The organism is Mesorhizobium sp., assembly GCF_004963255.1.
Lineage (GTDB): Bacteria > Pseudomonadota > Alphaproteobacteria > Rhizobiales > Rhizobiaceae > Mesorhizobium.
This window is the reverse complement of the sequence record NZ_SUGA01000001.1, coordinates 230,220-287,890: the sequence shown is the minus strand read 5'-3', so window position 1 is coordinate 287,890 and position 57,671 is coordinate 230,220. Positions and strand designations below refer to the sequence as shown.

Genomic DNA, 57,671 nt, shown 5'->3' with positions numbered 1-57,671 from the left:
CAGGTTGGCGAGCTGGCCGTTGGTGATGAAGGTCTTCGAACCGCTGATCTTGTAATGGTTGCCGTCCTTCTCGGCACGGGTCTTGACGCCTTGCAGATCGGAGCCGGCGCCAGGCTCGGTCATGGCGATGGCGCCGATAAGCTCGCCGGTCGCAAGCTTCGGCAGCCATTTCTGCTTCTGCTCCTCTGAGCCGTAATGAAGAATGTAGGGTGCGATGATCGAATTGTGCAGGCCGATGCCGAAACCGTCGACGCCGACATGGCCGATCGCCTCGATGATCGCGCTCTCATGCGCAAAAGTCCCGCCCGAGCCGCCATATTTCTCCGGCATGGAAGCGCAGAGCAGGCCGGCGGCGCCCGCCTTCAGCCAGCTCTCTCGGTCGAACATCTCGTTCTTCTCGAACTCGTCATAGCGCGGCGCGATCTCTTCGGCCATGAAGCGGGACGCCATGTCGTAGAGCATGCCGACCTCCTCCGCCGCCCAGGCGGGCTTCGGAAGACCAAGAATTTCGGCTGGATTTGTCGCCACGATTTCCTCCGCGTTCCGACGATTGTGGGCCGGCGGCGCCGGCCCGCCGAACCTAGAACGCTTCCGCCGGCAGCGCCATCAGCGTGTCCGCGCCACTGGAAATGCCGGCAAGCCGCGTCGCCGTCTCCGGCATGATGCGCTCCATGAAGAAGCGCGCCGTGACCAGCTTGGTGTCGTAGAACGGCGCAGCGCCATTGGCGCCTTCCGCCAGCTTGGCCTGCGCGGACTTCGCCATCTGTGCCCACATATAGCCCAGCGCCACCAGACCGAAGAGATGCATGTAGTCGGTCGAGGCGGCGCCTGCATTGTCGGGCTTGGCCATGGCGTTCTGCACCAGCCACATGGTAGCAGCCTGCAGGTCGTTGAGGCCCTTCTTCAGCGCCTTGGTGAAGGGCGCCATCTTCTCATCGGCGCGATTCTCCTCGCAGAACTCGCCGACCTCCTTGAAGAAGGCCTGCACGGCGCGGCCGCCATTCTGCGCCAGCTTGCGGCCGACGAGGTCGAGCGCCTGTATGCCGTTGGCGCCTTCATAGATCATGGCGATGCGGGCATCGCGCACGAACTGGCTCATGCCGTGCTCTTCAATATAGCCGTGGCCGCCGAACACCTGCTGGGCCATCACCGCATGGTCGAAACCCTTGTCGGTGAGCACGCCCTTGACCACCGGCGTCATCAGGCCGGTGTAATCGTCGGCCGCCTGGCGATCCTTGTCGTCGCCGGAACGATGCGCGACGTCGGATTTGATCGCCGTCCACAATGCCAGCGCGCGGCCGGCCTCGTTATAGGCCTTCATGGTCATCAGCGAACGGCGGATGTCGGGATGGACGATGATCGGATCGGCCTTCTTGTCCGGCGCTTTGGCACCCGACAGCGAGCGCCCCTGCAGCCGGTCCTTGGCGTAGGAGACGGCGTTCTGGTAGGCGATCTCGGAGACCGAAAGCCCCTGCAGGCCGACCCCGAGGCGGGCCTCGTTCATCATCGTGAACATGGCCTTCAGGCCGCCGTTCAATTCGCCGAGCAGCGTGCCCTCGGCCTCGTCATAGTTCATGACGCAGGTCGAGTTGCCGTGGATGCCCATCTTCTCCTCGATCGAGCCGCAGGAGAGCGTGTTGCGCTCACCGGGATTGCCCGTGGCATCGAGCTTGAACTTCGGCACGATGAACAGCGAGATGCCCTTGACGCCTTCCGGCGCGCCCTCGACGCGGGCCAGCACCAGATGGACGATGTTGTCCGACATGTCGTGCTCGCCGGCGGAGATGAAGATCTTCTGGCCGGAAATCCTGTAAGTGCCGTCACCGTTAGGAACAGCTTTGGTGCGCAGCAGGCCGAGATCGGTGCCGCAATGCGGCTCGGTGAGGTTCATGGTGCCGGTCCAGCCGCCCTCGATCAGCTTCGGCAGCCAGGTCGCCTTCTGCTCGTCCGTGCCATGGGTGACGATGGCCGCGATCGCGCCTTGCGTCAGGCCGGGATACATCATCAGCGCCATGTTGGCCGAGATCATGTATTCGGAGACGGCGGTGTGGACCGCATAGGGCAGGCCCTGGCCACCGAACTCGGCGGGTGCTGCAAGCCCCATCCAGCCGCCCTCGCGATACTGGTCATAAGCGTCCTTGAAGCCCTTGGGCGTCGTCACCGAGCCGTCGTCATGGCGCACGCAGCCTTCCATGTCGCCAACCCGGTTCAGCGGATGCATGACGTTCTCGGCGAGCTTGGCGCCTTCGGCGAGGATAGCCTCGACCACATCGGGCGTCGCGTCCGAGAAGCCCGGAAGATTGGAATAGCGCTGATAGCCCAGTACGTCGTTGAGCACGAAGAGCGTGTCCTGGATCGGCGCCCTGTAGATCGTCATGCCTTCCTCCACCCTTACAGTCCCGGCCGGCAAGTCGCCTGTCCTGGACAGGGAGACCGGCCAATGTCGATGCTGCGATAGCAAATATTGACGTTTGCGTAAACGTCAACTTCGTCGCAGCCAAAAATTTTTGTGAGCGGTCAGGCATTGTGACGACAAAAAAGCCGCGCGGCCATGGCCACGCGGCTTTCTTCGTCCGGGTATTCCGGAAAAGCGGGCGATCAGCCGGCGGCGCTGGCCTGCGCCGGCGCGGTGCGCTCGACGAGCATCTGCCGCACGACCGACATCGAGTTGCTCAGCTCGCCGATAGCATCGTCGATCAGCGCCCGCTGCTTCTGCAGACGGGCGAGCTGCTTCTCCGACTTGTCGAGCGCCAACCGCAGCTGCTTCGTGTTGGTGCCGGTCGGATCGTAGAGATCCATCATCTGCTTGACGTCGCGCAGCGAGAACCCGACCTTGCGGCCGAGCAGGATCAGCTTCAGCCGAGCCTTGTCGCGGCGCGTGTAGAGACGGGTCGAGCCGTCGCGATGAGGATTGAGAAGGCCCTTGTCTTCATAGAAACGCAGCGTGCGCAGCGTCACGCCGTATTTCTTGGCCATCTCACCGATGCGGACGAATTCCTCGCCGGCCTCGGCCGGAATGTCATTGGTATTGGCCGCGGCTTCGCCGGGCGAAACGAGTTTCATGGTCACTGGCTTTCCCCTGGTGGCGTCGCGGTCGCGGACCAAGCGTCGCCTGAATGGAAGCGGGGGCGTGCTTCCAATCGTGGTTGCAACAACAAATCAATCGCAAGAGGCACGGCTTCGCACCTTTTACGTTTACGTCAATCCTATATCGACAGCCGCAGGGTGACGCAAGGGCGTTGTAAAAGCGAACCTTTATGCCGCACCCAGGTACCGGCTTGTCAGGCGGCTCACGATTTATACGCGACTTCTTAAGCTTGGTTAACGCCTTGTTTACCACGTTGGGCGAAATGTGCGCATGTCGGTCACCCGTGGTTATCCTGTAGCGAATTTTTCACGGTTTTCGAAGTGCGGGTAAAACCCGGGAAGCTCGTCTTCCTCCGCAGCAAAACCGCTCGGCTCGCTTCGTACCCGGCAGGCTACTGGGAAACCGGTCTTTGGCCGGCCACTCTGAACACGGGCGCATCGATGAACAGCAAGCGGTCCTATCTCGATACACTCAACGCCGGCAGGCAGCGCCGGCCGCATGCCTCGCTCGAAGAACTGAACCGCTCGCTCGAAACGCTGGAGCAGAGGCTGGACCGAACGCGCGCCGACATGCCCGACCGCCCCAACCCGCAGCGACCGACCGCCGAACCGCGTTACCCAAGCGCGCAGCCCTACGGCCAGGCGCCGCGCTGGTATGAGGATCCCTATTCCGCGCAAAGGCCCCTGGACCGTGCGCCGCAGAATCCGGCACCGCAGAGCCCGCGGCCGCAGGAGCGCGCCCCGCAGAACCCCTCGCCCGCCTACCAGGCAATCGCGCGCGACATCGACCGGGTCCGCGGCCAGGAAGACAGCGTCGCCATCGTCGGCAAGATCGCGGTCGAACTGCGCGGTCTGCGGGAGGAACTGCGCCACCAGATGACGGCCGGCCTGCAGCGCGAGTTCGAAGCGTTCCGCCAGGATATCGACCGCGCCCTGCAGGCCAACAGCCAGCGCGGCGCGATGCCCGACAAGAGCAGCGCCGAGCTCGGCCTCGAATTCGAGCGGCTTTCGGGAGCGATCCAGTCGCTCGCCGAAAAAAGCGACGACCGCAGCGTCAATCTGCTGCGGCTGGAACTTGAACAGGTGAAGGGCGCGCTGGACACGCTGGCGCGCGAGGAAAGCGTGCAGAAGGTCGACCGCCGCTGGGACGATTTCGACCGCCGCTGGAGCGCTTTCGAGGACCGTGTCGACGCCGACCAGCGCAAGCGCGCCGAAGGCCCTAGCCTTTCAGTGCTGACCGACCGGCTCGAGCAGATCAGCAGCGCCGTCAACAGCCTGCCGGAATCGCTTTCGCTGCGCTCGCTGGAGGAAAAGGTGCGCACGCTTGCCGGCGCAGTCGACCGCTTCGCCGGCCAGCAGACCGCGCGCGGCGGCGAAACGCTCGCCATGATCGACGAGCGGCTGGACGAGATTTCCCGCGCCATCGTCGCATCGACGGTTGCCGCGCAGGCGAATGCCTTCGACCCCGAGACCTTTGGCCGGATCGAGAAGCGCATGGCCTCGCTGGCGGTGCAGATCGAAGAGGTCGCGCAGTCGCGGCCCGGCGCCGAGGTCCTCGACCGCCTCAATCTTCTCACCAGCCGCGTGGACCAGCTGGCCGGCCGCACCGACCTGCCCGAGCAGGCCATGGAGCGGCTGGGCAAGCAGATCGCTTCCATCACCGATAAGATGGATCGCGCGCCGGCCATGCCCGACGCGGACCAGATCTTCCAGGGCCTGGAGCAGCGCTTCGACGCGCTGTCGATGCTGCTCGAGCGCCGCCAGGGAGACGCAATCGAACAAAGCAACGCGTTGTTCCACGATCTCGAGCGTCGGCTGGACGAAGTGGCGAACAGGCTCGACCAGCGCATGCGCCAGGACGACAGCGCCGGCATCATGGAAGCGATCGACGCCCGCTTCACCGCTCTGGCCAAGCGCATCGAGACGCGCGCGCCCGATCCCGCCAGCGACATGGCTATCCGCGGGCTGGAAAGCCGGCTCGAGGATATCTCCAGCCGGCTGGAATCGTCCGCGCAGCAGGTCGCCGGCATCGATCCGGCGCTGATCCGCAGCCTGGAAGCGCAGGTCGCCGGCCTGTCGGCGCATCTTTCCAGGCCCGGCACGCCGCTGCCCGAGTTCGAAGACATCAGCCCGCGCCTCAACGAGATCGAGAAGTCGCTGGCCGGCACGCGCGATTCCATTCTGAGCGTGGCGCGCGAGGCGGCCGAGAGCGCCGTCAAATCGCTCGCCGAGTCGACCTCCAGCACGGCCCAGACCAACGCGACCGCCGTTGCCGGCCTCGCCCAGGACCTGAAGACGCTCGAAGCGCTCACCCGCCGCTCCGACGAACGCAACTCGCGGACTTTCGAGGCAATCCACGACACGCTGCTCAAGATTGTCGACAGGCTGGGCTCGCTGGAAGCGACCGAGACCAGCGAGGCGGTCAGCGAGCTGGTCGATCCGCAACCGGCCAGCAAGCGCGGCGGCCGCGGCGGCAAGATCGCGGTGCAGGACGCGCCTTCGATGGATATCGACCAGCCGCTGCCGCTCACCGGGGACATGGCCAGCCTCGAGGGCCGCGCCGCGGCGATCATGCGCGATGAGCCGAGCGCGCCGCGCACGCCTGCCGAGGCTGCTGCAGCAGCCGCCATGGCGGCGCTTGGACCCGATGCGGTCGGCGACAGGAGCGAGACGGCCGGACGCAAGAAATCCATGTTCAGCGGGCTGGCGCGCGCTTTCAAGGGTAAGAAGGACGCGGACACGCAGCCGCTTGCCGGCTCTGCGCCGGTCGGCGACGTGCCAAGCGTCGACATCGACGAACCGCTCGACCCCAAGGCGGCCAACCGGCCATTGGAACCCGGTTCCGGCGCGCCGGACCTCAATGCCATCATGAAGCGCGTGCGCGACGAGCGCGGCGGCCAGCCGGCCCGGCGCACCGACAGCGATGCCGCGAAGTCGGATTTCATCGCCGCGGCCCGGCGTGCCGCCCAGGCGGCGGCGGCGGAAGCCGACACGCTGAAGCGGCAATCGACCATGACCGGCCCGGTGAAGGCATTGCGGATCGGCGACCTGCTCAAGGCGCGGCGCAAGCCGATCCTGATGGCGGCGGCGGCCATTATGATGGCTCTGGCCGGCCTGCAGTTGGGCAAGGCCTTCCTGTCCGATCCGGTCGAGACGGCCAACAACCAGCCCGCTCTCTCCACGCAAACGGTCGACACGGCTTCGCTCAACGCGACCGTCGCGCCACAGGCCGACACGCAGAAGACCGACACACCGAAGATCGATGCCGCGACGGCACAGGCCGAAAGCGCGCCTGCCCGTCCCGTCAGACAGGCGGAGCCCGTCCAGGAGACGGCACCGGCCGCATCTGTTCCCGCAAGTCCCGAAAGCGCAGCCGCCACGCTGGCCGAACCGGCACCCGCGCCGGTGGCGCCTGCAGCGCCGGCCGCACCGGCGCCGATGGCTTCGGCGACGCCATCCGAACCCACCGCCGCGGCTGCCGCCGCGACGGATACGGACGGCGACACGCAGCCGGCAGCCCAGGAGTCCGTGGCCGCCAGTCCGGCAGCGAACAGCGCGGCAATAGGCGCGCCGGCGGCAACCTCCGCCGACACGACAGGCGCCGTGCCGCCAACAGCAAGCCGGACGGCAGCCGGCAAATTCGACATTCCTTCCGAAATCGGTCCGGTGGCGCTGCGCGACGCCGCCGCCGGCGGCGACGCCAAGGCGCTGTTCGAGGTCGGCTCGCGCTATGCGGAATCGCGCGGCGTGAAGGAAGACATGAAGGCCGCCGCCAAATGGTACGAGCAGTCGGCCGAGCTCGGCTTCGCGCCGGCCGAATACCGCATCGGCAATTTCTACGAAAAGGGCATCGGCGTCGCGCGCGACATCAAGAAGGCCAAGACCTATTACCAGCTCGCCGCCGAGCAGGGAAACGCCAGCGCCATGCACAATCTCGCGGTGCTGTTCGCCATGGCGGCGGACGGGGTGACCGACAATGAATCGGCCACGCACTGGTTCCAGGAAGCCGCCGACCTCGGCGTCAAGGACAGCCAGTTCAACCTCGGCATCCTGGCCGCCAAGGGCGTCGGCATGAAGCAGAACCTGGAAGAGTCCTACAAGTGGTTCGCCCTGGTCGCCAAGACCGGCGACAAGGACGCCGCAGCCAAGCGCGACGAGATCGCCAATGCGCTGCGGCCCGAGCAGCTCGAGCGGGCGCGCGCCGCCACGGAATTGTGGAAGGCCAAGCCGCTCAACGCCGCCGCCAACTCGGCCGACGTTCCGGAATCCTGGCAGGACAGCGCGCCGCAGACCACCGCCGGCATCGACATGAAGAAGGCGGTGAAGAACATCCAGCTGATCCTCAACAAGAACGGCTACGATGCCGGCGGCGCCGACGGCGTGATGGGCGGCAAGACCAAGACCGCGATCATGGCCTTCCAGACCGACAACAAGATGACGCCGACCGGCGAGATCGACGCGCCGCTCGTCAAGGCGCTGTTGGCGAAGAAATAACGGCAGCGCGTCGCATACGCGACGCCCCGCCACACATTTGCCTGTTAACTGATTGAGATGGTTTTTGTTTCGGCGCGGCGGCAAGGCTTGACCCTCGCCGCCGCGCCGGCGCAAGAAAAAATTGGCTTTTCGGTGCTTTAGTGCCCGGGGACGGCGCTATACGCCGACAAGCAAACTGATCGAGACAGACGGGTGGGCATCTATCTCCCGATCGCGGAAATTTCCGTCAACGTCTTCGTGCTGCTGGCGATGGGCGCGGCGGTGGGCTTCCTGTCGGGCATGTTCGGGGTCGGCGGCGGCTTTCTGATCACGCCGCTTTTGATCTTCTACAACATCCCGCCGGCGATCGCGGTCGCCACCGGCGCCAACCAGGTCATCGCCTCTTCCTTCTCCGGCGCGCTGTCGCACTTCAAGCGCGGCACGCTCGACTTCAAGCTGGGCGGCGTGCTGCTGGCCGGCGGCATTGTCGGCTCGACAGCCGGCATCTATGTCTTCGCGCTGTTGCGCCGGCTCGGCCAGTTGGATCTGTTCATCTCGCTGCTTTACGTCGTGTTGCTCGGCACCGTGGGCGGGCTGATGCTGGTCGAAAGCCTCAACGCGCTGCGCGCCAGCCGCAGCGGCGCAGCACCCGTGCTCAAGAAATCCGGCCAGCACAACTGGATCCACCGGCTGCCGTTCAAGATGCGCTTCCGCGCCTCGAAGCTGTTCGTCAGCGTCATCCCGGTGCTCGGGCTCGGCGCCGGGATCGGCTTCCTGTCGTCGATCATGGGCGTCGGCGGCGGCTTCATCATGGTGCCGGCGCTGATCTACCTGCTCAAGGTGCCGACCAATGTCGTTATCGGCACCTCGCTGTTCCAGATCATCTTCACCTCGGCCTACACCACCCTGGTGCATGCCACGACCAACCAGACGGTCGACGTGATCCTGGCATTCCTGCTGATGGCCGGCGGCGTCGCCGGCGCGCAATATGGCGCCAAGGCCGGCCAGCGGCTGCGTGGCGAGCAGTTGCGCGCGCTTCTGGCGATGTTGGTGTTGGCCGTCGCCCTCCGCCTTGCCGTCGATCTCTTCGTGACGCCGCCCAACCTCTATTCGCTGTCCGCCGCGGGCCTCAACTGATGGCGGGACTCAGAGCATTTGCAGCCGCCGCCTCGTTGTCGATGCTCTTCGTCCTTTCCCCAGCGACGGCGCAGACGCCGCCCACCGAAAGCATCCAGATCGGCCTTTCGACCGACGCGATCTCCATCACGGCGGGCTTCTCCGGCGCTGACCTCACCATCTTCGGATCGCTGGAAAACCCCGACCCGCTGATCGCCAGACAGGGCCGCTACGACGTGGTCGTCGTGCTCGAAGGACCGCCGCGCCCAGTCGTGGTGCGGCGCAAGGACCGCGTGCTCGGCGTCTGGATCAACCTGGACTCCGAAACCTTCGAGAACGTGCCGGTCTCCTACTCCGTCGCGACGACGCGGCCGCTGCAGGACATCGCCGAGCCTGCCAAATACAAGCAGCTCTCGCTCGGAGCACAGAACCTCTACCTGAAGCCCGCCGACGAGACCGACAGCCCGGCGACGATCCAGGAATTCACCGCCGCGCTGCGCGAGCGCAAAGCGGCGACGGGCCTCTACAGCGAAAATGTCGGCGGCGTGCAGTTCCTGTCGCAGAACCTGTTTCGCGCCACCGTGCGGCTCGCGCCCAACGTGCCGGTCGGCACCCACAAAGCCCGTGCATTCCTGTTCAAGAGCGGCATGTTCGTCAAGGAAAGCTCGGCCCAGCTCGAGATCCGAAAATCGGGCTTCGAGCAGTCGGTCTTCCGGGTCGCGCATGACTATTCTTTTCTCTACGGCGTGTTCGCCGTATCCCTCGCCATGCTGACCGGCTGGCTGGGCCGGATCATCTTCCGCAAAGATTGATGCTTCGGGGAAAATGGGAGCACCCATTTCCCCTCAAAAGAGGGTTTCCCTTTTCCCGGTTTTGCGATACATCGCCGCCTCCCAGCCCTAGGGACAAGCACACATATTTCGATTTTCGGCAGAGCGGTCCGGCTTTCCGGATGACGGCGCGCAACGCGTCGCTGATGGTTCTGCCGGCATGAAGCAACGACAGGAGGCTGCGATGCAATCGGCATTCGGCGGCATCGATTTCGGCACGTCCAATTCTACCGTCGGCGTGATCCGGGACGGCCGGGCGCGACTGGTGGCGCTGGAGGGCGAGCAACCCACTCTGCCGAGCGCCGTGTTCTTCAACTTCGAGGACGGCTACACCTATTTCGGCCGCCGCGCGATCAGCGACTACACCGACAGCATCGAAGGCCGGCTGATGCGTTCGCTGAAGAGCGTGCTCGGCAGCTCGCTCGCCAATGAGAAGACCCGCATCAAGGCGCGCCAGATCGGCTTCATCGACATTATCGGCATGTTCGTCGGCCATCTGAAGAAGCGGCTCGAAGAAGACGCCGGCGGTCCGGTCGAGAACGTGGTGCTCGGCCGGCCCGTGCAGTTCGTCGACGAGGACGCGGCCGCCGATGCGAAGGCGCAGGGCGAGTTGGACAAAGCGGCGCGCGCGCAAGGCTTCAAGCATATCGCCTTCCAGTTCGAGCCGATCGCGGCGGCGCTCGACTACGAACAGAAGGTCACCCGCGAAGAGCTGGCGCTGATCGTCGACATGGGCGGCGGCACTTCCGACTTCTCCATCGTGCGGGTCTCGCCGGAGCGCGCCCGCTCGAGCGACCGCAAGGCCGACATCCTCGCCAATCGCGGCATCCATATCGGCGGTACCGATTTCGACCGGCTGCTCAGCATAGCCCATGTCATGCCCGAGCTCGGCTATCTGACGCGGACCAAGGACCACAAGCGCAACCTGCCGGCAGCCTATTTCATCGACCTAGCCACCTGGCAGCGCATCAACCTCGTCTACACCGCCAAGGCGATGAGCGACCTGCGGCAGATCCGTTACGAGGCCGAGCGCGCCGACCTGGTCGACCGCTTCATCCATGTCGTCGAGCACCGCTATGGCCATGCGATGGCGGGCTTGGTCGAAAGGGCGAAGATCGCGCTTACAGACCAGTCTTCGGCCGAGGTGAAGGTGTCGCTGCCCGGCGCGCGCTTCGCGGCGGAGATCACGCGCACGGGCCTCGAGGAGACCATTGCGAACGACATCGAACGGGTGGCCGCGACGGTCAGGCAGACGATCGCCGACGCCGGCGTTCCAGCCTCCGCCATCACGGCCGTGTTCCTCACCGGCGGCTCGACCGCGATCCCGCTGGCGAAGCGGAAGATCCTGTCGCTGGTGCCGCAGGCCTCCGTCATCGAAGGCGACATGTTCGGCTCGGTCGGCCTTGGCCTCGCGCTCGACGCACAGCGCAAATACGCGTGATTATTCGGCGCTTGCCGGCGCGTCCGCCCGGCCGGTGAGATGCGCCTTCAGCGCCATCTGGGCGAGGCTGGCCTGGCGGTCGCGATGCGTGATCATGGCGAAGTCGCGCTTCGGCAGCTCGACCGGCACGGCCCTGAGGCTGCCCTCCGCCAGAGAGCGCGCGACCACCAGCTCCGAGATGATCGTGGCGCCCGCGCCGGCCTCCACGGCCTGACGCACAGCCTCGTTGCTGGGCAAGACGAGGAATATCTGCAGCTCCGCCGGCGGGACGCCTTGACCATGCGCGAAATCCTCCAACGCCTCGCGCGTGCCCGAGCCGCCTTCCCTGATGATCCAGCGCAGCGCCCTGATGTCGAGGTTTCCGGCACGCGTCATCGGGATCTCGGGATGCGAACGCGCCACCACCAGCATCATGCGGTCCTCGTCGACCGTGGCGCGGCGCAGGATGTCGGACTCGGTTCGGCCCTCGACCAGGCCAAAATCGGCGCGTCCGTCCAGCACATTGGTCTCGACCTGCCTGGTGTTGCCGATCGTCACGCTCAGCTTCACCGCGGGATAGGCTTCGTGGAATGAAGCGAGGCGACGCGGCAGCCAATAGCTTGCGATGGTCTGGCTGGCCGCGATCGACAGGCTGCCGGCGACGGTCTGCGAGACATCCTCCAGAACGCCGCGGGCGGCGGCGGCGCGATCCAGGACCGCCTTCGCTTCCGGCAGGAAGCGGTGGCCTGTCTGGGCCAGCTCGATGTTGCGGCCGACGCGGTTGAACAGGCGCACGCCATGCTGGCTTTCGAGCGCACGAATGGCGGCAGAGGCCGCCGACTGAGAGATGCCGAGCCGCTCGGCGGCCTTGGTCATATGGCCGTGCTCGGCGACGGCGACGAAGATGCGCAACTGATCGAGGGTCATGGGCGAACTAAGAAGCAAAATCGATTGGAATTACAAGAGCTGCTTGTTAGACGCATCAATTGCTTTGTTCTAAGTTTTTCTCTGACGTTGGAAAAAATTGGCCGTCAAAGGCCAAGAGTGGGAAATGGCAGGGCGCTTCAAATCCCTATTCGCGCATTGGAGCCGCCGGCTGAAGCGGCAGCTCTCCGGAGAGCGCTATCATCCTGAACTTCATTACATGCGCGGCCCGGGACCGAAGACGAAGGCCAAGATGGCGAACCGCAAGAGCGTTCGCCAATCATGAGCAAAACTGCGCCGCGCGGCGCCAATTCCGCACCCTCGCAACGGCCACTGGCCGACACTCACGCACCAAATGAGGGCGACGGCGTCGATACCTCGCCAACCGTCTCCGACCGCATCGCCAAGACCACCTGCTATATGTGCGCCTGCCGCTGCGGCATCGACGTCCACATCAAGGACGGCAAGGTTCGCTACATCAACGGCAACAAGGACCATCCGGTGAACCGCGGCGTGATCTGCGGCAAGGGCAGCGCCGGCATCATGCAGCATTACAGCCCGGCGCGGCTGAAGAAGCCGTTGCTGCGCACAGGCCCGCGTGGCTCCGGTGAGTTCCGCGAGATCGAATGGGACCAAGCGCTGACCATCGCTACCGAACGTCTTTCGACGATCCGCAGAACTGATCCGAAAAAACTCGCCTTCTTCACCGGACGCGACCAGTCGCAATCGCTGACCGGCTGGTGGGCGTCGAAATTCGGCACGCCCAATTTCGCCGCGCATGGCGGCTTCTGCTCCGTCAACATGGCGGCCGGCGGGCTCTACACGATCGGCGGCTCGTTCTGGGAGTTCGGCGAGCCCGACTGGGACAACACCCGATATTTCATGCTGTTCGGCGTCGCCGAGGACCATGATTCCAACCCGATCAAGATCGGGCTGGGCAAGCTCAAGGCGCGCGGCGCCAAGGTGGTTTCGATCAATCCCTGCCGCACGGGTTACAACGCCATCGCCGACGACTGGATCGGCATCAGGCCGGGCACGGACGGCCTTTTCGTGCTGGCGCTGATCCATGAACTGCTCAAGGCCGGCCGCGTCGATCTCGACTATCTGCTGCGTTACACCAACGCGCCGGTGCTCGTCGTGCAGGAGGCCGGGTCCGCCGATGACGGGCTGTTCGTGCGCGACAGTGACGGCAATCCGCTTGCCTGGGACAGGGTGGCAAAACAGCCAATCAACGCAGCCGACCCCGAGGCAAAGTCGGCGCTGACCGGCAGCTATGAGGTCGGCGGGCGACGCTGCGTGCCGGTGTTCCGGCTCATCGCCGATCGCTATCTACACGAGAGCTATTCGCCGGATGCCGTGGCGGAGCGTTGCGGCGTCAGCGCCGACACGATCCGCCGCATCGCGGCCGAATTGGCGCATGTCGCCTTCGAGCAGACGATCGAACTGCCTATCGCTTGGACCGACTGGGCGGGCCGGCGGAATGAGACGATCAAGGGCCGGCCGGTCTCGATGCATGCCATGCGCGGCATCTCAGCCCATTCCAACGGTTTTCACACATGCCGCGCCATCCATTTGCTGCAGGTTCTGCTCGGCACGGTGGACGTTCCAGGCGGCTTCCGCTTCAAGCCGCCCTATCCGCGCTGTGCGCCGCCGGGGCCGAAGCCAGCCGGCAAGAACGCCCGGCCGATGACGCCGTTGGACGGCTTGCCTCTCGGCTTTGTCTGCGGGCCGGACGATCTTCTCGTCGACGAGGCCGGCCGGCCTGTCCGCATCGACAAGGCCTATTCCTGGGAAGCGCCATTGGCCGCGCATGGCTTGATGCACACGGTCATCCGCAACGCCTGGGCCGGCGATCCTTATCCGATCGACACGCTGTTCATGTACATGACGAACATGGCGTGGAACTCGTCGATGAACACGGGCGAGACCATTGCCATGCTGACCGACAAGGACGAGGCCGGCGCGTACAAGATCCCCTTCATCATCTATTCCGACGCCTATTACTCCGAGACCGTGCCCTTCGCCGACCTGGTGCTGCCCGACACCACCTATCTCGAACGGCACGACTGCATCAGCCTGCTCGACCGGCCGATCAGCCATGCCGACGGAGCCGCCGACGCCATTCGCCACCCCGTGGTGCAGCCGGACCGCGACGTGCGGCCGTTCCAGTCGGTGCTGATCGAGCTCGGCGCGCGGCTCGGCCTCCCAGGTTTCGTCGAGGAGGATGGCTCGGCGAAATATCGCGACTATGCCGACTACATCGTCAACCACGAGCGCACGCCCGGCATCGGCCCTTTAGCCGGCTGGCGCGGCAAGGATGGCGCATCGATCGGCAAGGGCGACGCCAACCCAGACCAGCTGCAGCGCTACATCGACAATGGCGGCTTCTGGCATCACGAGTTTGTCGACGATCAGCGCTATTACAAGATGGGCAACCGCGCCTATCTCGACTTCGCGGTCGAGATGGGATTCATCGCCAAGGCGGAACCCATCATCTTCCAACCCTATTCGGAGCCGATCCAGCGCTTTCGCCTTGCCGCGCGCGGCCACGGCAAGGTGCAGCCACCCGACGCCGAACGCGGCCGCATCGAAGCCTATATGGACCCGCTGCCCTTCTGGTACGCGCCCTTCGAGGAGGACAGCGTCGATCTCGAAAAATACCCGCTGCATGCGCTGACGCAGCGGCCGATGCACATGTACCATTCCTGGGGCTCGCAGAACGCCTGGCTGCGGCAGATCACCAGCCAGAACCGGCTGTTCGTGCACCGCCAGACCGCTGCCGGACTTGGCCTTGCCGATGATGACTGGGTGTGGATCGAAAGCGTGAACGGAAGAGTGAAGGGCCAGATCAAGCTGATCGACGGCGTGAACCCGGATACGGTGTGGACCTGGAACGCCATCGGCAAGCGGCGCGGCAGCTGGGGTCTGAAGGACGATGCGGCCGAGAGCAATCGCGGCTTCCTACTCAACCACATCATCGGCGACCAGACGTCGGCCGATGCCAACGGCAAACGCTATTCGAATTCCGATCCGGTCACGGGACAGGCGGCGTGGTTCGACGTGCGTGTGCGGATCGTTAAATGCGCGGCCGAGGAAGCCGGCTTCACCGAGCCGCAATTCGAGCGTTTCGCCCAGCCACCAAATGTCGAACCTTCGCCCGAAGTGCTTCACTTCGGCGCCGCGTTTCGCATGAAGAGGGAAGCCGCCGAATGACCTGTCTTCCCGCCCAGACCGATAAGAAGCTTGGCCTGGTCATCGATCTCGACACCTGCGTCGGCTGCCAGGCCTGCGTCACCGCCTGCAAGGAGTGGAACACCGGCGGCCACATGGCGCCGCTGACCGACATCGACCCTTATGGCGGGCACGCCGACGGCGTCTGGTTCAATCGCGTCCATAGTTACGAGCACACGACCGAATTGGGCGGCCGGACAGTGAACTTCCCGCGCTCCTGTCTGCATTGCGAGCAGCCGGCCTGCGTCACCGTCTGCCCCACAGGCGCCTCCTACAAGCGCGCCTCGGATGGCATCGTGCTGGTCGACGAGGACAAATGCATCGGCTGCAAATTGTGCAGCTGGGCCTGCCCCTACGGCGCGCGCGAGTTCGATGCGGATGTCGGCGTGATGAAGAAATGCACGCTCTGCGTCGACCGTATCTACAACGACAATCTGGCCGAGGAAGACCGCGTGCCCGCCTGCGTCGCCGCCTGCCCTACCAGCGCCCGGCATTTCGGGGATCTCGGCAATCCCACCTCGGCGATCTCGCAACTCGTCGAGGAGCGTGGCGGCGTCGCGCTGATGCCCGAGTTGGGCTATAACCCGACCAACCGCTATCTGCCGCCGCGCGCCCGCAGCGAACGGGCTGCGAAGGTCGACGCGCCGGCGCTGGAGCCGATCAAGGCCGAAGGCGGTTTCCTCGGCTGGATCGACCGCATGCTTTCGAACTGATCATGCATCCGGCTTTCTCGGTCGTCATCTTCACCACCGCTACCGGGGCTGGCTACGGCCTGCTGGCGCTGCTCGGCCTGCTTGGGGGGTTGGGGTTCATTCCCGCCGATTTCTGGCTCGGCTTGGTCGGCATGGCGCTGGCGCTTGGTTTGATCGTCGCCGGGTTGTTGTCCTCGACCGGCCATCTCGGCCGGCCCGAGCGCGCCTGGCGCGCCTTCTCGCAGTGGCGCAGCTCGTGGCTGTCGCGCGAAGGCGTGGCGTCGGTCGCGACCTTCATCCCGGCCGTGCTGTTCGGCATCGGCTGGGTGTTTCTCGGCAAGAGCGGCGGCTGGGTGGCGGCCGCCGGCCTGCTGGCAGCGGCAGGTGCCGTCGTGACTGTCTGCACGACGGGCATGATCTACGCTTCGCTCAAGCCGGTCGCGCAATGGCACAGCCGCTTTACCTTGCCGGCCTATCTGATTTTCGCAGCGATGACAGGCAGCGCTCTGGCGAACGCCCTGCTCCAAGGTTTCAACATCGGTTCCAACGCTATGCCGGCCTCAGCGCTACTTGCCACCCTGGCCGGCTGGATCTGGAAGCTCGCGACCTGGCGCCACAATGACCAGCTGGAGATTCCGACAAATGCCAACACCGCGACCGGGCTCGCCGGCGGCACGGTGCGGTCGATCGAATGGCCGCATACGGAAGAGAACTATCTGCTGAAGGAGATGGGCTTCCGCATCGCGCGCAAACATAGCGCGAAGCTACGACGGATCACGCAGGCGCTGGCATTCATTGCGCCCGTTGTCCTGCTTGTCATCGCCTTTGCCCTGCCTTGGCCGTTCGCGGCGATTGCCTCGGTGCTTGCAGCTGTTTGTCAGTTGGCCGGCATGCTGGTCGAGCGCTGGCTGTTCTTCGCCGAGGCGAAGCACACGGTCACGCTGTACTATGGCAGATGAAGCTGTATCAGCCGGGCCGCAGCATCGAGCCGGAGATTGCAAAAATGCGCTCGGCGCCGAGCATATAGGCAACCAGCGTTTCCAGGCGGAACAGGCCGGCATAGGCGCGGTCGAGCACGTTGAGCGAGCCGGTATAGGCGCCGAAGGCCGGCATGATCATGCGGCCGCCGTCGCCGGCGAAGCAGCGCCGCCTGACGGAGCGGCCGCGCTGGACGATGCGCGCGCATGGATGGAGATGGCCCGATATCTCGCCTTCGACGCGAAGCTTGGACGGCTCATGGCGGAAGAGCAGCGAGCCGATGGCAAGTTCCCGCACCGTCTCGCCGGGCAGGTCGGCAGGCGCTTCGGGATCATGGTTGCCGGCGACCCAGAACCAGTCGCGCCCGGCCATCATCGCTTCCAGTTGTCCGCGGAAGCTCTCATGCATGCGTTCGGCGCCGCCGCCGTCATGGAAGGAGTCGCCCAGGCTGACGACGATCCGCGGCTGGTAATCGGCGATGACCGCTTGCAGCCGCAGCAAGGTCGCGCCGGTATCATAAGGCGGGATCAGCGCGCCGCGCCTGGCGAAGGACGAGCCTTTTTCGAGATGCAAGTCGGAGACCGCGAGCAGCCGCAGATCGGGGAAATAGAGCACACCACGCCGGTCGCAAACCGCGCGCTCGCCGGCGATGCCGACGAGATCGGCCTCGGCGATCAGCGTTGCGCGCGACAGCGAAAAATTCATCCCTCTCGGCCCCCTCTTTCAATCCGTCATCTCGGGCCCCATGGCCTCCTCGACGAGGGTGGCGGCATCCATCAACAGCGTCTCGTCCGCCTCGCCATTCACCGGCATCTTACCGATTTCGAGCATGATCGGCACCGCGAGCGGCGATATCTGTTCGAGATTCTTATGCATGATTCGACCACGGATGCGCGAGAGCATCTCGGCAAGTCTGCTAACATCGAGCAAGCCGGTCGCGGCATCCGTACGGGTGGCCTGCAGCAGAATATGGTCGGGTTCATGGCTGCGCAGCACGTCATAAATCAGGTCGGTCGAGACGGTCACCTGGCGGCCGCTTTTCTCCTTGCCGGGGTGCCGCTTTTCGATCAGTCCGGAAATCAGTGCGCAGTTGCGGAAGGTGCGCTTCAAGAGCCAGCTGTCGGCAAACCAGGCTTCGAGATCATCGCCCAGCATGTCTTGATCGAACAGCGTGGCCAGCGACGGTTCTCTGTTCTTGAACATCCAGCCCATGTCGGCCAGCGACCAGATGGCCAGCGCATAGTCCGTGGCGACAAATCCGACCGGCTTGGCGCCCGCCCGGTCCAGCCGCCGGGTAAGCAGCATGCCGAGCGTCTGATGCGCAAGCCTGCCCTCGAACGGATATGCGACCATGTAATACCGGTTGCCGCGCGGAAAGGTTTCGATCAACAAGTCATCGCGTTTCGGCAGGACGGACTTGTCCGCCTGGAACCGCAGCCAATCCGCGACTTGCTCGGGGAGTTTCTTCCAGCGTTGCGGGTCGTCGAGCATGGCGCGGACCTGCTCGGCGAGGTAGGTCGAAAGCGGGAATTTGCCGCCGCCATAATAGGGCACCTTCGCGTCGCTGCCCGGCGCGTTCGAGACAAAGCACTCGTTCTCGCGAATGCCTTCGAAGCGCAGGATCTTGCCGGCGAACATGAAGGTGTCGCCATGGGTCAAAGTCTCCAGGAATGCTTCCTCGATCTTGCCCAACACCCTGCCGCCGCGCGAGGCTGCCCCCCGGCTGCCGGCCTGGACGTAGCGCACATTGAGCGCTGGCACTTCGATGATGGTGCCGACATTGAGCCTGTATTGCTGGGCGACGGCCGGATTTGAAACCCGCCAGAAGCCCTCCTTGGTCTGCCGGATGCGGGCATAGCGCTCGTAATTCCTGAGCGCGTAGCCGCCGGTGGCGACAAAGTCGATGACCCGGTCGAATGTCGGCCTATCCAGGCTGGCGTAAGGCGCGGCCGTCCTTACCTCATCAAACAGTGCACCGGTGTGGAACGGCGCGCCGCAGGCGCAGCCCAGCACATGCTGCGCCAAGACGTCCAGCCCGCCATTGACCAATGGCGGCGTGTCCTGGGCGCCGAGATAGTTGGCGTCGAGCGCGGCGCGGCATTCCAGAACCTCGAAGCGGTTTGCGGGGATGAGGATCGCCTTCGACGGCTCGTCCATGCGATGGTTGGCGCGGCCGATGCGTTGTGCCAGCCGGCTGGCGCCCTTCGGCGCGCCGACATGCACCACCAGGTCGACATCGCCCCAATCGATGCCGAGATCGAGCGTCGAGGTGGCGACGATGGCGCGCAGCGCATTCTCGCCCATTGCCTTCTCGACGCGGCGGCGCTGGGCGACGTCCAGCGAGCCGTGATGGAGGGCGATCGGCAAGGTATCCTCATTGACGCGCCATAGTTCCTGGAACAGCAGCTCGGCCTGGCTGCGGGTGTTGACGAAGAGTAGCGTGGTCTTGTGCCGCTTGATCTCGCGGTAAATTTCCGGCGTGGCGTAGCGGGCCGAATGGCCGGCCCAGGGAACGCGCTCTTCGGAATCAAGGATCGAGATCTCGGGCTTGGCGCCACCCGTGACGACGATGAGCTCGGACATGGCACCGGGGGCAGCCTGGCTGACCAGCCAGCGCCGCAATTCGTCGGGCTCGGCGACCGTTGCCGACAGGCCGATGGTCTGGAGATCGGGAACGAAAGCGCGCAGCCGCGCCAGGCCAAGCGCCAGAAGATGCCCGCGCTTCGAGGTGACGAGCGAATGAAGCTCATCGAGCACGACATAGCGCAAATCCTCGAAGAAGCGCTTCGCGCCGTTCGAGGCGATCAGCAGCGCGAGCTGCTCTGGCGTGGTGAGCAGAATGTCGGGCGGCGCCAGCTTCTGCCGCTGGCGCTTGTGCGAGGGCGTGTCGCCGGTGCGGGTCTCGATGGTGACGGGCAGGCCGATCTCCTCGACCGGCTTGCCGAGATTGCGCTCGATATCGACGGCCAGCGCTTTCAGCGGCGAGATGTAGAGCGTGTGGATGCCGCGACGGGCCTGGCCAGGCTTGCGCTTGGGACGACTGGCGAGTTCGGTGAGCGACGGCAGAAAGCCGGCCAGCGTCTTGCCGGCGCCGGTCGGCGCGATCAGCAGCACCGATTGGCCGCTTTGCGCCTTCGCCAGCAGCTCGAGCTGATGGGCACGCGGCGACCAGCCCTTTTGGCCGAACCATTTGACGAATGGCTCAGGCAGCAGGACGGCGGCGTTCTGTTCGGCAAGGCGCGGCTGCTCGGTCACGCGCAACAGGTAGCGCGGCGGCACGCGATCGCCAAGGAAAATCGGAACAAAAGGGGATCAAGGCGCCCTTTTCCTTCTCCCCTTGTGGGAGAAGGTGGATCGGCGCGCAGCGCCGAGACGGATGAGGGGTGTTCCAGCGGAGTGAGACGCTGGCGTTCCCTGGAACACCCCTCATCCGGCCGCTTCGCGGCCACCTTCTCCCACAAGGGGAGAAGGGGGAGCTGGCGCTACGGCCTCCTGAACCCAGTCGGGCCGCCGTAGAGATAGCCGATGCGCTCGACCGCTTCCTTCAGCCCTTCGCGCGAGACCAGCATGGTGTGGCCGTTGGCGTGGATCATGTCCCTTTCGTCGGTCATGATCGCCACGTGGCCCTTCCAGAAGACGAGGTCGCCGCGCTGGAGGCCGGTATAGTCCGGACCCGGCTCGAAGGGGGTGCCGATCGACGCCGCCTGCATGTCGGAGTCGCGCAGCACATCCTTGCCCGTCATGCGCATCGCGAGCTGCACGAGGCCGGAGCAGTCGATGCCGAAGCCGGAGACGCCACCCCAGAGATAGGGCGTGCCGAGGAAACTTTCGGCGACGGTGACATAGTCGTCGGCCAGCTCGGCGATCGGCCGCAGATGGCCGGCGATGACCGCCTGGCCGGAGGGCAGCAGCGCATAAGGCGTTCCGCGTGTCTCGGCCGAGCCGCTCACGGTCACGGTAGAGCCCATCGACAGCTGTCCGCTGATCGGAAAGCGCAGATCCGGCCCGGGATAGAGGAAGGTGCGCGGCACACAGACGATGTGGGTCGGCGCGTGGTCGCGCGCGCCAAGAAGATTGTCCGCCACATAGCCGACATAGCCGTCGCGCTCGGCCTGCACCCAGGCCCAGCCTTCCGTATCCTCGAAGACGAGCACGTCGTCGCCGAACAGCGCCTGCGTGTTGACGCCCGCATCGGGACGCGGCGCCTTGCGCAGGTCGGCGACCGAGGCCGTGATCCGCGCCGGGCGGCCGGTGACGAAGCGGTCGGCGGCGACTTCGCCTTTCAGCCTCGCATCGGCAAGGTCGGAACGGAAGGCGTGAAGGCGGGCATCCCTTGCGGTCAAATCGATAATCCAGTCGTTGGCAGTGAGGTCAGATGGGCAATTCGTACGCCTTGGCGACGATACCATCGCCGAAGCGCTCGACAAAGAGCGCGCCTTCCACCGTGCGGCGGACGAGCACGTTGCGCTTGTCGAGCTCGTCACGATGGCGGGAGACCAGCTTCAGCGCGCCCATCGTGTCCAGCGCCCGGGTGATGACCGGTTTGGTGACGTTGAGTTTTGCCGCGAGCCCGCGCACCGTGTGCGGCGGCGGGTCGAGATAGATGGTGAACAGGATCGCCGTCTGGCGCATGGTGAGATCGGGCTCGCCATCGCGCACCTGGGCCAGCATCACCTGCTGCCACAGTCGCAAGGCCTGGCTCGGGCGCATCGAGATCGACATCGCCCTAGCATGCCGGCAAATTGTTTCGGTTCCGTTTCAGTGGCGAACACCCGCCAATTGCTCAGGCAAATCGCTGCGCAATTATACGCTCCAGCGCGCGAATGCCCTGCGCCTCGCCGCCGGTCAGGCCGTGCGGACGGTCGGCCGGGTTCCAGGCGAAGATGTCGAAATGCGCCCAGCTGTGGGTCTTCTCGACGAAGCGCTTGAGGAAAAGCGCCGCGGTGATCGACCCGGCAAAGCCGTCGGTCGTCACATTGTTGATGTCGGCGATCTTTGAGGAAAGCTTCGCATCATAGGGACGCCATAGCGGCATCCGCCACAGCGGATCCTCGACCGCGACGGAGGCGGCGGCAATGTCGGCCGCGAGCGTCTCGTCGGCGGTGTAGAAAGGCGGCAGGTCAGGCCCCAGCGCGACGCGGGCGGCGCCGGTCAGCGTCGCCATGTCGACCAGCAATTCTGGCTTCTCCTCATCGGCCAGCGCCAGCGCGTCGGCCAGGATCAGCCGCCCCTCCGCGTCCGTGTTGCCGATCTCGACCGTGATGCCCTTGCGGCTCCTCAGAACGTCGCCGGGCCGGAAGGCATTGCCGGCGATCGAATTCTCGACGGCGGGAAACAACACGCGCAACCGGACGTTCAGTTTCGCCGCCATGATCATGGAAGCGAGGCCCAGCACATTGGCGGCGCCGCCCATATCCTTCTTCATCAGAAGCATGCCGGACGACGGCTTGATGTCGAGGCCGCCGGTGTCGAAGCAGACGCCTTTGCCGACCAACGTCACCTTCGGCGCAGCGCTCGGTCCCCAGGTCATGTCGATCAGCCGCGGCGCGTCGGCCGAAGCCCGGCCGACAGCGTGGATCATCGGGAAATTCCGGGCCAGAAGATCGTCGCCGTGGATTGCGGAAATATCGGCGGCATGGGCGGCCGCCAGTTGCCGGGCGGCTTCTTCCAGTTCGACCGGACCGAGGTCGCTGGTCGGCGTGTTGACGAGATCGCGCGTCAGGAAAACGCTGTCGGCGACGCGGCGGACATGTGCGGCATCCGCGCCCTCCGGAAGCGTGAAGCGCAAGGCCTTGCCCGGCTTCTTGCCGTAACGTGTAAAGACATAGCCACCCAGGACCAGCGCCAGCGCGGCGAGATCGGGCTGCGCAAGAGCCGACGCGAAATGCCAGTCGCCTTCCGGCAGCGCCCTTGCCAGCGCGCCGAGGGCCAAAGCGCTTTCGCCGTCGCCGGTGCCGAACAGCGCGCCGGCAAGGCCGCCGCCCTCGCCCGGCAGGACGAGCGTGCGCCCTGCCTCGCCGGAAAAACCGTTGGCTCTTGCCCAGGCGATGGCGGGCGGCCGCAATGCCGCGGCTTCAAGGGCGTCCTTTGCCACCAGATAGACAGGCAAGGCGGCTTGCGGCTTTTGTTCGACGAGTTCGACAGACATGCGATGATCTCCGGCCGAACAGGATGAATCGGCTTCTTAACGGTCCGTTAGGGTTAACAGAATATTTCTGCGGGAGGGAAGACGGCCAGCCTATGGCTGCACAGGAATGGAGACCGGGCGCCGATGCCGATCAAAGCGTTGAACCATAGAGCCAGACGTCTGATCAGCACGGCCTTTATGGCGGCACTGGCAGCCAGCGTGGCAGGTTGCGGCAGCACCAGCCAAATGACCACCGGCTCCATCTCGCGCTCCGACAGAAGGCCGCTGGAAACGATGTCGGCGGGCGAACTGCACACGGCCACGTCCAGGCTTGGCGAATCCTACGCCCGCAACCCCAATGACAAGCGCATGGCGATGAATTTCGCGGCGGCGCTGCAGATGGACGGCGATGCCGATCAGTCGCTCGCCGTGATGCGCAAGCTGGCGATCGCCTATCCCAAGGATCGCGACGTGCTTGCCGCCTATGGCAAGGCGCTTGCCGCCAACGGCCAGTTCGAGCCGGCGCTGGATGCCGTGCGCCGCGCGCAGACGCCCGAATATCCGGACTGGAAGCTGGTGTCGGCGGAAGCCGCGATCCTCGACCAGATGGGCCAGAAGGACGAAGCGCGTCAGGACTACCGCAAGGCGTTGGAACTCAAACCGAACGAGCCTTCGGTGCTGTCCAATCTCGGCATGTCCTATGTGCTCGAAGGCGACCTGCGAACGGCCGAGACCTATATGCGCTCGGCCGCGCAGCAGCCCAGCGCTGACAGCCGGGTGCGGCAGAACCTTGCACTCGTGGTGGGCCTGCAGGGCCGCTTCGACGAGGCCGAGAAGATCGCCTCGCAGGAATTGTCGCCCGAACAGGCGCAGGCCAACGTCGCCTATCTGCGCCAGATGCTTGCCCAGCAGAATGCCTGGAGCCAATTGAAGGATCAGGACAAGAACAAGGCGAAAGTCGCCACAAACTGAAGGACGCCGCCAAGCGCCGCCCGCCCCGACAATGCAAAGGCCGCGCGGACCCCGCACGGCTTTTTGCTTGATGTAAGGCCCTATCTGCTGTTTTGCGCAATTCCGGGCGGAAAACCGCGCGACACTTTTCCTGGGATTGCTACTGGCTCGAGGAGCTGTGCTGGTCGCCGAAGATGCCGCGCTGGCTGACCTGGATGCCGGCCGGGCCCAGGATGATGGCGAACAGAACCGGCAGAAAGAACAGGATCATGGGCACGGTGAGCTTCGGCGGCAGCGCGGCGGCCTTCTTCTCCGCCGCGTTCATACGCATGTCGCGGCTTTCCGAGGCGAGCACGCGCAGCGCGTGCGCCACCGGCGTGCCGTAGCGTTCGGCCTGGACCAGGGCCTGCGACACCGACTTGACCGATTCCAGGCCGGTACGGCTTGCCAGGTTCTCATAGGCGATCTTGCGATCCTGCAGATAGGACAGCTCGGCATTGGTGAGCACGAATTCCTCGGCAAGCGGGACCGACTGCGCGCCGATCTCGTCGGCGACCCTGCGCAGGGCCGCTTCCACCGACATGCCAGATTCCACACAGATCAGCATCAAGTCGAGCGCGTCCGGCCACGCCAGCTGGATCGACTGCTTGCGCTTGGTCGCGCGGTTATTGACATAGAGAATGGGCGCGTAGAAGCCGCCATAGGCGACGACGATACAGACGAACAGCTTGATTAAAGCCGGCTGCTGCGGCAGGCCGCCGAGCACGAACAGGTATACGGCCGCCAGCGCAAAGCCCACGAATGGCAGGACGAGGCGGAAGAAGAGGAAGCGCGTCAGCGGGTTCTGGCCGCGGAAGCCCGCGACCTTGAGCTTCTGGATCGTGTTTTCATCGGCAAGCGCGCGCTTCAGATCCAGGCGGTCGACGATGTTGCTCATGCCGATGGACTGTTCCTCGCGCAGGCCCTTGCGCCGCCGGTCAGCCTCGCTGGCCAGCCGCGCACGCTGCTCGGCGCGCAATTTGTCGCGTTCGAGCGCCACGGACTTCATGCGCGATTTGAGCGACGTGCCGCCGAACGCCGGCATGAGGGTGAACACGGTCGCGAACACGGCGATGCCGACCAGCATCGCGATCAGGAAGGAAGGATCGGTGAGTGTTTTGACGACCTGTTCTGTCACCGAATCCGCGCCCCTACACTTCGAAATTCATCATCTTGCGCATCACCAGGATGCCGATCGACATCCAGACACCCGAGCAGCCGAGGATCAGGTTGCCGGTATTGGTGGTGAACAGCGGCATGATATAGGTCGGGCTCGACAGATAGACGAGGAAGGCGACGACAAACGGCAGAGCGCCGATGATGACGGCGGATGCCTTGGCTTCCATCGACAGCGCCTGGACCTTGGCTTTCATCTTCTTGCGGTCGCGCAGCACGCGCGAAAGGTTACCCAGCGCCTCGGACAGGTTGCCGCCAGCCTGCGACTGGATCTGGATGACGATGCCAAAGAACCCGGCCTCGCTGCACGGCATGGTCTCGGACATGCGCATGGCGGCGTCCGGCACCGACATGCCCATCTGCTGGGAATCGACGATGCGGCGGAACTCCGACCGGACCGGCTCGGGCGATTCGTTGGCGATCAGGCGGATCGCGTCGTTGAGCGGCAGACCGGACTTGACCGCGCGCACGATGATGTCGAGCGCGTTCGGAAACTCTCCCAGGAACGCCTTGACGCGACGTGTGCGGCGAAATGAAACGAACCAGCGCGGCAGGCCGAGCCCGCCAACCAGCAGGGCGCCGGGCAGGGCCCACAGAGGCGCGCCGACAAAAAAGAGAAGGCCCGTCAGGATGATGCCGCAGACGGCGGAGTACATGTAAAAGCGCTCGATCGGGACCTGCATGCCAGCCTGGCGGATCTGGACCTTCAGCGGCGGTTTCTTGACGTTGCGATCGTTGGTCTTCTGCTTCTCGTCGAGCTGCTTGAGCGTGTCCTGGAGACTTTTGCGCCGCTTGACCGCCTCCGCGGCGCGATCGCGCGTGGCTTTCACCACCGACCTGTCGGTTTCGGCTGTCTTGATGGTTTGAAGCCGCTTGCCCGCCTGCTTTTCGTTGTCGATGCGCGTGAACAGGAAAGCATACGCCACCGCGCCGGCGCTGAAGCCGGCGAGCACGATGAACGCCAGGACGGTGGTGTCAATTCCGAACATCGACCGGTGCCCCTAGGCCCTTTCGCCGTTTCAAAGAAACGGCGAACCGCCCTATTTCTTTGTTTAGACGCAATTCCGGACGGAAAGTTACGGCGAAGTCGCCGAACCCGACCGCTTCACACTTTTCCTGGAATTGCGTCAGACCTCCAGACAAATCAGTCAGCGCGTTTCTCCATTGCCTCGAGCGCATTGGCGAGGCGCTGCTCCTCGCCATAATAGCGGGCGCGATCCCAGAAATGCGGGCGGCCGATGCCCGTCGACACATGCTCGCCGACCAGCCGGCCGCTCGAGTCCTCGCCCTTGATGTTATAGAGGACGAGATCCTGGGTGATGATGACGTCGCCTTCCATGCCGATCACCTCGGTGATGTGGGTTATGCGGCGCGACCCGTCGCGCAGGCGAGCAGCCTGGATGATCACGTCGATCGAGCCGACGACGATCTCGCGCACGGTGCGCTGCGGCAGCGAATAGCCGCCCATGGCGATCATCGATTCGATACGGTTGAGGCATTCGCGCGGGCTGTTCGAGTGGATCGTTCCCATCGAGCCGTCGTGACCGGTGTTCATCGCCTGCAGAAGGTCAAACACTTCCGGTCCGCGCACTTCGCCGACGATGATGCGCTCGGGCCGCATGCGCAGGCAGTTCTTGACGAGATCGCGCATGGTCACCTCGCCCTCGCCCTCGAGATTGGGCGGCCGGGTTTCGAGACGCACCACATGCGGCTGCTGCAGCTGCAGTTCGGCCGAGTCCTCGCAGGTGATGACCCGCTCCTCGCGGTCGATATAGTTGGTCAGGCAGTTGAGCAGCGTCGTCTTGCCGGAGCCGGTGCCGCCCGAGATGACGACATTGCAGCGGACACGGCCTATGATCTTGAGGATTTCCGCGCCTTGCGGCGAGATGGCGCCGAACTTGACCAGCTGGTCCAGCGTCAGCTTGTCCTTCTTGAACTTGCGGATGGTGAGCGCGGTGCCGTCGATGGAGAGCGGCGGCGCGATGACGTTGACGCGCGAGCCGTCGGGCAGGCGCGCATCGCAGATCGGGCTCGATTCATCGACACGACGGCCGACCTGGCTGACGATGCGCTGGCAGATGTTGAGCAGCTGCTGGTTGTCGCGGAAGCGGACGCCGGTCTGTTCGACCTTGCCGTTGACTTCGATGTAGACGTTCTTGAAGCCGTTGACCATGATGTCGGCTATGTCGTCGCGGGCAAGCAGCGGCTCCAGCGGTCCATAGCCCAGAACGTCGTTGCAGATGTCTTCGAGCAGCTCCTCCTGCTCGGAGATCGACATCGCGAAATTCTTGATCGCGATAATGTCGTTGACGATGTCGCGGATCTCCTCGCGCGCGCTCTCGGGATCGAGCTTGGCGAGCTGCGACAGGTCGATCGTGTCGATGAGCGCGGAGAAAACCTGGCTCTTGGTGTCGTAATAGGTCTCTGAGCGCTCGCGCTGGACCCTTCTTGGCGGCTCGAGCGCCATCGGCGGCGCCTCGACGGGACGGCGAGCCGGCGGCGCGGTTGGCGCGCTGGACGCCGGCGCGGCCGGCCGCTCGGCCGTCATCGTTCCCGTCGAAGCGGGAGCGGCGGGCGCCGATGCCGGCGGACGGAATTCGGGCGTCACCCGGTTGCCGTCGTCTTTGCCTCTCTTACCAAACATGATCGACTACCCGATGCCGCTCAAACAGCGTCACTTCCTGTTGCCCGAGAGCTTGCCGAGGATCGAACCCAGGCCCGCCTTCTTCTTGGTCTTGATTTCGCTCCGTCCGGTCAGCACATGCGCTATCTCATTGATGGTGGCGACGACCGGGTTCTTGGCGTCCATCTCGGTCAGCATGCGGCCGTTGTTGGCGGCATTGCCGAACAGCAGCGGTTCGAAATTGATCACCGCCATGGGCGTGATGCCGAGCGGCTCGGCGAAATCGGAAGTCGCTATCTCCGGCCGTTTCGGCACACCTGCCTGGTTGATGATCAGCTTCGGCGGCGGATCGTTCGGGCGCAGCCGCTTCAGCATGTCCACCAAGTTCTTCGTGTTGCGAAGATTTGCGAGCTCGGGCGTGGCGGTGATGACGATCTCGTCGGCCTTGATCAGCGTGCTCTTCGTCCACCCGCTCCAGATGTGAGGGATATCGAGAACCAGCAGGGGCGCGCTGCGCTGCGCTATCTCGATGACCTGCGAGAACGCCTCGGCGTCGAAATCGTAGACGCGCTCCAAGGTGGACGGGGCCGCAAGCAGGGACAGATGCTCGGCGCATTGCGCGAGCAGGCGATCGAGATAGACCTCATCGACGCGCTCAGGCGAGAACACGGCCTCTGCGATGCCCTGAGCCGGGTCCTGGTCGAAGTTGATGTTGGCGGTGCCGAAGGCGAGGTCGAGATCGGCGATGACGACTTCGGACTTGAACAGCGACGACATCGCCCAGGCAGTATTGTGAGCAATGGTCGATGAGCCGACGCCGCCCTTGGCGCCGATGAAGGCAATCGAGCGGCCGATCGGCTCCGATTCCGGATCGACGAAGATCGACGACACGACGCTGACGATGTCGGACATCGAGACCGGCGCGATGACATATTCGGAAATGCCTGAACGGATGAGCTCGCGGTAGAGCCCGACATCGTTGTAGTGGCCGATGACCACGACCTTGGACGACGGATCGCAATACTCCGCGAGCTGGCCGAGTTGTTCGAGCAGTTGCTTCGGCTCGCTGCGCGATTCCAGCAGGATCAGGTTCGGTGTCGGCGCGGACTGATAAAACTCGATCGCGGTCGGAACGCCGCCCATATGGACCTTGAGATGGGCCTTGGCCATCCGGCGATCCTCGGCGGCGCGCTCCACGGGCCTGGCGACGCCTTCGGTCTCGCAGAACGCCTGGATCGAAATGCGCGGCACGGGACGCAGCGCCTGCATGGCGGCGATGTCCTGCTGCGAAAGGTCGCCGGTTTCCGCGGGCGTGTCGTAGGCAAGATTGCTCATCGTCATGCTCTTTCCGTGGCTGCTTTTTCCGTCATCCGCCGGCTCAGTACGTCACTTCCGAATTGCCGAGGAACTCGTCGGAGATGCCCCTCGCCCGGTACACATCGATCACCGCGCCGCGATTTTCGGCGTCGATCTCAGACTGCTTGCGCGGCCCGAGCAGATCGTTCGGGTTGGCCATCTGCGCAGCGAGGTTGTTCTGATAGGAACAGCCGAAGTCGGCATAGTGCTTGTTCTCGGACGTCTCCAGCAGGTCTTCGGGCCAACGCCCGCATTTGTCGGTCTGGGCCCTTACCGCTACGAAGGCAACGCGCACCGGCGCGGAGGCCTCCGGCACAGCCGACTGATAGGAAGTCATGACGATGCGATCGCGCTTGACGCCCGCCTTCATGGCAAGCCTGGCGAAATCGCGGCCTGCCGCTTGGGCGGCAACTTCGTTGGCGGAGCCTGCCGGCATGGCGATCGTCAGCGCCGGCGCGGCGCTCTTGTCATAGCCGTCGAGGAAGCCGAGTAGCGCATCGCGCTGCCCGCCGGTCATGCCGCGATCGCCGGCGCCGACCGGCAGATCGATCTTCTGGTTCTTCTCGGCAATGACGATTGGATGCGTCGTGCGGTAGTCGTCCGGGATCGATCCGACCGTGATGCTGTCGCGATTGGCGCATCCGGTGAGCGACGTCGCAAGGGCGATCGCCAGGGCCGGGACCACCTGCCGGCATATCCTTGCAATGCCGGATGCTGTCCGGACCGTCATGACCTTCGATGCTGACTTGGACATATCCGCGTTCCCACTCATTTGTAGATGAAGCCGACGACGCCGTGGTAACGGCCGGCTGGCCTGTCCGTCTGCATGGTGCCGTAGACGCGATTGACGCGGCCGAGGAACATGCCGGCGCCGTCGCTCGCCGGATTGAAGTTGTCATCCGGCTTGGCCAGGTCGTTGCGCGCCACCGGCCGTGCCAGATAGGGCGTGATGAGAATGACCAGCTCGCTTTCGTTGCGCACGAAATCCCGGCTGCGGAACAGCGTGCCGAGCACCGGGATCTTGGCCAGGCCGGGCAAGCCCGATACTGCTTGGCGGACGTCGTCACGAACCAGGCCGGCGATCATCATTGAACCGCCGGACGGCAATTCGACGGTGGTGTCGGCAAGCCTCTTGCGGATCGACAAGACTGTCATGCCGGGCAAAGCGATACTCTCCCTGCTACCTCCACCCTCGAGGGTCGAGGCCCCTTCCGTAGTGGGTTCGGAGACGGATGTCCTGACCTTCAGGCTGATGCGGCCCGCCGACAGCACGACCGGCTGGAACTCGAGGCCGATACCATATTCGAGCTTTTCATTGGTGTAGGTGGTTAGACCTGTCTGGTTGTCGGTCGAAACGTTGTTTGAGCGTGCCGTAATCATATTGAACTCACCGCCAACCTTGAACGTCGCCTTCTCGCCCGACACGGCGGTGAGCGTTGGTTCGGCAAGCGTCTTCATGACACCGCTTTGTTCCATGGCGTTGATGTAGGCCTGGATGCCACTTCCGAGCCCATCCCCGATCAGTGCACCGGACGTCTGTGCAATCGGCTTGCCCAATCCGTAAGGTGGCGAACTCGCTGCAGCGTAGGAAATGCCATTGGCGCTGCCGCTGCCGATCATATTGACGCCGAGCTGCTTCATGACCGAGCGGCTGACTTCCGCCACGGTCACCTTGAGCGTCACCTGGTCGTCGCCGATGATCTGCAACAGGTTGACGATCTTCGAGACCCGGCGCTCCTGGTCGGGGTTGTTGATGTCGACGCCGCCATTGACCGAGCCGCCGGCCGCAGTCTGCGAATACTGGCCGGTCGTCGCTTCACCGCCGGACACGAAGATGGTCGCCAGGTCGGCCGCGCGCTTGGCATCCAGAGGCGTGTCGACCGTGCCCGTCAGTACGACGTTGTCGTTGAGCAGCTCGACCTTGATCTGCGAGGACGGGATAAAGCGCTTGAGATAGTCTTCCAGCCCGGCGACGTCGCGCTCGACGGCCAGATCGAGGCTGACGATCTGCTCGCCATTGGGGCCGAAAACGAAGATATTGGTCTCGCCGACCGCCTTGCCGAACAGGTAGATGCGCCGCGCCGTGCGCGTCACCGCATCGGCAACCGCCGGATTGGCGACGAGGATGTCATAGGCATCATTCGGCAGATCGATGACCACGGATTTGTTAAGGCCGAGCTTGACGCGTTGCGTGGCGACGGAAGCCGATACGCCGGCGCTCGCGGCTTTGGCTTCCACCAGTCCCGAGGCGTTGGTGCCAATCAGAAGCAGGCCGATCGCCGCGGCCGCCAGGAAAGGCAGCAGTTTACCGTTTAGCCTCATTTCCTTGCTCCAACCTCGGAAACCTCGCCCGATTTGATCAGACGTACCGTTCCGCGCCGGCCATTGCCGTTGACCAGATAATCGGCTTCGTCCGCATTCTTTTCGTGGATGTCGGTGATCGGACGCAGCGCGAGCGTCAGGCGGTCCGCCATCTGCTGCGCGACGGTGATGATCTCGGCCTGTTGCGGCGTCAGCTCCAGTGTCGCGGTCTGGCCAACCCTGGTCTTCTTGCCTTCCTCATCTTCCTGGATGGTCTGGTCGATGGCCAGCACCCGGATGTTCTTGAGGATGGTCTCGGTGTTGAAGCCGCTGCCGCCGTTGCCGGTGTCGGCGCGGCGGGTCATGATGACGTCGACGAAGTCGTTGGGCAGGATGAAGCCGCCGGCGGAAGTGTCGGCCGATATCGCGGTGGCGACAGCGCGCATCCCTGAAGGCAGGATCGACGACATGAAGCTCTGCCCCTCGCCGACCAGCTTGGAGCGGCGCAGCGGCTCGCCCGTATACATGGCGACGCGCGCTACCGAGCCCTTGAGCTTTTCGACCGCGTCAGGTTCGGCGGCGCGTGTGATGAAATTGGCATTGACGCCGTCGGCCGGCCATTGTTCCCAGCTGATGTTGTTGCCGAGCTGGCTGCCCATCGGCACGTCACCGGAAAGCACCAGCACGTCCTGCAATGCGACCGCCGGCTGCGCGGGCGCATTGACAACGACCTGCGCCGGCGGCGCCACCACCATGTTCTTGGCGACATAGCCCGCGCCACCCGCCGCGACCGCAGCCACGCCCAGAATAATCAATCGGGATGCTGGCATTCGTCCGAAACCCTTCGCCTCGTGGCAAACCACCCACGCCTGGCCGGACTTTGCAGCCGCAATCGTCAAAACAAGGTTAATGCAATGCTTACGATCGTGATTAATTTAAGGTTTACTCAAATTAGATCGAACGGCCCGCCGTTAACAAAAAAAGGCGGCCAGGCCGCCTTCGGTCGCCGACATCGATGTCACCAAAACCTATGCCGTGAGCCTCTGCAGCGCCCAGACCATCAGCGGCGAATCCGGGAACGTGATCAATCCACCGGCGCCAAGTGCGATGCCATAGGGAATGCCGACTTTCTCGTCGGCGAAGTAGCGCAGGAATCGGCTGTGGCCGGTATACGCGGCCAGCGGCGATTTCCGGTAAGCCAGGATTGCGATGGCCAGCAGGCCCCCGATGAAAGCCGACGTCACCAGATAGCCGATCAAGTTGATGTTGAGGCCCATCCATAGAGCGGTCGCGGCCAGAAGCTTGGCGTCGCCGCCGCCCATGCCGCCGAGCGCAAAGAGGCCGAATGTCGTGGCAAGCACGAGAGCGCCGGCGGCGAAGTGCCAGCCATAGGTCGCCCAGTCCATCCCGGTGAGCGGCGCGACAAGCGCGAATGTGGCCACCAACAGCACGGGAACGCGGTTGGCGATCGTCATCGACAGCGTGTCCGAGATCGCAGCGAACAGCATGCAGAATGGGAAGATGACGAAAATCACGGCTTCAAGCATCGACGCGGCGCCTGTGGAAAACCCTCTGCCTACACCCTAGGCATATCCGATTAACGATTAGTGAGACGGGAACTTCCAAAGCGCTCGGTGACGACACGGATTTCGCGCGTCGCCCGCATCATGAAGAAGGGCCGCCAAAAGGCGACCCTTCTTTCTTAGACAAGGATGTTTTCGTCTATCACGGAGCCGTGCCCGTGTTGACGGCCTTGGCAATCTTATCGAACTGGGCGTTCAGGGCGCCACCGAGCGAGCTGGCGCCGATCATGATGGCCAGCGCGATGAGGGCGGCGATCAGACCGTATTCGATGGCGGTCGCGCCGGATTCGTCCTTCACGAAACGTGCAATGAGATTAGACATGCGAGAGCTCCTACTCCACGTGTTACAGCACTTCCGTCAACTTCTCTTTGCGGTTGATCGGATGCTGCAAATCTAGGGAGAAGCCGTTTCGATCGGCTTAATAAACAGCCTTACCGATTCCTTTCCGGGGGTGAACGCACTGCTTGGTTAACCGCGGCCTAAACATTGTCAGCCGGCTCGACGATCGAGCAAAGCGGCGCAAACCGGCGCTTGTGCAATGTTACTAAAACAGGAAGCGCCGTCGGTGCCTGGACGGGCGAGGCAGGGTCCTTAATCGCGGCGAGGTCCGGTTTAACCGTTGCTTCACCAATCTCGTTCATGTTCCGTTGAAGAATCCGCCTGCCGGGAGCTGTTCAATGATGTTGTCGAGATCGGTGTTTCCAGTCGCCGCGCTGCTGGCGGCTGCAGCCATGGTAATGCCGGCCAGGGCCGGAGCGGGGGTCGAAGTTACCATGAACCAGGCAAAGATCGTCAAATTGTCCCGGGCAGCCGACACCGTCGTCATCGGCAACCCCGCCATCGCCGATGCCTCGGTGCAGGACGCCTCGACCATCGTTCTTACCGGCAAAGGTTTTGGCGTTACCAACCTGGTCGTGCTCGACTCGGACGGCAGCCCGATCATCGATGAGCAGGTGACCGTCGTGCGGCAGGCCGCTTCCTCGGTGCGCATCTACAGGCGTGCCGAAGTCCAGACCATGTCCTGCACGCCCTATTGCGAGAGCGCCTACAAGACCGACGCCGAGAAGGCTTCCGAGACCGAAATGAGCGCTGCGCACTAAGCCCGAAGAGAGCGTCAGAGCAGGCGTTAAGGACAGCTTAAAGCCTGCCCGGCGAATTTAACGATCATCCAAACCGGACCTCAATGGGTTTTCGCTACCTTGCCGCCGGTACCGCAAGGGGATCGGCAGGAACGCAAATGAGCAGGGATGCCACATCCGGCAACGGCATGGACAGCACGGCGCGCGGCAAACCCCGCCCCGGCTTCTTCAGCGACAGACGCGGCAGCACGGCAATGGAATTTGCGATGCTTGCCGTCCCGTTCGCGCTTCTCGTCTTCGCTATCCTCGAGAGCTGCATCTCCTTTGCCGGCCAGGAGGTGATGGCCAACGTCACCGACGATGTCGCCCGCCAGTTGCGGACTGGGCAGTTGCAGAGGTCGAACGTCACCGAAGCCTCCATCAAGCAGCTGATCTGCAGCAAGCTGGAGATCATGGTGGCCAAGGACTGCCCGGGATTGCTGGTGGACCTCCGTGAATATCCGAGCTTCGCCGACGCAGCCACGGCGGGCTTCAAGATCGTCAATGGAGACATCGTGCTGACGCAAGGCACCAATTCGATGAGCTTCGCGGTCTCACCGGGGTTGGCGGAGTCCATCAACATGTTGCGGGTGTTCTACAAATGGCCGGTGATGACCGATTTCCTCGCCAAATCGATGGCCAATCTGAAGGATGGCAACACGCTGCATTTCGCATCGGTGACCTGGCAGAACGAACCATTCGACGACAATTGAGACTGCTCGACGGCCAAGACCGTCGACGTGGAGGCGAATATGCATAGTGCGGGGGCACTGCGGTGGGTTTCGGCGAAGGTGAAGCGGTTTTGCCGCGACCGTCGCGGTGTCGCGGCGATCGAGTTCGCGTTCATCGTGCCGGTGCTGCTGATCATGTATTTCATCACGATGGAGGCTTCGCAGGCCATCGAGACCAGCAAGAAAGTCAGCCGCATCGGCAGTATGGTGGCGGATCTCGTCACACAGCAGCCGGCGGTCGTGAAGGCGAACCTCGACGCGATGATGCAGATCGGCACATCGACGCTGCAGCCTTACAACCGCTCATTGCCGACGATCATCATCACCGGCATACAGATCACCGACGAGGCGTCGCCGAAGGTGCAGGTTGCGTGGTCGCGCAAGCTTGTTGGCACCACCTACAGCGCCGACGCGGCAAAGGGCTCCATCACCACGGTTCCCTCGTCGCTGAACATCCGCAACACCTTCCTGGTGCGGGTGGAAAGCGACCTCGGCTATAAACCGATCATCACCTGGTCCGCCAGCAGTTCGCAGACGCTCGGGCTGACCTCGGCCTTCAACAACATATCGATGAGCGAGACCTACTACCTGCGGCCTCGCCGGAGTCCGACCATCCCCTGCAGCGACTGCTGACAGGCTACTCCTGTCCTGCCGTTTCCCGCCGCACGATCGCCTCGGCCATCGCATAATCCTTCTGCGAGACCGGCGAAAAGCCGCCGGTATGCGCCCTCTCCAGGACGTCGTACACATCAGGCGTCTGTGATTTGAGATTGGTCAGGAAGACGGTCAGCCGGCGTTTCGCCTCTGGATCGAGATCGCTGCGGATTGCATGCGGACCGTAGCGCAACAGGTCGGAGGTCCATAACACCCTGAGCGACGCCCCAGGGATGCCGGCAGCCTCCAGCCGCTCGACCGTGCCGCCGGAATGGGTGGATTGGCCGCCGGCATCCGCCGGCTCCCAGCCGAACAGGCCATCCGCGTCGCCGCCGCTCAACATCGTCTCGGCCGCCGTGGCCGAGATGGCGCGTGCCAGGAACGGCGAATCCTGCGCAATCCTGACACCTGCGGCGGATAGGGCCGCCAGCGGCAGCAGCGCGCCGCCGATATTATCGACCGGCGCAATCGCGATCCGATGCGAAGCCATGGCGGCAAGATCCTGAAGCCTGCCGTCGCGCGTCACCAGGACGGAGCGGATGCCGACAGCGCCGTCGGCGTCGACCGGCGCCACCAGTGGCTCGACACAGCCGCAGCGCTCCGAGGCCGTGGCATAGGCAAGCGCCGAATAGACCGCGTATTGCACGCGCCCGCTCGCCTGCGCCTCGATCAGCGCCGCATAGTCACGCGCAACGACGAACTCGACCTTCATGCCGAGCGCGTTGGCATAGGCTTCCGTCAGACGCGCAAGCCCAGGGACGGTGTTGCCGCCGCCCGGCTCGGCAACGATGCCGATACGGAAGGTTCCGATGTCGTCACGCCAGTCGGCGTGTGCCGGCCATGCGGCGGCGCCGGACGCCACGAGAGCGGCGGCGCATAGTTTCACGGCCTGCCTTGCCGCGGTCTTGCCGCGCCTCGCCATGCTTGCTTTGCTCCCGCCATATCCGTGCCTCGTCGCAACTATGGCGCGAAGCGGTTGCGGTTTGGTTTCCGATTTGCCAACGCCGCCGGGGAACCTTATGTCTGGCGACCAGGACTGACAACAATGACACCCATGGCGCGCGCGTTCCTGTTCGTTCTCGATTCTTTCGGCATCGGCGGCGCGGCCGACGCCGAACGCTATGGCGATGCCGGCGCCGACACGTTCGGACATATCTTCAAGGCCTGCGCCGAAGGCCGCGTCGACCGGGAAGGTCTACGCAAAGGACAGCTCGCAGTGCCCAACATGATGTCGCTCGGGCTTGGCCTGGCGGCACGGACGGCAACCGGACTGCAGCTCGACCCCGACACGCCGCTGATCGCCTCGGCCTTCCACGGCGCCGCCCAGGAGGTGTCGAGCGGCAAGGACACGCCGTCTGGCCATTGGGAGATCGCAGGACTGCCCGTGCGCTTCGACTGGGGCTATTTTCCCGACACGGTGCCTGCCTTCCCGGCCGAGCTGACCGAGGCGATCATCCGCGAAGGCAAGGTGCCCGGTATCCTCGGCAATTGCCATGCGCCGGGAACCGAGATCATCGAGCGGCTCGGCGAAGAGCATATCCGCACCGGCAGACCGATCTGTTACACCTCTGTGGACTCCGTGCTGCAGATCGCCGCGCATGAAACGCATTTCGGCCTGGAGCGGCTTTATGAGCTTTGCCTGACGGTGCGCCGGCTCGTCGATCGCTTGAAGATCGGCCGCGTGATCGCGCGGCCTTTCGTGGGAGAGACGCCCGCCACGTTCCAGCGCACCCACAACCGCCGCGACTATGCGGTGCCGCCGCCTGAGCCGACCCTGCTTGACCGGCTGACGGAGCGCGGCAGCAAGGTCATCGCGGTCGGCAAGATCGGCGACATCTTCGCTCATCGCGGCATCTCGCAGGTGCGCAAGGCAGGCGGTAACATGGCGATGTTCGACAAGGCGCTCGGCGCCATGGACGATGCCGGCGAAGGCGACCTGGTCTTCGCCAATTTCGTCGACTTTGACACCGAGTTCGGCCACCGGCGCGATGTCGCCGGCTATGCCGCCGCGCTCGAGGCCTTCGACCGCCGGCTGCCGGAAGCGCTGTCGCGCATCAGGCCGGGCGACCTTCTCATCCTCACCGCCGATCACGGCAACGACCCGACCTGGCGCGGCACCGACCATACGCGCGAACGCGTCCCGGTGATCGGCATCGGGCAGGGGCTGAAGGGCGGCGACATCGGGCTCAGGCCAACCTTCGCCGATATCGGCGAAACCGTTGCGGATCACCTTGGCCTGGCAGGCGGACGCCATGGAACATCATTCCTCGCAACGATAGGCGGCCATGCCTGAACTGCCAGAAGTCGAAACTGTCCGGCGCGGACTGCAGCCGGTCCTGGAAGGGGCGCGGCTGGTCAAGGTCGAAGCGCGCAGGCCCGACCTTCGCTTTCCTTTTCCCGAACGCTTTTCGGAGCGGCTTACCGGCAAGACCGTGACGGCGCTTGGCCGGCGCGCCAAATATCTGACGATGCATATCGAAGATGGTCCGGTGCTGATCTGCCACCTCGGCATGTCGGGGTCGTTCCGGGTCGAAACCGCCGGAAGCAGCGAGGTTCCCGGCCCCTTCCATCACGAGCGCTCGAAGATCGCCGCGCACGACCATGTCGTGTTCGACGTCACCTCGCCCAAGGGCGTGCGGTCCAGCATCATCTTCAACGACCCGCGCCGCTTCGGCTTCATGCTGTTTGCCGAAGGCGCGCCGGACACGCATCCGATGCTGGCGGGACTCGGCATCGAGCCAACCGGTAACGCGCTCGACGGCCCCCTGCTCGCCTCGCTGCTGAAGGATCGCAGATCGCCGCTCAAGGCGGCGCTGCTCGACCAGCGCCTGATCGCCGGGCTCGGCAATATATATGTCTCGGAAGCACTGTGGCGCGCCGGGCTCTCGCCGCTGCGCGAAGCCGGCACCATCGCCGGGTCGGCCAAGAAGGCGAAGGGACAAAGCGAACGCCTCGCCGAGGCGATCCGCTCGGTCATCGCCGATGCGATCGCCGCCGGCGGCTCGTCGCTGCGCGACTATGTCCAGGCCGACGGATCGCTCGGCTATTTCCAGCATTCCTTCGCGGTCTACGATCGCGAGGGGGAGCCGTGCCAGAAGCCGGACTGCCGCGGCCATGTCGAACGCATCGTGCAGAGCGGCCGCTCGACCTTCTATTGCCGGACCTGTCAGCGGTAAGCTAGGAACGGTGTCGATCATCCCACCCCGCGGAGGAAGCGAACCATGACCTATGAAACCATTCTCGTGGAAACACGCGGCAAGGTCGGGTTGATCACGCTGAACCGGCCCAAGGCGCTCAATGCGCTGAATTCGCAGGTGCTTGCGGAGGTGGTCGCGGCGGCGAGCGCGTTCGATGCCGATCCCGCGATCGGCGCGATGGTGCTTACGGGCTCGGAAAAGGCGTTCGCCGCCGGCGCCGACATCAAGGAAATGCAGGCGATGTCGTTCGCCGACGCCTACACGCAGGATTTCTTCGTCGGCTGGGAGGAATTCACGCGCACGCGCAAACCCATCGTCGCGGCGGTCGCTGGCTATGCGCTCGGCGGCGGCTGTGAACTGGCCATGATGTGCGACTTCATCATCGCCGGCGACAACGCCAAATTCGGCCAGCCCGAGATCACGCTCGGCGTCATGCCGGGCATGGGCGGCTCGCAGCGGCTGACCCGATTCGTCGGCAAGTCCAAGGCGATGGACATGTGCCTGACCGGGCGGATGATGGACGCGGCCGAGGCCGAGAGGAGCGGGCTGGTGTCGCGGGTGGTCCCGGTCGCCGAGCTGCTCGACGAAACGCTGAAGGCGGCGGCGAAGATCGCCGAGTTCTCACTGCCGTCGGTGATGATGACAAAGGAGGCCGTCAACCGCGCTTACGAGACGACGTTGGCCGAGGGGCTGCGCTTCGAGCGCCGTCTTTTCCATTCGCTGTTTGCGCTCGACGACCAGAAAGAAGGCATGGCCGCCTTCGTCGAGAAGCGGAAGCCGAACTTCACCAACCGCTAAAGCATGTCTCCCGAAAGTGGGAACCGGTTTCGGGATAAAGACATGCGTAAAATCAAAACCTAAAGCGCATGGAGCGAATCTGAAAGATCGCGACGCGCTTTAGGCGCTTCGCCCAGGCGGCCGCGATTTTGCGGGACATGACGTCGAGGCCCAAAAAGACCGCGAAGCGGCGTTGACGAGGCGGAAAAGCTGAACTATAAGCCGCACCAACCGAGGCGGCCCGTGGCTGCCCGTTTGTTTTTTGCGCCCTGCGACATCGCTGGCGTTCACCAGATCAGAAGAGAGGCATCATGGCCAATACTTCCTCGGCCAAAAAGGCTACGCGCAAGATCGCCCGCCGCGCTGCGGTCAACAAGAACCGCCGCTCGCGCGTCCGCACCTATGTCCGCAAGGTCGAAGAGGCGCTGGCCGCCGGCGACAAGGCCGCTGCGGTGGAAGCCTTCAAGGCTGCGGAACCGGAATTGATGCGCGCCGCCACCAAGGGCGTCGTCCACAAGAACACGGCTTCCCGCAAGGTTTCGCGACTGGCTCAGCGGGTCAAGACGCTGTCGGCCTGACCGACTCAATCCTCGATCCCTCGATTTGGAACCCGGCCGCACAGGCCGGGTTTTTTCGTTTGCCGGCAAGTACTTAAAAAGTTTGCCCGCAAGCTGCACTTGTGAGGCGATTCATATGCCGGTATTGTTTTGCCGGCATATACAGCGCCGCTTATATCTGCGCGCCTCCGCCGCGGCAGCCGCCCAAATTCTCCTGTCAGAAATTCCGCATTCTTTTCAGGTGCTTACAGACGGTCATCCACAGCTTGTTCAACGCACGGTCGGACCGCGGGGGAGAAGTAGCTGTCAAGAGAATTATTTCAGAATATTTCGTTTCGGGCGGTCTTTTTCATATTCGCCGGAAAAGGGTTTGAATCACAATGGCTTTGTCAAAACGTGCCGTCGCAGCACCCGAATTCAAGCCCCTTTCGGTAACCAGATTCGTTAAAAAACCGTTAGATGTGGCCTTGCCCTATCCACAGCGATTTCGGTAATGTCCATCCATCGAAGGGACGGGCACTAAGCCCCTGACCCAGCCTGAATCGGCCAGCACAAAATGGCAGAATTCATGACGTGGAGCAATTCCGCGCGTGGCTTGGTTTGTCTCTTCGGTGCGGTAGGGGACTGGCGTAATTGTACATTGGCGGTCGATGTCTCACCGGCGTTTTCGCCGGAGGATGGCGTATTGCCTTGTCTTTGTCGGAAGCCGGCTTGCGGAGCCGGCGGCTGGTCCCTTGCGCGAGTTGCGATGACCGTTTGCCGGCGGCGGCAGCGGCAGCGCGGCGAATGAGGTCGCCGGACCAAGGATGCAGGAGGCGCATCCCCGGCGGGAAAAGGGTACGAGAAGACAAGGAACTATGATCATGCAAAGCGGCATCGAGAGGGAGATAGCGGGCGATCTCCCATTTCCAGCAACTTTTGTCGGAGAGGGCGACGTGGCGGTATCCAACGACGCGGAACAGAAGTTCGAACGGGTCAAGGCCCAGCTGAAAGCGCGTCTCGGGGCCGAGGTCTATTCGAGCTGGTTTGGTCGCATGAAGGTCGCCGAGGCCTCCCGCGGCATTGTCCGCATCTCGGTGCCGACCGCCTTCCTGCGGTCATGGATCAACGGCCACTATCTCGAGCTTATCGCGGAGCTGTGGCGGCATGAGGATCCCGACGTCCTCAAGATCGAGATCGTCGTGCGCACCGCGACGCGCCAGGGGCGCAACCACGTCGAGCCGGAAATCGCGCCGGCCCGCAAGACGACCAGGCAGACGCACACTGCGCTCGCCAACGGCACCGCGAGCGCCGGACGCGTGGAACAACGGGCGCCGGCGCCCCGCCAGGGCGCGTCGGTGGAACCGGAGTTCCGCCACAATGTTCTGGGGTCGCCGCTCGACCCGCGCTACACTTTCGCCTCCTTCATCGAGGGACCGTCCAACAGGGTGGCCTTCGCGGCGGCGAGAGCCGTGGCGGAATCGCAGTCGAGCGCGGTGCGTTTCAACCCGCTTTTCCTGCATGCCACCGTCGGGCTCGGCAAGACGCATCTCTTGCAGGCGATCGCGGCGGAATCGCTGCGGCACAATCCGAAATCGCGCGTCGTCTATCTGACGGCGGAGTATTTCATGTGGCGCTTCGCCACCGCGATCCGCGACAACAACGCGCTGACGCTGAAGGAGCAGCTGCGCGACATCGATCTCCTGATCATCGACGACATGCAGTTCCTGCAAGGCAAATCGATCCAGCACGAATTCTGCCACCTCATCAACATGCTGCTCGACAGCGCCAAGCAGGTGGTGGTCGCGGCCGACCGGCCGCCGTCGGAGCTGGAATCGCTGGAACCGCGCGTGCGTTCGCGCCTCAATGGCGGCGTGGCGCTGGAAATGTCGGCGCCGGATTTCGCCATGCGGCTGGGCATGCTGAAGCTGCGCCGCGCCACCGCCAAGAGCGATGACACCTCGCTCGACATCTCGGACGAGATCCTGGAGCATGTCGCCCGTACGGTCACCGGCAGCGGGCGCGAGCTTGAGGGCGCCTTCAACCAGCTTCTGTTTCGCCAGTCCTTCGAGCCGCAGATCACGATCGACCGGATCGACGAGATCCTCGGCCACATCTATCGCTCGGGCGAGCCGAAGCGGGTGCGCATCGAGGACATCCAGCGCATCGTGGCGCGCCATTACAACGTGTCGAAGACGGAGCTTCTGTCCAACCGGCGCACGCGCACGATCGTCAAGCCGCGGCAGGTGGCCATGTATCTGTCGAAAGTGATGACGCCGCGCTCGCTGCCGGAGATCGGGCGGCGTTTCGGCGGCCGCGACCACACGACCGTGCTGCATGCCGTGCGCAAGATCGAGGACCTTTCGGGCGGCGACAACACGCTGGCGCAGGAGCTCGAACTGCTCAGAAGGCTGATCAACGACCAGGCCTGAGGCGATGCGAAAATGGCCGGCGACCCGCTTCGCCGGCTTTATCCCCAGAAAGCCCGCGCAACCGGCCCGAACCGGTGCCGCGGGCTTGCGTTCGCAGGCTTTTTACTGTCAGCTTACGGAGATTCTGGAAGCCTTTCAGGGCTTTCGCGGGATGCCGCCTGCCGGTGACCCGTTCATTCATTGAAGCGAGCCTGTTCGTCATGCGTGTTATCCTGGAACGGTCAAATCTCCTGAAGTCCCTCAACCACGTCCACCGCGTGGTCGAGCGGCGCAACACCATCCCGATCCTCTCCAACGTGCTGCTCAGCGCCGAGGGCGCGAGCCTCGAGATGAAGGCGACCGACCTCGACCTCGAGGTGACGGAGGCGACACCCGCCAAGGTCGAGCGCGGCGGCGCGACGACGGTGCCGGCGCATCTGCTCTATGACATCGTGCGCAAGCTTTCCGATGGCGCAGAGGTGATGCTGAAGACGGACGAGGACGGCAACGCGATGACCGTCACCTCCGGCCGTTCGAGCTTCCGCCTGCAGTGCCTGCCGCAATCTGACTTCCCGGAGCTTTCGGCCGGCTCGTTCTCGCATATATTCCGGCTGGAATCGGCGGCGCTGAAGGGGCTGATCGACAAGACCCAGTTCGCCATCTCGACCGAGGAAACGCGCTACTACCTCAACGGCATCTACCTGCACGCCGTCGAAGTCGGCGGCAAGCTGAAGCTGCGTTCGGTGGCGACCGACGGACACCGCCTGGCGCGCGCCGAGATCGACGCGCCGGCCGGTTCGGAAGGCATGCCGGGCATCATCATTCCGCGCAAGACGGTGAGCGAGCTGCAGAAACTGGTCGACGACCCCGATGTCGCGGTGACGACGGAACTGTCGGACACCAAGATCCGCTTCACCATCGGCAGCGTCGTTTTGACCTCGAAGCTGATCGACGGCACCTTCCCCGACTATCAGCGCGTGATCCCGACCGGCAACGACAAGAAGCTGATCATCGATCGCCAGAGCTTCGCCGCCGCGGTCGACCGCGTCTCGACCATTTCCTCCGAACGCGGCCGGGCCGTGAAGCTGTCGATCAATGACGGCCAGCTCACGCTCGCGGTCAACAATCCGGATTCGGGCAGTGCCACCGAGGAACTGGCGGCCGACTATTCGTCGGATCCGATCGAGATCGGCTTCAACGCCAAATACCTGCTCGACGTCGCGGCCCAGCTCACCGGGTCGGAGGCCAAGTTCATGCTGGCCGATGCCGGCTCGCCGACGCTGATCCATGACATGGCCGACGAGACCGCGCTCTATGTGCTGATGCCGATGCGGGTCTAGGTCCGGGACGGACCTAATGTGTTACCTTGACCTCAGACGCCAAACAGCTTCGGCAGCAAAGCTACATAAGTAAGTTAACGCTTACGAATTTCCGCAACTATGCGGCGCTTTCGCTGGAACTTGCCCCTGGCGCGGTGGTGCTGTCGGGCGACAATGGCGCCGGCAAGACCAATCTTCTGGAAGCGATCTCGTTCCTGACGCCTGGCCGGGGCCTGCGCCGCGCGCCTTATGCGGATGTGGCGCGTGAAGGCGGCGATGGCGGCTTCGCCTTGCATGCGCGCATCGAGGGACCGGAAGGACAGGTCGAGATCGGCACCGGCATTTCCGGCGGCGACGCCGCCGGCGAAGGCGGCAGGAAGGTGCGGATCAACGGCGCGCCGGCGCGATCGGCCGAGGATATGCTCGAATGGCTGCGGGTCGTCTGGCTGACGCCGGCGATGGACGGACTGTTTCCCGGGCCGGCGGCGGAACGACGCCGCTTCCTCGACCGGCTGGTGCTGGCGATCGACCCCGGCCATGGCCAGCGCGCGCTCGACTATGAGAAGGCAATGCGCGGCCGTAACCGCCTGCTTACAGAAGGCTTCCGCGATGGCGCCTGGTTCGACGCGATCGAGACGCAGATGGCCGAAATCGGCGTGGCGATCGCCGCGGCGCGGGCCGAGTTGGTGCGGCTGCTTGCCGCCATGATCGACAGGTTGCCCGGCAGCGGGCCGTTTCCGCAGGCCGATATCAGCCTCGCCGGGGATCTTGAAAGCGCGCTTGGCAGCGCACCGGCGGTCGATGTCGAGGAACGCTATCGCGCCGCTCTTGCCAATGGCCGTGAACGCGACCGCGCCGCCGGCCGCACGCTCGACGGTCCGCATCGCTCCGATCTGGTGGTGCGGCACCGGCCCAAGTCAATGCCGGCGGAACTTTGCTCGACCGGCGAGCAGAAGGCGCTGCTGGTCGGCATCGTGCTGTCGCATGCCAGGCTGACCGGCGAGATGTCGGGTCTGACGCCGATCCTGCTCTTGGACGAGATTGCCGCGCATCTCGACGCTGGCCGGCGCGCGGCGTTATTTTCCATCCTCGAGGAGCTCAACTGCCAAGCCTTCATGACGGGCACGGATGCCGCCCTGTTCTCGAGCCTTGAAGGCCGGGCGCAGTTCCTGACGGTCGATCATGGCAGCGTCGAGCCGACCGGCTAGCCTGTGAAGAAGCTATTTCGGCGCTGCGCCACCAGGCTTTGCCTTGCGTCGTGCGAAACCTTTGTCTCGTATGTGGACCACAAGGTTTGCCTTGCGCTTACTGACAAGGCTCTGCGCCAGCGATAAAGTCCAGTCATGACCGATACCCCCCTCACCGACGAAGAACTCGAACGCTATGCCCGCCACATCGTGCTGTCCGAGATCGGCGGGCCAGGCCAGCAGAAGCTGAAACGGGCGCGGGTGCTGGTGATCGGCGCCGGCGGGCTCGGCGCGCCGGTGCTGGAATATCTGGCCGCCGCCGGCGTTGGCACCCTCGGCATCGTCGACGACGACACGGTTTCCCTGTCCAACCTGCAGAGGCAGGTGATCCATGGCAGCGACACGATCGGCTTGGCCAAGACCGACAGCGCCGCGGCGGCGATCATGCGCATCAACCCCAACGTCGCGGTGGAAACGCACGGCCTGAGGCTGACGGAAGAGAACGCCCCTACCCTCGTCGCCCGTTACGATGTCGTTGTCGACGGCTCCGACAATTTCGAGACGCGGTACGCGGTCGCCGATGCCTGTGCCATCGAGAAGAAACCCCTGGTGACGGCCGCCGTCGGCCGCTTCGACGGCTCGGTTACGGTGCTGAAACCGTTCGAGACAGGCGCCGACGGCAAGCGCAACCCGAGCTATCGCGACCTGTTCCCGGAAGCGCCTCCCGAAGGGCTGGTTCCGTCCTGCGCCGTTGCCGGCATTGTCGGCGCGCTGACGGGCGTCATCGGCGCGCTGGAGGCAATGGAGGCGATCAAGCTGATTACCGGCATAGGCGAGCCGCTCATCGGCCGGCTGCTGCTCTATGACGGGCTCACAGCCCGCTTCGACACCATCCGCTACAAGGCTGTCTGAGCGCATGGACCAGACCGTCGGCATTTCCATAATCGGCCTTCCCGCGGATTTCGACGGATGGGACGATCTGCTGGCGCTGATCCGCCGCGCCTTTGCCTATATGGACGGCGTCATCGACCCTCCGTCATCGGCGCATCTTCTGAGCGCCGACAGCCTTGCCGGGAAGGCGAAAAAGGAGACGTGCTTTGTGGCCGTCGAGAACGGCCGCGTCGTCGGCTGCGTCTTCGCGCTGGTGCGGGCGCAGGATTTCTATGTCGGCAAGCTCGCGGTCGAGCCAGAGCTCCAGGGTCAGGGCGTCGGAGCCCGGCTGATGCAAGCGGTGGAGGATCTTGCCCGCGAACGGGGCAAGGATGCGATCGAGCTGCAGACCCGTATCGAGCTGACCGCAAACCACGCGGCCTTCGCCCGGCTCGGCTTTCGCGAGACCGGGCGCACGGCGCATGCGGGCTATGACAGGTCGACCTCCATCACCATGCGCAAGGTGCTGCCTTGAGCCTCGCCCTCAGCCCGGAAGAACAGGCGATCGCCGTCCGTCAGGACGGCGCGGGGATGGCGATGCGCATCGTCGCCGAAAGCGCCAGGCTGCTCGGCGCGCCTCGGCTGATCCCGATCGCGTCCGCGCATATCGACGGGGCGCTCTATCACGGCGATTCCGGCACGCTGTTCGCCGAAAGGCTGATCGAAGGCGGCGCGAAGGTCGCGGTACGCTCGACGCTCAATGTCGGAGCGCTCGACCTGATGGGCTGCTCGCGCATCCGCCTGGAAGAGCCGCAGCGCGGCATGGCGCGTCGGATGATGGAGGCCTATCGCAAGCTCGGCTGCGAGCAGAGCTGGACCTGTGCGCCGTATCAGGCCGGACACCGGCCGGCACAGGGCAGCGACGTGGCCTGGGGCGAGTCCAACGCGGTCGTCTTCTGCAACTCTGTGCTGGGCGCGCGCACCAACCGCTATGGCGATTTTCTCGACATTGCCTGCGCCATAACCGGCCGCGCGCCGGATTACGGTCTGCATCGGCCTGAAAACCGCCTGGCGCGGCTTGTGTTCGACGTCTCGGGCCTGTCGCCTTCCTTCCTTGCCTCGGAGATCGCCTGGCCTGTCCTGGGCAGCCTCTACGGCCGTGAGGTGGGCAATGCGATCGGCGTCGTCAGAGGCGTGACCGGTCATCCCGGCGAAGACGCGCTGAAAGCCTTCGGCGCCGCGGCCGCATCGTCCGGCGCCGTCGGCCTGTTCCACATCGCCGGCGTCACGCCCGAGGCTCCCGACGTCGCAACCATCCTGGCCGGACCGGAGCCGGAAGCCGTGATCCGTGTGACGCCTGAGATGGTAGCCAAGGCCCGCGCGGGCCTGTCGACCGCGGTAGCGCCTGAAGCCGTCGATGCGGTGGCGATCGGCAGCCCGCATCTGTCGCACGCCGAGTTCGACAGCCTGGAGCGGCTGATCGCCGGGCGGCGGCTCGCGGTGCCGATCTATGCCTGCACCGGCCGCCACGCGCTTGCCTTGCTGGAAAAGGACGGCCGGCGAAAAAGGCTCGAGGCGAGCGGCGTGGTCATCGTCGCCGACACATGCGTGGTGGTGACGCCGATCATGCCCGACATCGGCAACGGCGTGCTGATGACCAATTCGGGCAAGTTCGCGCATTACGCGCCGGGCAACACCGGCTATGCGGTGCTCTACGCCTCGCTCGCCGACTGTGTCGAAAGCGCGGTCCTCGGCAGGCCGGTCTTCACGGATGTCGCCGCATGAGCGCCGCCGCCGAGATCCTGGTCCCGGGCAAGGCCGGTGAAGGCGAGACGCTGGTGCTGACGGCGCCGATCAGCTTCTGGGGCGGCGTCGACCCGAAGACAGGCCGCATCGCCGATGTCCGCCACCCGCAGCATGGCGAAGTCATTGCCGGCCGCGTGCTGTTCCTGCCGGGCACGATCGGCTCGTCATCGGCTTCGGCGGTGCTGATGGAGCTTGCCCACAACGGCCGGGCGCCGGCCGCCCTGGTGCTGCACGAACCGGACGCCATCCTGCTGCTTGGCCTGATCGTCGCCCGGGAAATGGGCTGGGAGACGCCGATCGCGGTGCGGCTCGACCGCGGCGCGTTCGACGCCTACCGCGGAGGCGCGGCAACCGTCGCCGCGGACGGCGCGATTGCCGCGGCCGTCTAAGCCTTCAGGTCCTCAGCGGTAGGACACGGTCCGGCGGGCGATGGCCGTCGAAGAAGGCGCGGATGTTGATGATCACCTTCTCGCCCATGTCGATGCGGCCCTCGAGCGTGGCCGAGCCCATATGCGGCAGAAGCACCACCTTGCCCTTGGCGGCAAGCTTCAACAGCTTGGTGTTCAGGGCCGGCTCGTGCTCATAGACGTCGAGGCCGGCACCGGCGATCTTGCCGTCATGGATCAGCTTGATCAGCGCTTCCTCGTCGATGATGTCGCCGCGCGCCGTGTTGACCAGGTAAGCCGAAGGCTGCATCAGCGCCAGCCGGCGGCCGGACAAAAGGTGGAACGTCGCCGGCGTCGAGGGACAATTGACCGAGATGATGTCCATGCGGGCCAGCATCTGGTCGAGGCTTTCCCAGTAGGTTGCCTCCAGTTCCTCCTCGACCGCCGGCAGCACGCGGTGCCGGTTGTGATAGTGGATCGACAGGCCGAAGGCCTTGGCCCGCCTGGCGACCGCCGTGCCGATGCGGCCCATGCCGACGATGCCGAGACGTTTGCCCCAGATGCGCCGGCCGAGCATCCAGGTCGGCGACCAGCCGGCCCATTTCTTCTCGCCTGTCAGCACATTGGCGCCTTCGGCGAGCCTGCGCGGCACGGCGAGCATCAGCGCCATGGTCATGTCGGCGGTGTCTTCGGTCAGCACATTCGGCGTGTTGGTGACGGTGATGCCTTTCTTGGCGGCCGCCGCGACGTCGATCTTGTCGACGCCGTTGCCGAAATTGGCGATCAGCTTCAGGTTTTCGCCAGCCTGGGCGATCAGCGCCGCGTCGATGTGGTCGGTGATGGTGGGAACCAGCACGTCGGCTTCCTTGATCGCCGCGACCAGCTCCGGCTGGGTCATCGGCCGGTCCTCGACATTCAGCCTTGCGTCGAACAGCTCGCGCATGCGGGTCTCGACAGGGTCGGGCAGCTTGCGCGTGATGACGACGAGGGGCCGTTTTTTGCCTGCCATTTTATCCCCGAAGCTTGCTAGATCAGGTTGACGTCTCGTTGAATCGTCATCCTGATCCTGCTCTTTTTGGAGCATGATCGTTTCCGAAAACCGATGCCCACTTCTCGGGATCATGCTCTCGAAACCGATCTCGTTGAGACCTCTTTAACCAAGACCGGCGAAACTTGTAGCCAGTCGCAGCATCAGCCCACTCCTGTAACAAGCGGTGCCGCCGAAGACAAAGAAAAAGGGGCGCTCATCCGACGGACCGGCGCCGAAAGGAACGAAAGTGTCTGGTTTCGCGTCGCTTCGCCTGGCCTTCAGCGCAGCCATCCTTGGCGCCCTCCTCTGCGCGCCGCAGGCATTCGCGCAAAGCGCGGCCGCGCCGGCGCAAACCATAACGCTTGGTCCGAGCGGCCTGCCGCTGCCGCGTTTCGTCAGCCTGAAACCGGCCCGCGTCAATTCGCGCGTCGGCCCCGGCGCCAATTATTCGGTCAACTGGATGTATCTGAAGGCCGGCCTGCCGATGGAAGTCATCCAGGAATTCGACACCTGGCGGCGCGTGCGCGATGCCGATGGATCGGAGGGCTGGATCAACCAGTCGCTGCTTTCGGGCCGTCGCACCGCCATCGTCGCGCCCTGGCAGCGTGGCAAGGGCGGGCAGGTCAACCTGCTCGACGAGCCCGACAAGGACGCCGGCGTCATCGCCATCATCGAGCCGGGCGTGATCGGCTCGATCAAGAAATGCGACGGCCAATGGTGCGAAATGACCTTTGACGGCCACACCGGCTGGATGGCCCAGTCGCAGGTGTGGGGCGCTTATCCCGGCGAGAAGTTCAAGAATTAGGCTGTGTCGATATTCGGGTGAGGCCGGCCTGCGCTCCGGTTCTCGGAAACCATCATTCTCGACTCGGCCTGACCTGAATCTCGACACACCCTAGCCGGTCGCGTCGCGGCCAATGCGGCCGAGATGCGTATCCTGAAAAGCGGTGGGCAGCTTGAGGCCGTAGCCGAGGGCACGGTCGATGGTGATATGCGCTATCCAGATAAGCGCCACCGCGGTTGTGAGCGGACCAGAGAGAAACGCGCCCGCGAGCAGAAGGACCAGCGGGGCAATCAGGATATGCAAGGCGTTGTAGGTGACGGCGCCGAGGCGCGGCCCGGCGAGGTAGCCCAGCATCGACAGGTCCGGCGCCAGGATAAGCAGCGCAAACAGCCACCAGGAAAAGTGGGCCAGCGCGTAGCAAACGACGGCCAAGGCGGCGACGGTGACCCACTCAAACCGGACGATCAGGTCGACGGGCCGCGTCGCCACGGGATCAGTCGCCGCGCTTCGGGCGAAGCCTCACGACGATGTCGACATTGGCGATCTCCATGCCCTCCGGCGGTGCCGGCAGGTTGGAGACGGTGACCGGTCCGCTTTCGATGTCGAAAATCCGGTTCTCGCCCTCGACATAGAAGTGATGATGGTCGGAGGTGTTGGTGTCGAAATAGGTTTTCGAGCCTTCGACCGCCAGGATGCGCAGCAGGCCGGCCTCTGTGAACTGATGGAGCGCGTTATAGACCGTCGCCAATGAAACCGGCACGCCGGCGGCGATCGCCTCCTCGTGCAGTTCCTCGGCCGAAAGGTGGCGGTCGCCCTTGGCGAAAAGCAGATCGGCCAGCGCGATGCGCTGGCGCGTCGGCCTCAGGCCGGCTTCGCGAACCCGCTTGTCCACAGCGACATTTTCCTTCCGGTAGCCCGAATCCATCTCTTCGCTTCGAAGCTTGTTGCCCAGCCCGTCAACAGGTCCAGAGTGGCAAAAAGACGTCGAAAGCCAAAACCGGACATCAGCCGACATATATTCTGTAGTCTGGATGCGATCAATAGCGCGCATTGACCCGGGCAGGCGCACGGGTTAAGCGCAAACGCCGGTTTCCGGCAGCAAACAGAGTGTGTTAGGAAACCAACGAGAAGGGCGCCCTGCCGCCCGCGAAAGAACACGGGGACGGAAATTTGATGGCGGATCAAAAGTCCAGCTACGATTACGAGGAACTGCTCGCCTGCGCCCGCGGCGACCTGTTCGGGCCGGGCAACGCCCAGCTGCCCTACCCACCTATGTTGATGTTCGACCGCATCACCGAGATTAGCGAGACCGGCGGCGCTTTCGACAAGGGCTTCATCCGCGCCGAATTCGACATCAAGCCGGACCTGTGGTTCTTCGCCTGCCACTTCATCGGCAATCCGATCATGCCGGGCTGCCTCGGCCTCGACGCCATGTGGCAGTTGACGGGTTTTTATCTCGGCTGGCTGGGCGAACCCGGCAAGGGCATGGCGCTTTCGACCGGCGAGGTGAAGTTCAAGGGCATGGTGACGCCATCGGTGAAGAAGGTCGAGTACGGCGTCGACTTCAAGCGCGTGATGCGCGGCCGGCTGGTGCTCGGCATCGCCGATGGCTGGCTTAAGGCGGATGGCGAACCCATATACGCCGCCACGGATCTGAAGGTCGGCCTGTCCAAGCAGTCGGCCGCCTGACCGTTTTTCGCCACGGCGTCCGCGTACCCAATGGGCGCCACGTCAGTTTATTTGCGTATGATCACAGGCGAAAACCGGCTAGGTTTTGCGCCCGGATACGCCGGAAGGAGTTGCGAATGAGACGGGTCGTAGTGACAGGGCTCGGCATTGTGTCGTCGATCGGCAACAATGCCAATGAGGTGCAGAGCTCGCTTTACGATGCCAAATCCGGCATCAGCTTTTCCAATTCCTTCGCCGCGCACGGCTTCCGCTGCCAGGTCTGGGGCGCGCCGACGCTCGATCCTACCCCGATGATCGACCGCCGCGCCATGCGCTTCCTGAGCCAGGGTGCGGCCTGGAACCATGTCGCCATGGACCAGGCGATCGCCGATGCCGGGCTTGGCGAGAGCGACATCACCAATGAGCGGACCGGCATCGTGATGGGGTCCGGCGGACCCTCGACCCGCACCATCGTCGAGGCGGCCGAAACCACGATCAAGAACAACAGCCCCAAGCGCATCGGTCCATTCGCCGTGCCGAAGGCAATGTCGTCGACGGCATCGGCCACCCTGGCCACATGGTTCAAGATCCATGGCGTCAACTACTCGATCTCGTCGGCGTGCTCGACCTCGGCGCATTGCATCGGCAATGCCTATGAGCTGATCCAGTGGGGCAAGCAGGACATGATGTTCGCCGGCGGCCACGAAGATCTCGACTGGACGATGTCGGACCTTTTCGACGCCATGGGCGCCATGTCGTCGAAATTCAACGACAAGGCATCGGCCGCTTCGCGCGCCTATGACGTCAACCGCGACGGTTTTGTCATCGCCGGCGGCGCCGGCGTGCTGGTGCTGGAGGAATTGGAGCACGCCAAGGCGCGCGGTGCCAAGATCTATGCCGAGATCGTCGGCTACGGCGCGACCTCCGACGGCTACGACATGGTCGCGCCTTCGGGGGAAGGCGCCATCCGCTGCATGCGGCAGGCGCTTGCCACCGTCTCGACCCCGGTCGACTACATCAACACCCACGGCACCTCGACGCCGGTCGGCGATTCCAAGGAAATGGGCGCGATCCGCGAGGTGTTCGGCGACAAGATGCCCTACATCACCTCGACCAAGTCGCTCACCGGCCATTCGCTGGGGGCGGCCGGCGTGCAGGAGTCGATCTATTCGATCCTGATGATGCAGGGCGGCTTCATCGGCGAGAGCGCCCATATCGAGGAGCTCGATCCGGAATTCGAGGGCATGCCAATCGTGCGCAAGCGTATCGACAACGCCAAGATCGACACCGTTTTGTCCAATTCCTTCGGTTTCGGTGGCACCAACGCAACGCTGATTTTCCAGCGCTATTCCGCATAAGGATCTGCCTTTTATGGAAGGGTTGATGAAGGGCAAGCGCGGGCTTGTCATGGGGGTCGCCAACGATCATTCGATCGCCTGGGGCATCGCCAAGAAATTGTCCGAGCACGGGGCGGAGCTTGCCTTCACCTATCAGGGCGACGCCTTCGGGCGGCGCGTCAAGCCGCTCGCCGAGAAGGTGGGCGCCTCCTTGATCGTGCCTTGCGACGTCGAGGACAGCGCCTCGGTCACCGCGACCTTCGAGACCCTCGGCAAGGCCTGGGGCGGGCTGGACTTCGTGGTGCACGCCATCGGCTTTTCCGACAAGAACGAGCTCAAGGGCCTCTACGCCGACACCAGCCGCGACAATTTCGTGCGCACGATGGTGATCTCCTGCTATTCCTTCACCGAGATCGCCCGCAATGCCGCCGCGCTCATGGGCAATGGCGGCTCGATGATTACACTTACCTATGCCGGGTCGGTGCGGGTGATGCCGAACTACAATGTCATGGGCGTCGCCAAGGCCGGGCTCGAGGCCAGCGTTCGCTACCTTGCCAATGACTACGGGCCGCGCGGCATCAGGGTGAACGGCATCTCGGCCGGACCGGTGCGTACGCTGGCCGGCTCTGGCGTTTCGGACGCCCGCCACATGTTCTCCTATCAGCAGCGGAACTCGCCTCTGCGGCGCACCGTGACCCTGGACGAAGTCGGCGGCTCGGCGCTTTACCTGCTATCCGATCTTTCGTCGGGTGTCACCGGCGAGATCCATTATGTGGATTCCGGCTATCACATCGTTTCGATGCCGTCGCTGGAGGAGCTGAAGCAGAACGATGGTGGTCGCGAATAGTTCGCTAAGGCAAACAATATTTTCCAGTAAAATTGCAGGCATCGGCGGAAACTCATTTTAAGGAGATTTCCGCTACAAGGCCCCTCAATCCAGGGACCTTGCATGTCTGCAATCAGTAACCCGAAGCGAACACCGCTATTCCGGCTGATCACCATCGCCAGCTCCGGCATGGGCAGTTTCATCCTCGGATTATGGGGGCTGCGGTTCGGCTTCGGCGACGGCGTGGCCGGCATGCCGGCCGAGACGGTGATAGGCGTCATCGCCGCGCTGTGCGCCCTTGCCGCCGGCGGTGCGGCGATGTCATTCTTCGCCGGCGTCGATGAATCGGTGGCCTATGTCGTCAAGGAAACCCATTTCGACAAGCTGACCGGACTGTTGTCGCGCCAGGCCATGGTCGGCAAGATTGCCGATGCCGCCGCCGATACGATCCGAACCGGCGAGCCGGTGTTCCTGATCGACATCGATATCGACCGCTTCAAGCAGATCAACGACGCCATCGGCTACAGCCATGGCGACGACCTTGTCCGCGCCTTCACCAGCAGGCTGAAGGAGAGCATGCCGAAGGATGCTGTGATCGGGCGCATTGGCGCCGGCGAGTTCGGCGTGCTGCTGCCGGACCGCGACATCCGTGGTTCGGTCGAGCGGCTGATCGAAAAGCTCATCAACGATATGATGGAGCCCTATCAGTTGCAGACCCACCTGCAGTCGGTCAGCCTGTCGGTAGGCATCGTGGCGATGCCGAAGGACGGCGTCGACCCGGTTCAGGTCCTGCGCCGTTCGAACCTGGCGCTGCAGAATGCGCGGGCCAGCGGCGTCGGCAACTGGTCTGTCTTCCACGCCGACATGGGTCGCGTGGCCGACTATCGGCAATGGATCGAATCGGAGCTGAAGACCGCTTTCGACCGCGGCGACTTCAGTCTCCATTACCAGCCGCAGCTCAACCTGCCGAGCGGTCGCGTCGTTGGCTACGAGGCGCTGATCCGCTGGAAGCATCCGGAGCGCGGCATGATTCCGCCGATGGAGTTCATTCCGATCGCCGAGGAAACCGGCATGATCAATCCGATCGGCGAATGGGTGCTGCGCAAGGCCTGCAGCGATGCCAAGCATCTGCCGCAGGACTGCTTCGTCGCCGTCAACATCTCGCCGGTCCAGTTCATGACCAGGGATTTCGTCGGCATCGTGCGCGAGGTGATGGAATCGACCGGCATCAAGCCGTCGCGGCTGGAGCTCGAGGTCACCGAGACGGCGATGATGCAGGATCGCGACCGCGCCGCCGCGATCCTGAAGCAGCTTGCCGAGATGGGGATTTCGGTGGCCGTCGACGATTTCGGGACCGGCTATTCCAATTTGAGCTATCTGATCGACTTCTCCTTCGGCAAGCTGAAGATCGACCGTTCCTTCGTCAGCCGCATCGACACCGACTCCAGTTCCGGCGCGATCGTCTCGACCATTGTCGGCCTGTCGCGGGCGCTGGGCGTCGGCATCATCGCCGAAGGCGTGGAGACCGAGAACCAGGCTACGCTGCTCAGGGCCGCGGGCTGCGAGGTGGTCCAGGGCTATCTGTTCGGCCGGCCGGCGCCACTCAAGGTCGAACTCGGCGAGGCGCGGCCTGCCATCGAAGCGCGCGAGCCCGCCTGTATCGTCAGCCTGCATTAGAGCTACTTTCTCCCGGCGCAATTCCGGACGGAAAACCGCTCCGCACTTTTCCTGGAATTGCTTTTTTCCTGGCGCAATTCCGGACGGAAAACCGCTCCGCACTTTTCCTGGAATTGCTTTTAGCGGCGCGCCGACAACACCTTGAACATGCCGTCGCGGGCGATCTCGGCATGGTTGGCGAAGGCCTCGGACAGCACCTGTTCATAGGGAAGCTGGCGATTGGCGACCATGAACAGGCGGCCGCCCGGTTTCAGCGCCTTCGACGCGGCGCGGATCATGCCGGCGCCAATGCCGGGCTCGGCGGCGCGGCCGCTGTGGAAAGGCGGGTTCATGACGATGGCGTCGTAGCGCCGCTCGACCGCCTCAGCGAGCAGATCGATCCAGAAGAAACGCGGCTCGATGGCGCCATGGACATTCATCCTGGCTGCCTCCAGTGCCTCGAAATCCGCTTCATAGAGATCGAGCGCGGTGAGACTCCGCGAACGCTGCAGGACCTCCGCTGCCAGATAACCCCAGCCGGCGCAGAAATCAGCGACATTGCCTTTGAGATCATCAGGCAGGCTCGCAACGAGCAGTTTCGAACCGGCATCGATCCGATCGAAGGAGAACATGCCAGGCGCGGTTTTGAAACGGCTTTCAACGACAAGGTCGGGGTTGCCGGCGCGCAGCGTCTCGGCTGCTTCCGTGCCCGCCCGCTGGAACCAGAAGGCAACCCCGTGATGCTTCGGCAGATGGCCTTCGAGCGGCGCCAGCGCATTGATCCGCTTGCGTAGGCTGTCGATGCCGTCATCCTTGCCACCCGCGACAGCGATCAGCGCGCCCGGCAGGACGCGCTCGATGGCATCGCCGATGCGCCGTTCATTCTGGCCGCGATGACGGCCGGCGAGCACGAGAGCCATGTCGTAGCCCTGGCCTTCCACGCTCGGCGTGACCGTGTAGCCGGACGCCTGCAAGGCGCGGAAATGCGGTCGAAAGCCCTGCACGAGATGCAGCGCCGCATCGAAGCCTTCGGGCAAGCGGAAGCCGGGCTCGGCGCCCAGAAAAAGAACGCGGGCATCCTTTCGCGGCAAAGGCAGCGCCTCGGCCTCGAACGGGTAGAACAGCGTCTTCAGCGGCTCGGCGGCCATTCATCCACCCTCGAAACAAAACGGGCGCGACCTTGCGGCGCGCCCGTCTCAAACTATCCAGCCAGACCGATCAGGCGGCGTCTTCCTCGCCTTCGGCCTTCTTCTTCTCCTGGACGATTTCCTTGCCGGTCGCCTGGTCGACGACCTTCATCGACAGGCGCACCTTGCCGCGCTCGTCGAAGCCCATCAGCTTGACCCAAACCTTGTCGCCTTCCTTGACGACGTCGGAGGTCTTGGCGACGCGCTCATTAGCGAGCTGCGAAATGTGGACGAGACCGTCGCGCGGGCCGAAGAAGTTGACGAAGGCGCCGAAGTCGGCCGTCTTGACGACGGTGCCTTCGTAGATCTCGCCGACTTCCGGCTCGGCGACGATAGTGTGGATCCACTTCTTGGCCGCCTCGATCTCCTTGGCGTTCGCCGAAGCGATCTTGACCGTGCCGTCGTCCTCGATGTTGATCTTGGCGCCGGTCTTCTCGACGATCTCGCGGATCACCTTGCCGCCGGAGCCGATGACGTCGCGGATCTTGTCGGTCGGGATGTGCATGACCTCGATGCGCGGCGCGAACTCGCCGAGCTCGGCGCGGGCGCCGGACAGCGCATGCGCCATCTCGCCGAGGATGTGCAGGCGGCCGTCCTTGGCCTGGGCAAGCGCGATGCCCATGATCTCCTCGGTGATGCCGTCGATCTTGATGTCCATCTGCAGCGAGGTGACGCCATTGGCGGTGCCGGCGACCTTGAAGTCCATGTCGCCGAGATGGTCCTCGTCACCAAGAATATCGGAGAGCACCGCGAAGCGCTCGCCTTCCTTGATCAGGCCCATGGCGATGCCGGCAACCGGCTTGGCCAGCGGAACGCCCGCGTCCATCAGCGCCAGCGAGGTGCCGCACACGGTCGCCATCGACGACGAACCATTGGATTCGGTGATCTCCGAAACGACGCGCAGCGTGTAGGGGAACTGTTCTGCCGAAGGCAGCATCGGATGGATGGCGCGCCAGGCGAGCTTACCATGGCCGATTTCGCGGCGGCCCGGCGAGCCCATGCGGCCGGTCTCGCCGACCGAGTAGGGCGGGAAGTTGTAGTGGAGAAGGAACTTCTCCTTGTACATGCCGGTCAGCGAATCGACGAACTGCTCGTCCTCGCCGGTGCCCAGCGTGGCAACCACCAGCGCCTGGGTCTCGCCGCGGGTGAACAGCGCCGAGCCATGGGTGCGCGGCAGGACGCCGACTTCCGACACGATCTTGCGCACGGTCTTGAGATCGCGGCCGTCGATGCGCGAGCCGGTGTCGAGGATGTTCCAGCGCACGACCTTGGCCTGGAGCTCC

51 protein-coding genes (2 of these 51 cut by a window edge) are annotated in these 57,671 nt (G+C 64.3%); 27 read left to right on the top strand and 24 right to left on the bottom strand.

Translation table 11 applies throughout. The annotated features are described in order from the left end of the window. The 3 genes from E5X34_RS01280 to E5X34_RS01270 all read right to left on the bottom strand — a co-directional run. Positions 1-528, bottom strand: the 5' end (the start) of a protein-coding gene (locus E5X34_RS01280; protein ID WP_292559992.1) for an acyl-CoA dehydrogenase family protein. It extends 645 nt beyond the left edge of the window; 528 of the gene's 1,173 nt are visible here — the first part of the coding sequence; it begins with the start codon at positions 526-528; its stop codon lies beyond the left edge, outside the window. A 52-nt stretch (positions 529-580) separates the two neighbouring features. Next, positions 581-2,377 (bottom strand): acyl-CoA dehydrogenase, encoded by a 1,797-nt coding sequence (locus E5X34_RS01275; protein WP_292559990.1) that lies wholly within the window; start codon positions 2,375-2,377, stop codon positions 581-583. A gap of 221 nt (positions 2,378-2,598) precedes the next feature. Then, positions 2,599-3,063: a MerR family DNA-binding transcriptional regulator gene (locus E5X34_RS01270; protein ID WP_126062803.1), complete on the bottom strand. Its 465-nt coding sequence runs from the start codon at positions 3,061-3,063 to the stop codon at positions 2,599-2,601. 465 nt (positions 3,064-3,528) lie between these two features. On the opposite strand from E5X34_RS01270, the gene E5X34_RS01265 reads away from it, so the two are divergent. The 4 genes from E5X34_RS01265 (at position 3,529) to E5X34_RS01250 (ending at position 10,947) form a co-directional block, all read left to right on the top strand. Then, positions 3,529-7,581 carry an SEL1-like repeat protein gene (locus tag E5X34_RS01265; RefSeq protein ID WP_292559987.1) on the top strand — a complete coding sequence of 1,351 codons (4,053 nt, stop codon included), beginning with the start codon at positions 3,529-3,531 and terminating at the stop codon, positions 7,579-7,581. Positions 7,582-7,773: 192 nt separating this feature from the next. Next, on the top strand, positions 7,774-8,697 hold the full coding sequence (locus E5X34_RS01260; protein ID WP_292559984.1) for a sulfite exporter TauE/SafE family protein: 924 nt from the start codon (positions 7,774-7,776) through the stop codon (positions 8,695-8,697). Next, the gene (locus tag E5X34_RS01255; RefSeq protein ID WP_292559981.1) at positions 8,697-9,488 is read left to right on the top strand and encodes a TIGR02186 family protein; all 792 of its coding nucleotides are present in this window, start codon (positions 8,697-8,699) and stop codon (positions 9,486-9,488) included. The genes E5X34_RS01260 and E5X34_RS01255 overlap by 1 nt, the downstream gene beginning before the upstream one ends. 202 nt (positions 9,489-9,690) lie before the next feature. Next, on the top strand, positions 9,691-10,947 hold the full coding sequence (locus E5X34_RS01250) for an Hsp70 family protein (protein WP_292559978.1): 1,257 nt from the start codon (positions 9,691-9,693) through the stop codon (positions 10,945-10,947). Here E5X34_RS01250 and E5X34_RS01245 read toward each other — a convergent pair whose 3' ends face one another. Further along, positions 10,948-11,853: a LysR family transcriptional regulator gene (locus E5X34_RS01245; protein WP_292559976.1), complete on the bottom strand. Its 906-nt coding sequence runs from the start codon at positions 11,851-11,853 to the stop codon at positions 10,948-10,950. Positions 11,854-12,132: 279 nt separating this feature from the next. Here E5X34_RS01245 and E5X34_RS01240 point away from each other — a divergent pair, with 279 nt between their 5' ends. The 3 genes from E5X34_RS01240 to E5X34_RS01230 are packed head-to-tail and all read left to right on the top strand — an operon-like array spanning position 12,133 to position 16,732. Beyond that, positions 12,133-15,063 carry a molybdopterin oxidoreductase family protein gene (locus E5X34_RS01240; RefSeq protein ID WP_292559973.1) on the top strand — a complete coding sequence of 977 codons (2,931 nt, stop codon included), beginning with the start codon at positions 12,133-12,135 and terminating at the stop codon, positions 15,061-15,063. Then, positions 15,060-15,794: a 4Fe-4S dicluster domain-containing protein gene (locus E5X34_RS01235; RefSeq protein ID WP_292559971.1), complete on the top strand. Its 735-nt coding sequence runs from the start codon at positions 15,060-15,062 to the stop codon at positions 15,792-15,794. The genes E5X34_RS01240 and E5X34_RS01235 overlap by 4 nt, the downstream gene beginning before the upstream one ends. Positions 15,795-15,796: 2 nt before the next feature. After that, positions 15,797-16,732: a DmsC/YnfH family molybdoenzyme membrane anchor subunit gene (locus E5X34_RS01230; protein WP_292559968.1), complete on the top strand. Its 936-nt coding sequence runs from the start codon at positions 15,797-15,799 to the stop codon at positions 16,730-16,732. A gap of 7 nt (positions 16,733-16,739) precedes the next feature. Here the strand turns inward: E5X34_RS01230 and pdeM are convergent, their stop codons facing one another. From pdeM to E5X34_RS01205, 5 genes are all read right to left on the bottom strand, one after another. Then, positions 16,740-17,456, bottom strand: a complete 717-nt coding sequence (gene pdeM, locus E5X34_RS01225) for a ligase-associated DNA damage response endonuclease PdeM (RefSeq protein ID WP_292559965.1) — start codon at positions 17,454-17,456, stop codon at positions 16,740-16,742. An 18-nt stretch (positions 17,457-17,474) separates the two neighbouring features. Continuing rightward, positions 17,475-20,006: a ligase-associated DNA damage response DEXH box helicase gene (locus E5X34_RS01220; RefSeq protein ID WP_292560754.1), complete on the bottom strand. Its 2,532-nt coding sequence runs from the start codon at positions 20,004-20,006 to the stop codon at positions 17,475-17,477. A gap of 227 nt (positions 20,007-20,233) precedes the next feature. Further along, positions 20,234-21,094 carry an NlpC/P60 family protein gene (locus tag E5X34_RS01215; protein ID WP_292559962.1) on the bottom strand — a complete coding sequence of 287 codons (861 nt, stop codon included), beginning with the start codon at positions 21,092-21,094 and terminating at the stop codon, positions 20,234-20,236. A gap of 28 nt (positions 21,095-21,122) precedes the next feature. Then, entirely contained in the window at positions 21,123-21,473 is a 351-nt protein-coding gene (locus tag E5X34_RS01210; protein WP_292559959.1) for a MarR family winged helix-turn-helix transcriptional regulator, read from the bottom strand. 61 nt (positions 21,474-21,534) lie between these two features. Further along, the gene (locus tag E5X34_RS01205) at positions 21,535-22,899 is read right to left on the bottom strand and encodes a M17 family metallopeptidase (RefSeq protein WP_292559958.1); all 1,365 of its coding nucleotides are present in this window, start codon (positions 22,897-22,899) and stop codon (positions 21,535-21,537) included. Positions 22,900-23,022: 123 nt separating this feature from the next. On the opposite strand from E5X34_RS01205, the gene E5X34_RS01200 reads away from it, so the two are divergent. Beyond that, positions 23,023-23,850 (top strand): tetratricopeptide repeat protein, encoded by an 828-nt coding sequence (locus tag E5X34_RS01200; RefSeq protein WP_292073627.1) that lies wholly within the window; start codon positions 23,023-23,025, stop codon positions 23,848-23,850. Positions 23,851-23,989: 139 nt separating this feature from the next. Here E5X34_RS01200 and E5X34_RS01195 read toward each other — a convergent pair whose 3' ends face one another. The 9 genes from E5X34_RS01195 to E5X34_RS01155 form a co-directional block, all read right to left on the bottom strand. Further along, positions 23,990-25,006 (bottom strand): type II secretion system F family protein, encoded by a 1,017-nt coding sequence (locus E5X34_RS01195; RefSeq protein ID WP_292559955.1) that lies wholly within the window; start codon positions 25,004-25,006, stop codon positions 23,990-23,992. Positions 25,007-25,019: 13 nt separating this feature from the next. Continuing rightward, positions 25,020-26,033 (bottom strand): type II secretion system F family protein, encoded by a 1,014-nt coding sequence (locus tag E5X34_RS01190; RefSeq protein WP_292559952.1) that lies wholly within the window; start codon positions 26,031-26,033, stop codon positions 25,020-25,022. Between the two features lie 155 nt (positions 26,034-26,188). Continuing rightward, entirely contained in the window at positions 26,189-27,688 is a 1,500-nt protein-coding gene (locus tag E5X34_RS01185; RefSeq protein WP_292559949.1) for a CpaF family protein, read from the bottom strand. A 30-nt stretch (positions 27,689-27,718) separates the two neighbouring features. Continuing rightward, positions 27,719-29,002: a CpaE family protein gene (locus E5X34_RS01180; RefSeq protein ID WP_292559947.1), complete on the bottom strand. Its 1,284-nt coding sequence runs from the start codon at positions 29,000-29,002 to the stop codon at positions 27,719-27,721. 43 nt (positions 29,003-29,045) lie between these two features. Then, the gene (locus tag E5X34_RS01175; protein WP_292559943.1) at positions 29,046-29,777 is read right to left on the bottom strand and encodes a CpaD family pilus assembly protein; all 732 of its coding nucleotides are present in this window, start codon (positions 29,775-29,777) and stop codon (positions 29,046-29,048) included. Positions 29,778-29,791: 14 nt separating this feature from the next. Then, positions 29,792-31,345, bottom strand: a complete 1,554-nt coding sequence (locus E5X34_RS01170; protein WP_292559940.1) for a type II and III secretion system protein family protein — start codon at positions 31,343-31,345, stop codon at positions 29,792-29,794. Then, positions 31,342-32,154 carry a Flp pilus assembly protein CpaB gene (gene cpaB, locus E5X34_RS01165; RefSeq protein WP_292559938.1) on the bottom strand — a complete coding sequence of 271 codons (813 nt, stop codon included), beginning with the start codon at positions 32,152-32,154 and terminating at the stop codon, positions 31,342-31,344. Before cpaB ends, E5X34_RS01170 begins: the two co-directional genes overlap by 4 nt. A gap of 198 nt (positions 32,155-32,352) precedes the next feature. Further along, positions 32,353-32,871: a prepilin peptidase gene (locus tag E5X34_RS01160; protein ID WP_292559935.1), complete on the bottom strand. Its 519-nt coding sequence runs from the start codon at positions 32,869-32,871 to the stop codon at positions 32,353-32,355. Between the two features lie 178 nt (positions 32,872-33,049). Continuing rightward, on the bottom strand, positions 33,050-33,229 hold the full coding sequence (locus E5X34_RS01155) for a Flp family type IVb pilin (RefSeq protein WP_292559932.1): 180 nt from the start codon (positions 33,227-33,229) through the stop codon (positions 33,050-33,052). 356 nt (positions 33,230-33,585) lie between these two features. Here E5X34_RS01155 and E5X34_RS01150 point away from each other — a divergent pair, with 356 nt between their 5' ends. The 3 genes from E5X34_RS01150 to E5X34_RS01140 all read left to right on the top strand — a co-directional run bounded on the left by E5X34_RS01150 (position 33,586) and on the right by E5X34_RS01140 (position 35,390). Beyond that, entirely contained in the window at positions 33,586-34,008 is a 423-nt protein-coding gene (locus tag E5X34_RS01150) for a pilus assembly protein N-terminal domain-containing protein (RefSeq protein ID WP_292559929.1), read from the top strand. A 167-nt stretch (positions 34,009-34,175) separates the two neighbouring features. Further along, positions 34,176-34,739, top strand: coding sequence for a TadE/TadG family type IV pilus assembly protein (locus tag E5X34_RS01145; protein WP_292560751.1), 564 nt, complete (start codon positions 34,176-34,178; stop codon positions 34,737-34,739). 39 nt (positions 34,740-34,778) lie between these two features. Continuing rightward, positions 34,779-35,390, top strand: coding sequence for a TadE/TadG family type IV pilus assembly protein (locus E5X34_RS01140; protein ID WP_292559926.1), 612 nt, complete (start codon positions 34,779-34,781; stop codon positions 35,388-35,390). A gap of 4 nt (positions 35,391-35,394) precedes the next feature. On the opposite strand, the gene E5X34_RS01135 is transcribed toward E5X34_RS01140, so the two are convergent. Next, on the bottom strand, positions 35,395-36,333 hold the full coding sequence (locus E5X34_RS01135; RefSeq protein ID WP_292559923.1) for a PhnD/SsuA/transferrin family substrate-binding protein: 939 nt from the start codon (positions 36,331-36,333) through the stop codon (positions 35,395-35,397). A gap of 132 nt (positions 36,334-36,465) precedes the next feature. Here E5X34_RS01135 and E5X34_RS01130 point away from each other — a divergent pair, with 132 nt between their 5' ends. The 11 genes from E5X34_RS01130 (at position 36,466) to E5X34_RS01080 (ending at position 47,903) form a co-directional block, all read left to right on the top strand. Continuing rightward, a complete protein-coding gene (locus E5X34_RS01130; protein ID WP_292560748.1) occupies positions 36,466-37,704 on the top strand; it encodes a phosphopentomutase in 1,239 nt (412 codons plus the stop codon). Continuing rightward, positions 37,697-38,587 (top strand): bifunctional DNA-formamidopyrimidine glycosylase/DNA-(apurinic or apyrimidinic site) lyase, encoded by an 891-nt coding sequence (mutM, locus tag E5X34_RS01125; RefSeq protein WP_292559919.1) that lies wholly within the window; start codon positions 37,697-37,699, stop codon positions 38,585-38,587. The genes E5X34_RS01130 and mutM overlap by 8 nt, the downstream gene beginning before the upstream one ends. 45 nt (positions 38,588-38,632) lie before the next feature. Then, the gene (locus E5X34_RS01120; protein WP_292559916.1) at positions 38,633-39,406 is read left to right on the top strand and encodes an enoyl-CoA hydratase; all 774 of its coding nucleotides are present in this window, start codon (positions 38,633-38,635) and stop codon (positions 39,404-39,406) included. Positions 39,407-39,696: 290 nt separating this feature from the next. Continuing rightward, complete coding sequence (rpsT, locus tag E5X34_RS01115; RefSeq protein ID WP_040985913.1) at positions 39,697-39,963, top strand: 30S ribosomal protein S20; 267 nt, start codon at positions 39,697-39,699, stop codon at positions 39,961-39,963. An 842-nt stretch (positions 39,964-40,805) separates the two neighbouring features. Continuing rightward, positions 40,806-42,353 (top strand): chromosomal replication initiator protein DnaA, encoded by a 1,548-nt coding sequence (dnaA, locus tag E5X34_RS01110; RefSeq protein WP_292559913.1) that lies wholly within the window; start codon positions 40,806-40,808, stop codon positions 42,351-42,353. A 200-nt stretch (positions 42,354-42,553) separates the two neighbouring features. Then, entirely contained in the window at positions 42,554-43,672 is a 1,119-nt protein-coding gene (gene dnaN, locus E5X34_RS01105; protein ID WP_095819339.1) for a DNA polymerase III subunit beta, read from the top strand. A 26-nt stretch (positions 43,673-43,698) separates the two neighbouring features. Further along, positions 43,699-44,859, top strand: coding sequence for a DNA replication/repair protein RecF (gene recF / locus E5X34_RS01100; RefSeq protein WP_292559910.1), 1,161 nt, complete (start codon positions 43,699-43,701; stop codon positions 44,857-44,859). Positions 44,860-44,994: 135 nt separating this feature from the next. Then, entirely contained in the window at positions 44,995-45,750 is a 756-nt protein-coding gene (locus E5X34_RS01095) for a molybdopterin-synthase adenylyltransferase MoeB (RefSeq protein WP_292559907.1), read from the top strand. A gap of 4 nt (positions 45,751-45,754) precedes the next feature. Then, complete coding sequence (locus E5X34_RS01090; RefSeq protein WP_292559904.1) at positions 45,755-46,243, top strand: GNAT family N-acetyltransferase; 489 nt, start codon at positions 45,755-45,757, stop codon at positions 46,241-46,243. Continuing rightward, on the top strand, positions 46,240-47,493 hold the full coding sequence (locus E5X34_RS01085) for an aconitase X catalytic domain-containing protein (RefSeq protein ID WP_292559901.1): 1,254 nt from the start codon (positions 46,240-46,242) through the stop codon (positions 47,491-47,493). The genes E5X34_RS01090 and E5X34_RS01085 overlap by 4 nt, the downstream gene beginning before the upstream one ends. Continuing rightward, complete coding sequence (locus E5X34_RS01080; RefSeq protein ID WP_292559899.1) at positions 47,490-47,903, top strand: DUF126 domain-containing protein; 414 nt, start codon at positions 47,490-47,492, stop codon at positions 47,901-47,903. Before E5X34_RS01085 ends, E5X34_RS01080 begins: the two co-directional genes overlap by 4 nt. 4 nt (positions 47,904-47,907) lie before the next feature. Here E5X34_RS01080 and E5X34_RS01075 read toward each other — a convergent pair whose 3' ends face one another. Further along, on the bottom strand, positions 47,908-48,909 hold the full coding sequence (locus E5X34_RS01075) for a D-glycerate dehydrogenase (protein WP_042647094.1): 1,002 nt from the start codon (positions 48,907-48,909) through the stop codon (positions 47,908-47,910). A 268-nt stretch (positions 48,910-49,177) separates the two neighbouring features. Between E5X34_RS01075 and E5X34_RS01070 the strand changes: the two genes are divergently transcribed. Continuing rightward, complete coding sequence (locus tag E5X34_RS01070; RefSeq protein ID WP_112128468.1) at positions 49,178-49,735, top strand: SH3 domain-containing protein; 558 nt, start codon at positions 49,178-49,180, stop codon at positions 49,733-49,735. A 90-nt stretch (positions 49,736-49,825) separates the two neighbouring features. Here E5X34_RS01070 and E5X34_RS01065 read toward each other — a convergent pair whose 3' ends face one another. Both E5X34_RS01065 and irrA read right to left on the bottom strand, forming a co-directional pair. Next, complete coding sequence (locus E5X34_RS01065; protein ID WP_292559897.1) at positions 49,826-50,203, bottom strand: DUF4260 domain-containing protein; 378 nt, start codon at positions 50,201-50,203, stop codon at positions 49,826-49,828. Positions 50,204-50,207: 4 nt separating this feature from the next. Next, a complete protein-coding gene (gene irrA, locus E5X34_RS01060; RefSeq protein WP_042647097.1) occupies positions 50,208-50,639 on the bottom strand; it encodes an iron response transcriptional regulator IrrA in 432 nt (143 codons plus the stop codon). Between the two features lie 248 nt (positions 50,640-50,887). Between irrA and fabA the strand changes: the two genes are divergently transcribed. The 4 genes from fabA to E5X34_RS01040 all read left to right on the top strand — a co-directional run bounded on the left by fabA (position 50,888) and on the right by E5X34_RS01040 (position 55,222). Then, positions 50,888-51,403 carry a 3-hydroxyacyl-[acyl-carrier-protein] dehydratase FabA gene (gene fabA / locus E5X34_RS01055; protein ID WP_040985924.1) on the top strand — a complete coding sequence of 172 codons (516 nt, stop codon included), beginning with the start codon at positions 50,888-50,890 and terminating at the stop codon, positions 51,401-51,403. A 116-nt stretch (positions 51,404-51,519) separates the two neighbouring features. After that, positions 51,520-52,740, top strand: a complete 1,221-nt coding sequence (gene fabB / locus E5X34_RS01050; RefSeq protein ID WP_292559894.1) for a beta-ketoacyl-ACP synthase I — start codon at positions 51,520-51,522, stop codon at positions 52,738-52,740. Positions 52,741-52,753: 13 nt separating this feature from the next. After that, positions 52,754-53,566, top strand: coding sequence for an enoyl-ACP reductase FabI (gene fabI, locus E5X34_RS01045; protein ID WP_042647102.1), 813 nt, complete (start codon positions 52,754-52,756; stop codon positions 53,564-53,566). A gap of 102 nt (positions 53,567-53,668) precedes the next feature. Further along, the gene (locus E5X34_RS01040) at positions 53,669-55,222 is read left to right on the top strand and encodes a bifunctional diguanylate cyclase/phosphodiesterase (protein ID WP_292559889.1); all 1,554 of its coding nucleotides are present in this window, start codon (positions 53,669-53,671) and stop codon (positions 55,220-55,222) included. Positions 55,223-55,341: 119 nt separating this feature from the next. Here the strand turns inward: E5X34_RS01040 and E5X34_RS01035 are convergent, their stop codons facing one another. Beyond that, positions 55,342-56,349 carry a class I SAM-dependent methyltransferase gene (locus E5X34_RS01035; RefSeq protein ID WP_292559887.1) on the bottom strand — a complete coding sequence of 336 codons (1,008 nt, stop codon included), beginning with the start codon at positions 56,347-56,349 and terminating at the stop codon, positions 55,342-55,344. A 70-nt stretch (positions 56,350-56,419) separates the two neighbouring features. Beyond that, positions 56,420-57,671, bottom strand: partial view of a polyribonucleotide nucleotidyltransferase gene (pnp, locus tag E5X34_RS01030; RefSeq protein WP_292559884.1) — the 3' portion only. The gene runs 899 nt beyond the window's last position; the window shows 1,252 of its 2,151 coding nt (coding positions 900-2,151); the start codon falls outside the window, past its right edge; it ends in the stop codon at positions 56,420-56,422.

Coding starts and splice junctions, on each gene's coding strand:
- E5X34_RS01275 (WP_292559990.1), bottom strand. CDS start 2,377: ATGACGATCTACAGGGCGCCGATCCAGGACACGCTCTTCGTGCTCAAC.
- E5X34_RS01270 (WP_126062803.1), bottom strand. CDS start 3,063: ATGAAACTCGTTTCGCCCGGCGAAGCCGCGGCCAATACCAATGACATT.
- E5X34_RS01265 (WP_292559987.1), top strand. CDS start 3,529: ATGAACAGCAAGCGGTCCTATCTCGATACACTCAACGCCGGCAGGCAG.
- E5X34_RS01255 (WP_292559981.1), top strand. CDS start 8,697: ATGGCGGGACTCAGAGCATTTGCAGCCGCCGCCTCGTTGTCGATGCTC.
- E5X34_RS01250 (WP_292559978.1), top strand. CDS start 9,691: ATGCAATCGGCATTCGGCGGCATCGATTTCGGCACGTCCAATTCTACC.
- E5X34_RS01245 (WP_292559976.1), bottom strand. CDS start 11,853: ATGACCCTCGATCAGTTGCGCATCTTCGTCGCCGTCGCCGAGCACGGC.
- E5X34_RS01240 (WP_292559973.1), top strand. CDS start 12,133: ATGAGCAAAACTGCGCCGCGCGGCGCCAATTCCGCACCCTCGCAACGG.
- E5X34_RS01235 (WP_292559971.1), top strand. CDS start 15,060: ATGACCTGTCTTCCCGCCCAGACCGATAAGAAGCTTGGCCTGGTCATC.
- E5X34_RS01230 (WP_292559968.1), top strand. CDS start 15,797: ATGCATCCGGCTTTCTCGGTCGTCATCTTCACCACCGCTACCGGGGCT.
- pdeM (WP_292559965.1), bottom strand. CDS start 17,456: ATGAATTTTTCGCTGTCGCGCGCAACGCTGATCGCCGAGGCCGATCTC.
- E5X34_RS01210 (WP_292559959.1), bottom strand. CDS start 21,473: ATGTCGATCTCGATGCGCCCGAGCCAGGCCTTGCGACTGTGGCAGCAG.
- E5X34_RS01205 (WP_292559958.1), bottom strand. CDS start 22,899: ATGTCTGTCGAACTCGTCGAACAAAAGCCGCAAGCCGCCTTGCCTGTC.
- E5X34_RS01200 (WP_292073627.1), top strand. CDS start 23,023: ATGCCGATCAAAGCGTTGAACCATAGAGCCAGACGTCTGATCAGCACG.
- E5X34_RS01190 (WP_292559952.1), bottom strand. CDS start 26,033: ATGTTCGGAATTGACACCACCGTCCTGGCGTTCATCGTGCTCGCCGGC.
- E5X34_RS01185 (WP_292559949.1), bottom strand. CDS start 27,688: ATGTTTGGTAAGAGAGGCAAAGACGACGGCAACCGGGTGACGCCCGAA.
- E5X34_RS01180 (WP_292559947.1), bottom strand. CDS start 29,002: ATGAGCAATCTTGCCTACGACACGCCCGCGGAAACCGGCGACCTTTCG.
- E5X34_RS01175 (WP_292559943.1), bottom strand. CDS start 29,777: ATGTCCAAGTCAGCATCGAAGGTCATGACGGTCCGGACAGCATCCGGC.
- E5X34_RS01170 (WP_292559940.1), bottom strand. CDS start 31,345: ATGAGGCTAAACGGTAAACTGCTGCCTTTCCTGGCGGCCGCGGCGATC.
- cpaB (WP_292559938.1), bottom strand. CDS start 32,154: ATGCCAGCATCCCGATTGATTATTCTGGGCGTGGCTGCGGTCGCGGCG.
- E5X34_RS01160 (WP_292559935.1), bottom strand. CDS start 32,871: ATGCTTGAAGCCGTGATTTTCGTCATCTTCCCATTCTGCATGCTGTTC.
- E5X34_RS01155 (WP_292559932.1), bottom strand. CDS start 33,229: ATGTCTAATCTCATTGCACGTTTCGTGAAGGACGAATCCGGCGCGACC.
- E5X34_RS01150 (WP_292559929.1), top strand. CDS start 33,586: ATGATGTTGTCGAGATCGGTGTTTCCAGTCGCCGCGCTGCTGGCGGCT.
- E5X34_RS01145 (WP_292560751.1), top strand. CDS start 34,176: ATGGACAGCACGGCGCGCGGCAAACCCCGCCCCGGCTTCTTCAGCGAC.
- E5X34_RS01140 (WP_292559926.1), top strand. CDS start 34,779: ATGCATAGTGCGGGGGCACTGCGGTGGGTTTCGGCGAAGGTGAAGCGG.
- E5X34_RS01135 (WP_292559923.1), bottom strand. CDS start 36,333: ATGGCGAGGCGCGGCAAGACCGCGGCAAGGCAGGCCGTGAAACTATGC.
- E5X34_RS01130 (WP_292560748.1), top strand. CDS start 36,466: ATGGCGCGCGCGTTCCTGTTCGTTCTCGATTCTTTCGGCATCGGCGGC.
- mutM (WP_292559919.1), top strand. CDS start 37,697: ATGCCTGAACTGCCAGAAGTCGAAACTGTCCGGCGCGGACTGCAGCCG.
- E5X34_RS01120 (WP_292559916.1), top strand. CDS start 38,633: ATGACCTATGAAACCATTCTCGTGGAAACACGCGGCAAGGTCGGGTTG.
- rpsT (WP_040985913.1), top strand. CDS start 39,697: ATGGCCAATACTTCCTCGGCCAAAAAGGCTACGCGCAAGATCGCCCGC.
- dnaA (WP_292559913.1), top strand. CDS start 40,806: ATGCAAAGCGGCATCGAGAGGGAGATAGCGGGCGATCTCCCATTTCCA.
- dnaN (WP_095819339.1), top strand. CDS start 42,554: ATGCGTGTTATCCTGGAACGGTCAAATCTCCTGAAGTCCCTCAACCAC.
- E5X34_RS01095 (WP_292559907.1), top strand. CDS start 44,995: ATGACCGATACCCCCCTCACCGACGAAGAACTCGAACGCTATGCCCGC.
- E5X34_RS01090 (WP_292559904.1), top strand. CDS start 45,755: ATGGACCAGACCGTCGGCATTTCCATAATCGGCCTTCCCGCGGATTTC.
- E5X34_RS01080 (WP_292559899.1), top strand. CDS start 47,490: ATGAGCGCCGCCGCCGAGATCCTGGTCCCGGGCAAGGCCGGTGAAGGC.
- E5X34_RS01075 (WP_042647094.1), bottom strand. CDS start 48,909: ATGGCAGGCAAAAAACGGCCCCTCGTCGTCATCACGCGCAAGCTGCCC.
- irrA (WP_042647097.1), bottom strand. CDS start 50,639: ATGGATTCGGGCTACCGGAAGGAAAATGTCGCTGTGGACAAGCGGGTT.
- fabA (WP_040985924.1), top strand. CDS start 50,888: ATGGCGGATCAAAAGTCCAGCTACGATTACGAGGAACTGCTCGCCTGC.
- fabB (WP_292559894.1), top strand. CDS start 51,520: ATGAGACGGGTCGTAGTGACAGGGCTCGGCATTGTGTCGTCGATCGGC.
- fabI (WP_042647102.1), top strand. CDS start 52,754: ATGGAAGGGTTGATGAAGGGCAAGCGCGGGCTTGTCATGGGGGTCGCC.
- E5X34_RS01040 (WP_292559889.1), top strand. CDS start 53,669: ATGTCTGCAATCAGTAACCCGAAGCGAACACCGCTATTCCGGCTGATC.
- E5X34_RS01035 (WP_292559887.1), bottom strand. CDS start 56,349: ATGGCCGCCGAGCCGCTGAAGACGCTGTTCTACCCGTTCGAGGCCGAG.